The sequence below is a fragment of the Enhygromyxa salina genome (assembly GCF_000737335.2).
Taxonomy (GTDB): Bacteria; Myxococcota_A; Polyangia; order Nannocystales; family Nannocystaceae; genus Plesiocystis; species Plesiocystis salina_C.
The window spans coordinates 115,343-170,257 of the sequence record NZ_JMCC02000021.1; the positions used below are offsets into that span (position 1 = coordinate 115,343).

Genomic DNA, 54,915 nt, shown 5'->3' on the forward strand with positions numbered 1-54,915 from the left:
CAGAACGGGTTTGGGTGAGCGCAAGAATGGCGAATCCAACCCACAATTAGCTTCTGTCCCAGGCTTGGCACGGGACTTTGCGCCAGTTGTCGAGGGACGTGAAATTGATGGGGCGGCCCGTTCGGGTTGCGGCTATGTTCCGCGGCCTCAGGGATTTCCCCCATGAACACCAAGACCATCAAGACCATCTCGACATTCGCTCTGACCTCCGTGTTCGCCCTTGGCACCATCGCCTGTGACAAGAAGGACGACGCCAAGAAAGACGACGCGAAGAAGACCGACGCAACGAAGGACGACGCGAAGAAGACCGAGGACGTCAAGGCCGAAGAGCCCGCGCCCGAGGAGGCCCAACCCGAGGAGGCCCAACCCGAAGAGGCCGCGGCCGCGCCAACCGGTCCGCAGCCCAGCAACGACAAGGAATTCCTTGGCCTCGATCTGCAGCCGATCGACGACACCTGGCAGCCCGAGTGGGACGCCGACGCCAAGGTTGCCAAGTGGAGCAACGACGACTTCTTCTTCGGCATCGTGATCCGCGTTGTCGACGACAAGCTCACCAACATGGACGAGCTCGAGGCCGCCGCGCCCATGATGATGCAGGTTGGCACCGCGATCTCCTCGGTGACCAAGGACGTGCAGACGACCGAGCAGGGTTGGTGGACCGTCGTCAAGTACGACGATGACAAGGGCGAGGTCTACCTCAACATCGCCGACGTCAACGGCGTGACCGTGGTCTGCTCGGCCAACCTTGGCTCGAGCATGGGCGACGCGATCCCCGAGGAGCTCGCGCATCGGGCCTGCTCCTCGTACAAGGTCAAAGAGTAGTCGGGGCCGCTCGTTCGCTGGCGGGTGTTCGCTCGCCAGCGCCGGCCGCTGCCGCACGGTTTGTGCGGTGGCGGCCGTTTTCTTTTCGTGGCGTTCCGCGATATAGCCCACTCATGTGGATCCGCGTCGCGGTGCTGAGCGTCTGTGTTCTGGTTGCCGGGGCATGCAGCGGCGCGGGCTCATCAGCCAATCCGCCCGATGGTGATGGTGAGGGTGAGGGTGCCGGTGATGGTGGCGGGGCCGGGACCGGACCGCGCTCGGTTGATGACGCCGGCGCGATCGCTGCGCACGAGCAAGTCGGCACCGAGCTGCCCACCGAGCTTATCGCCGAGCTGCGCCAGCAGGGCGATGACGCCAACGGCCGGCTGCTCACCCTCGCGCCCGGCTTCGTGGCAACGGCCGCCTGCAGCGATTGCGGCGCGCCGAGCTACCTGCGCTTCATCGCGGTGCGCTGCGAAGACCCCCACCACTGCGAGGTCTTGACCGAGCAGTGTGAAGGCAAGGTCAGCCGCGAGGCCAGCGTCTATGTCGTCGAGTTTCGCGCGGTCGAGGGCGCCGACGAGGAGGGGGCCGAGCTGTGCGCCGGCTACTCCGGCAGCTTCGAACCCACGTGACCGTTGAGCCGCTGCACAATTGCCGGCCGCCAGCGGCGGACAAGCCCGACCCGAGTCGAGACCCGCTTGGCTGGCTCGGCGAACCTACCCGCAAGCGGGCGCCCAAGCTGAAAACCTGCTCAAACCCTTTGACGCGCGGCGCCGGGCTGGGTAAGGAGGGGGCGCTCCGGTTCGCCCGCGTTGCGGGCGTCGCAAGAGGGAATCCGGTGAGAAACCGGGACTGCCCCCGCAGCGGTGAGTGGCGACGAACGCCGCAAGATGCACTGGCTCTCGAGCTGGGAAGCAGCGGCTACTAGGAAGACCCACGAGTCCGAAGACCTGCCGGAAGCCGCCATCTCGTTCGAGGTGGCGCCTTGCAACGCATCCTCGAGGGGAGGATGAGCGCAATGAACCGGCACCGAGCGATCAACACGACAATCGAGCGACGAGGCAGGCGGCGCTTACGCCCTTGGCCCGTCGGCTTGGTCGTGCGCGCGGGCCTTTACCCCTGCCAACGTGCACCCGGTCCCCTCTTTAGCCGGGTCGCGCGTTGGCGAGAGACGAACAAATTCAAATGACCATCCATACCCCCACCACCGGTTCGTTCATCAAGCTCGCCGCATTGAGCGCGTGTCTGCTCGTTTCCCTCGTTGGTTGTGAGTCGGACACCGCCGATGACGGCGCCGGGACCGAGACCGGCGAGACCGGCGAGACCGGCGACACTGGCGAGACCGGCGACACTGGCGAGACCGGCGACACTGGCGAGACCGGCGACGAGATGTCGCTCGCGCTGATCGGCAGCTACTCCGACGAGTATGGCGACACGCACACGATCACCGCCGAACAATGGGAAAACGCGGCGGGCAGCTTCGCTATCTCGGACTGGGACAATGATGAGCAGTGGGTGATCGCCCAAAACGCGGACACCAACATGTACTTTCCAGACCTGTGGAGTCGCTTCGACTGGACCTGGGACGGCGATCAACTTTACTACTGCCAGTCGGTGTTCGACGGCGCCACCGCCGAGGATGCGCTGGCCGGCAGCGCCACCGCCGATGATCTCATGATGGGCTGCGGCGGCTTCGCCTGGACCAAGATGGACGCAATCTAAAAGCCCGGCGGCACCTCGCCGTGCAGGCAGGTGATCGTGTTTGGCTCGCCCCGCGTCGACCACTTGGCGCTGCGGGGATCTTCGGGCGTGCCCTCGATCAGGCCCTCTTCGGCGGACCACGTGGGCCGCTGGCCCGGGCCGAGCGAGTGCAGGCCGCTCTGGTAGGGGCCGATCACATAAGTGTGCCCGGCCGCGCGGCACCCGAAAAAGTCGGTCCACGCCTGGGCGAACGCGTGACCGCTGTGGGCGCCAAAGGTCTCGCAGGTGCGAAACCACCACAGCGGTCGCTCGACCCCACGCATGCGCTCGCGGATCGCCGCGAGCGCGTCGTGGTGGGCGTGACTTGGGTCGAGCGACTCGATGTCGAGCCTGGTGCGATCGATCTTGGCGCAGCCCCACTTGCCGTGGCCCCAAAACTGAATCTCGCCGATCCGCTCGGACCCGCGGTGCTCTGCCAGCCAGGTCAGCGCGCTGCCCCAGTCCGAGAAGCCGCGTCGATCGTCGAGCCTTCCGAGCCCGCGGTACAGCAACCCGCCGATCTGCCACGAGTGCGTGAGCCCCGGCCACGGCGCGCCTTCCAGCAGCTGCCCCGCGCGGCGCATGATGCGGTCACCGACCCAACGGTCCCGCCCGCTGGCCCCAGGCTTGGGAAAATCGCCGGTGCAGGTGTCATCGTAGATCATCAAGCGCAGCGGCCGACTCATTGGCGCAGCATAGCCCCAAGATGACCCGATCCGATCCGCCAGCCGACGTGCTCGAGTTCGTCGCAGATAGGGTGGGGCGCCCGCGACCCGTGAGCTTGGTGCAGCTCGATCCTCGCGGGCGGGTGTTTGGCGTGGATGTCGAGGACCGGTCCGGCGCCGTCCGGCCGATCGTGATCAAGCGCTTCGACGCGCCCAGGTTGTTCGAGCAAGAGCGAGGCGTGCTCGCCGACTGGTTCGCGCGGGGCGGGGAGCTCCTCGGTGGCGCGCGGGTCCCCGAGCTGCTAGCCGCCAACGCTTCACTGCAAACGCTCGTCATGACCCGGGTGGCCGGGGCGCCCGTGGGCGACGAAGGCTCCGAGAACGGCGAGCTGGCCGAGCTGCACCGCGCCGCCGGTCGGTGCCTCGCGGCGCTGCATCAGCTGCCGGTCGCGGACCGGGATCCCATGCCGCTCGTGCAGGCGCTGGCCCGGCGACACCGCGCGTGGTCGCGCGCGTGCGAACAGGCGCTCGCCCCACCCGAGCAGCGCGTGGTTCGGACCTTGGCCCCCAGCCCCGCGCTGTTCGACGGCGCCGTTCGGGTCCCGTGCCATCGCGACTTCACCCCCAACAACTGGCTGTGGGATGGTCGGACCCTGGCGCTCGTCGATTTCGAGCATGCACGCCTCGACCTGGCCCTGGTGGATCTCGCCAAGCTGGTCGCGGCCAGCTGGCACAGCGATCGAAGCCTCGAACTCGCGTTCTTCGAGGGCTATGGCCGCCAGCTGACGACCCGGGAGCGAACCCAGCTGCGCAGCGCGCTCATGTTGCATGGCGTCGCCAGCCTGGCCTGGGGCCTGCGCCACCAAGACTCGGGCTTTGTCGCGCTTGGCCGCCGGGCGCTGGCGCTGGCCGAGACCTGGTCGCCAGCAGATTGATCGCCAACACTCAGCGCTACAGTTTCGCCACGCAACTCCCTATGATGGTGGGGGTGTTCTCCCGTCGCGCTTCGCGGCGGCGCACCGGGAGCTTGAACATGATCCGTATCCAGCGCTTGTCCGTAGTTTTGGCCCTGCTTCCAATTGCTTGTGGCGACAGCGGCAGCGGCGACGCGGACACCAACGGCGTGTCCAGTGGCGAGACCGCGACCGGTGATGGTGATGGCGACACCGCCGAGGGCAACTCGGCGACCATGACCGGAGATGGCGATGGTGATGGTGATGGTGACGGAGACGGCGACGGAGATCCCGGCGACGGCGACGGAGATACAGGTGACGGAGATGGCGACGGCGACACGGGCGACGGCGACGGCGACGGCGATACAGGTGACGGGGACGGCGACGGCGACGGCGATGGCGATGGCGACACCAGCGGTGACGGCGATGGCGACACCAACGACGCGTGTGACGAATTCCAGGTCACCGTCGATCCTGTCGCGCCCAACGTCATGCTGGTGCTCGACAAGTCGCGCAGCATGTTCACGAACTACTGGGATCACGACAACAACAACAACACGCCGCAGATCACCCGGTGGAACAGCCTCTACCAGGTGGTCGCCAACATCACGGGCGCCTTCGATACCAAGATCAATTTCGGCGCGAACCTGTTCCCCTCGACCCAGGCCCAAAACGTCTACGGCCCAGCGGCCTGCATTACGTCGGACTTTCCCGAGGTCACGGTCTCAACCGCCAACGGCCCCACGATCCTCGCGGCGATCCCAGCCGCGAACGTGGTCAACTCGTACGGGGGCACGCCCGCGACGCTTGGCATCGACACCGCTTACGCGCACTTGAGCAGCCTCGATCCCGCGATCCCGCGGGTGATGATCCTCGTCACCGACGGCGCGGCGAACTGCAACGAGAACGCCCAGAGCAACTTCCAGCTGTTCGAGGTCTACGACAGCAACCTGCCCGCGCTCGTGGGCCAAGCCTTCACGGATGACGACATCCCCACCTACGTCGTTGGCATCGACATCGCCAACATGGTCATCGACGACGGAGTTGGCGGCGATCCCAACGGCATCAACCCCACGACCGTGCTCAACCAGGTCGCGCAGCAGGGGGGGACCAACGCCTTCTTCAACTCCCAGGATCAGGCCCAGCTGCAAGCTGCGCTCACCGGCGTGATCGACAGCGTCAAGACCTGCACGATCCCCCTCGCGGAGCCGCCGTTCTTCCCCGACTTCACCAAGGTGTTCGTCGACGACATGGAGTGGGACATGGTCGACAACTGCGACGTCGAGGATGGCTGGGTCTACACCAACCCCAACGGCCCCTACGAAGCGATCGAGCTGTGCGGGGCTGCGTGTGACGCGGTCAAGATCATTGGTGAGGCCGATGTGGAGTACCACTGCAACCCTGGCTGAGCCGGGTTGGTTGCGGAACGGTAGTTTTTGTGAGGGCTCATCCATGAGTTTCTTGCATGGGCCCATCCTTTTTGGTCTTTTGGCCTAAAACTCCTGGGTCCAGCTTACGTAAAGTAACGAGAAAAACCGCTTTTCCTGTTGGAAGCGAAGGGCTGCCCCCGTATAGACTCCACGGGCCGATCCACGCCGGGTCGACACACCCAGGGGGTCCTGCTTGAATTTCCGAACACCTTTCCTTTCGAGCGCCGTCCGCTGCCTGAGCGCGCTGGCACTCGCCGTTGTCGCACCGGGTTGCAAAGGCGGCGGTGGCGACGACGACGGCATGGCTGACGGTGACAGCACGGCTGGCACCGAGGGAACCGGCGATGAATCTGCTGAGAGCGGTGGCGACGACTTCACGCCTCCACCTGGTGGCATGCGCCGGTTGCTGGACTACCAGTACATCAACACGGTCGGCTACATGTTTGGGCCGGAGGCCGCCGCGGTGGCGATTCCGCCCGCTGACCAGTCGCTGTTTGGCTACACCTCGATCGGCAACTCGCTGATCTCCCCTGGACTCGACCTGGTCGAGACCTATGAATCGTCGGCGCTGCGCATCGCCGACGCGGCGATCGCCAACCCGAACACGCTCGCCGGCATCGTCCCCTGCGTGAAGGACTCGCCGGACGAAGCTTGCTACACGACCGTCGCGCAGACCCTGGGTCACCTGGCGTGGCGACGCCCGCTGACCGACGACGAGGTCCAGGCGGTCGTCGAGATCGCCCTCGAGGCCCAAGCCTGGGGTGCCGGGGACTTCAACGCCGGCCTCAAGTACGAGCTGGTTCGGATCCTGCTCTCGCCCGACTTCATCTACGTGGTCGAGACCGGCGAGCAAGATCCGAACGAGCCCGAAGAGTACTGGCTGACCGGCCCCGAGGTCGTGACTCGGCTGTCGCTGCTGCTGATCGGTCGCGGTCCCTCGCTGACGCTGCTGAAGTCGGCCGAGGCTGGCAACTACGACAGCGTCGAGTCGGTCGAGACCCTGGCGCGCGCGATGCTCAACGACGCCCGCGCGCCCGAGGCCGTGTCCGAGTTCTTCGCCGAGTACCTGGCGCTCGAAGAGATCCCCGCCAAGAACCCGGCCTCGTTCCCGCTCTACAGCGAGGCGCTCGTCGACTCGATGGTCGAAGAGACCGAGCTGCTGCTGCGCGACGTGATCTGGACCCAGGACACCGACTTCCGCGACTTCATCGAGTCCGACTACACCTTCGTCGACGCCCGCTTGGCCGAGCTCTACGGCCTGCCCGCGCCAGCCAACGACTGGGATCAGGTCATGTTGCCGGCCGATCAAGCCCGCGCTGGCTTCCTGTCCCACGCCAGCGTGCTGGCTCGCAACTCGCACTACGACGGCAACTCGACCACGCGCCGCGGGCTGTACATTCAGCAGCGCTTCTTGTGCTACGCGATCCCGCCGCCGCCGCCCGACGTCAACCCGAACCTGCCCGAGCCGCCTGACGACACGCCGATGACCCTGCGTGAGCTGATGGAGACCGTGCACCTCGAGGTCGACTCGTGCGCCGTCTGTCACGCGCACATGGATCCGCTTGGCTTCACGCTGGAGAACTACGACGCGCTGGGAGCCTGGCGCACGCAGGAGCCCAACGGGCTGCCGATCGACCCGGTCACCGAGTACGGCGACTTTGGCCAGATCGGCAGCGCCACCGATCTGGCAGCCAACGTTGCAATGGATCCGCGCCTGGGTCAGTGCATCGTCAACAACATGATCCGCTTTGGTCGCGGCAGCCTCGAAAACCCGACCAAAGAGAGCGCCGAGCTGCAAGAGCTCTACGCTTCGTTCGAGACCGCCAACTACCGCTTCCAAGAGCTGCTGATCGCGTTCGTGACCAGCGAGTTGTTCTTGCAGGTCGGGGAGCCCAAGTAGGAAGGACCCACGCCATGCGCAAGCACCTCAAACGTCGCACATTCCTTCGTGGTGCCCTTGGAGGCGGGATCGCCAGCATCGCGCTGCCGGCCCTCGACGCCATGATGAACCTCGAGCAGACCGCGTTCGCCGACGGCAGCTCGCAGCCGCGCCGCTATGTCTCGTGGTTTCGGGGCAACGGCTTCATGCTCGATCGCTTCGAGCCGATCGGGGTTGGGCCGGACTGGCAGCTCAACGATCACATGCAGCCCTTGGCCGGGGTCAAGGACTACCTCAACGTCGTCACTGGCACGACCAACCGCGCCAAGGATCAGATCACCCACCACGAGGGCATGACGGTCTTCAGCGGCTACAGCTTTGCTGACAAGGGCCAGGGGCAGGGCTTCTTCTCGAACGCGGGCGGGCCCACGCTCGACGCCGTGATCTCGCAGCTGCTGGCTGGGCAGACCCCGATCGCCGGTGTCCACCTGGGCGCGTCCAAGGCCCAGAGCCCCGCGGACGAGGGCACCACGATGCACCACCTCTCGCATCGTGATCACCTGCAGCCCAACCCAGCAACGACCAACCCCAGCGCCGCCTGGGAGGCCTTGTTTGGCAGCTTCGCGCAGCCAAAGGACGATCGTGAGCTGCGCCTGCACATCCTCGACTCGGTCAAGGGCGAGGTCTCGACCTTGCAGTCCAAGCTGGGCGCCGAAGACAACGTGCGGCTCGAGGCGCACCTCGACAGCATCGCCGCGCTCGAGGCCAAGCTCAGCGCCGCCGTGCCGGTCTGCGATCTGCCAGCCGACCCGATGTTCACCAACAGCGAGTCGATCAACACCGAGCAGCTGACGCTGGTCAATGAGCTCATGAGCGACTTGATCTGCTACGCGTTCAACTGCGATCTGACCCGCGTGGCCACCATGCTGTTTCTCGAGGGCGCGGCCGAGCCGACCTTGAGCGAGATCATGGGCAGCAGCGACTCGTGGCACCAGTACAGTCACAACGTCCAGAGCTGGGCGCCCGGGGCCGCGTTCGACAACGGGCAGATCTACATGATGGAGCGGTTTGGGTACTTGCTGACCAAGATGCGCGACACCGTTGAGTTTGACGGCACCAACTTGCTGGACAACTCGATGGTGCTCATGAGCAGCGACGCCTCGGACGGCTCCGTTCACTCGATCCGCAGGCATCCGATGCTGGTTGCTGGGCACGGCGGGGGGCACCTCAAGTATCCGGGGGTCCACTATCAGCCGGAAGCGCTATCGGGGAACTACAGCTACGGCAGTCACCCGGGCCCAACCAGCGGGAACACCTCCGACGTGCTGCTGGCGATCTTGCAGGGCTTTGATCCCGAAGCCAGCTGGGTTGGCGAGCAGCTCAACGACCAGGGCGACGGCGCCGGCTCGGGCACCCCGCTGGCTGAGATCTTGGCTTGATCACCTGATCATGACAGGAGCTGCATCAGCTGCTCCGCCAAGCGCTGAACCGACAAGGGCGAGGATCCCTCGGCCTTGTTGTTCACGATCATGAACGCCGGCTTGCTGCTGCGGGCGATCATGTTTGCGTAGGCCAGTCGCACCTGCGGGTGTTCGTCGACCAGCTGATCGAAGGGCGCGTAGGCTTCGCGCGCCGACTCGTAGTTGTGGTGGCGCGCGAGCATCCAGCGCATCACCAGGGCCGGGCGATCGGTCCCGCCGCTGACCTCCCACTGCTTGTGGACGTCCGGCATGCCCGGCAGCTCGGCCACGCAGTGGGTCGCGCCCGCGCGCTCGAGCGCGCTGACGTAGCGGGGCGTGAGCAGGTCGGGGTTGCGGATCTCGACCGCGTACTGCGGCCCCTTTGGCAGCGCCTCGAGGAACTCGCCCAGCCGATGCGCGAAGCTCTTGGGCCCGCCGGGCACGCTCTGGGCCGGGAACTGAAACAGCAGCACCCCTGCGTGGCGGCCGAGCCCCTGCATGTACGGGTTGACCACGACTTCGGTCGCGTAGGTGGGCTCGAGGAACAGCTCGTTGCGCTGGCCCGCGCGGCCGCGATGCCACGAGCGGTTCGAGAACCTGACCGTCGTGCACTCCGCGTGGGCTTTGACGAGCAGGCGGAAGTCGTCGGGCAGGCCCTGGCTCAGGGCGGCCAGTTGGTCCGCGCGCATCGGCGCGTAGTAGGTGCGGTCGAGCCCAACCGTGCGAAACAGGGGGTGGTTGGCGTAGGTGGTCAGGCCTTGCTTGGCGATCACGCGCTGGCTGGCGGCGCGATCCCAGACGAGATCGGTCCAGCCCGCGAAGCTCCACGACGACGTGCCCATGCGCAGGTGCTGCGGCAGCTGACGGCCGAGCTCGTGGATCTGCGACGGGAGCTCGGCGAGGCCCAGGCCGGCAGGGCGCGATCGGTGGGTGCCGAACATATCGAGCTGGTCGGGCACCTGCCGAGAGTACCGCGATCACGTCGCGCTGGATCGGCGCTCGTGGCGGTGGGCTTGGCGGCTAGCCGTCCGAGGACGTGTGGTCGTGAACGATCAGCCAGGGCCCGGCGCGTCGCTCGAGGATCACCGAGAACACGCCCGAGCCAGCTTCTGGGGTGTCACTGAGCGCCCACCGCCCCAGCACGATCGCCGCGTCCGCGCACTGCCCGAGCGGCCGCACGTCGAGGATCTCGAACGCCAGCGTGCCCATGGTCTCGCGGGCCTCGCCGTAGCGCGCGCGGTACTTGTCGCGGGTCTCGTCGAAGCCCTGGCGGATCTTTGCGCCCGACGTGAACAGCAGGGCGCTGGAGCGCTCGTAGCCGGCCAGGAAGCCGTCGAGGTCCCCCCGGTTCCAGGCGGCGCGCTGGGTCTCGAGCACGGCGACCACCGCGGCCTCGTCGTATGCGCCGTCGCAGCTGGGCGGCGCTGCCGGGGAGGGTGTGGTTGCGCAGCCGGTCGCCAGGACCAGGCTGGCAGCGGTCAGGCTTGCGTGTATGATGCGGCCGCTCATGAGCAAGAAAGTGCCAGAGAACACGCGGCTGCGCGCGCGCGAGATGTTCTTCGTGTTTCTTGGCGTCGCCACTGGGGCCGCGCTTGCCGTGCTCTGGTTTCGGCTGGTCCCGGAGCTGATGCAGCACAAGGGGCTGGGGGTGGAGTCGCTGAGCGGGCTGGGGCGCGTGGTGATGCACCCGGTGTTCGAGGTGCCGGTGTTGCTGGGGGGGATCGTGCTGCTGGCGGCGGGGGTTGCTACGCGGGTGTCCAGCGGGAAGGACAAGGCTACCTGGATCATGGCCGCGGGGTCGGTGGTGATGTTCGGGATGCTGCTGCTGAGCGTGAATGCTGTGTATGATCCGGTGTTCCTGGTCGGCGAAGGGGACGCGGGGCCTGCGGAGGTTGAGGTTGGGGTTGAGGAGTGAGAATTGGCTTGCGGGTCGGGGGGGGCGGTGGTAGTTGAGTCGGCCGTAAGCGGGAGTAACTCAGTTGGTAGAGTGTCAGCTTCCCAAGCTGAATGTCGCGGGTTCGAATCCCGTCTCCCGCTCTCTTGAACCCCGCGCAGCGGGTTTTTTGTTTTTCACGGTCAAGGTTTGGCCCGGGTGGGGCCCGGGTTCAAATGGCTGGGTGGCCCCGTCCCAGTGCTGGAAGACCGGGGCGGCTGCTCGCCTACTCGACTTCGAGCAGGTCAACCAGGCACACGTTGAAACTCGGCCAGGCTGCTCGCCTCGGCGTCGGCGAGCGGGTCAGGTGGTCGAGTTCAAACCGCCGGAGCAGATCGCCGACGAAGGGGCCTTCACCGTCTCGGCCGATAGGTTCACCCGGCCGGACCCGCCCCGCGGTGGGGGGGTCGGCGAGGTAGCGAAGACCTTCCCCGATGAACGCGAGCAGGTCCCGAAGGGTAGGGCACTGGTGCTGGCGCACAGCGACGGTGAGAGCGCCCGCCTCCAGCGACGTGTTGGGGCTTGGGTGTGCCAGTGAGGATACGGGTTCGTCATCTCCAGATGGGGCAGATGAGGAGGGGACTCCGAATACTATGACCTTTTCACGACTACGCTTCGTTCATGCTCGGAACTCACCCTCGCTATATGAAGGGATGGATAGGCCAAGGGTCGGCCATCATGTCGAAGTTCCAGAACCCTTGCTGGTCCAGGCATTCGCTGTGGAGCGGCTCACTCCCGAGCGCGTAGGGGGGGGTGTTCGAGCATTTCTCGACGAGCTAAATGGCTTTGGGCCCCACGAACTGCTCGCGCTCGGAGTAGTCGATGGTTTTGAATGGGAGTCGCTTGGGTACGACGTCGGGGAGACTACGGACCGTGCCTGGTCGGCGATCGCACACCGAAGTGAACTGCTTCCCACCATGGAGGTCGAACACTGGAATGCGATTCTCAACCAACACGGGCTATTTGACAATCACGACGATGCCGCGCACTTTCTGACCCGCTATCTCGAGTGCGATGATCCGGATCGCGGCTGGGTTGAAGATGGTTGGACGGACGATCCGGAGTACTATGCCGTCGTCAAGATCTCTCGCTTGCGAGTCTCCTAATTACAGGGCGGGTTGTCCTGAGCCTGCTTTGTCGTCTTCGCTGACCAGGCTCAGGAGCAGAAATAGTTGGACCGAGTCGATTTTTCTCCCACGTTCGCCCCCTGTGCCGATTTGCGCAGTCGCATCAGCTCGAACTCGAGGTGTGCGGACGCTAGCGGACGCTTGTTCCACCATCCAGCACCGTCAGGGCGTGCGAGTGCGCCGATCCTGGTGGCCAGGCTGCGGGGCCGGGGCTTGGCACCCGGTTCTGGTTCGTCCCACAGCTCCCGGACCTTGACCGCGAGCTGCTCGATTGAGCGATATCCGGCGTTCTTGCACAGTTGCTTTGGATCGAGCGTCATGGGGTCCCGGCGGGCTAGCGACCAGTCTCGCACCATCCCGTCCGGGGCGCACCGCTGATGCACTGGCGCACCGGTGCATCACCGATGCACCCGCGTTTGCCCACGTGTTCGTGTGACTTCAGCCTGCACCAAGGACCTGGAGAGCACGATGACGAACAAGAGCACGACATGCATGGGCAAGATCTCGGGGCGGCCCTTGACCGAATACACGACGATGTCAGAAGCGAACGAAGCCGCAGCCTACGTCGACCGAACCCACGGGAACGAGATGGTGGCCTACCGCTGCCAGCGATGTCACATGTGGCACCTTGGCACCGCTGAGCGCCATACCCCGAGTCAACCGTGCGGCGTGTGCGTCGGAGGCAATGGTCAGCCAAAGCAAAGCTACCGGAGCGAGGCAGAGGCCGAGCGCCGCGCCAAGATCCTGGGACGTGAGCGTCGGGTGTATCTGCGCAGCTATTCATGTCCCCACGGAGATGGCTGGCACCTCACCAAAGGCTGAGCACACTTCCGTGTCCATGCTGGTGGGACCTATCCCGCAAGCTCGGAACGGGGGGTCACTCACCCATCGCCGCGCCTCGTTGGGCGAACAATACGCAGCACGAAAGAATTCGCGGTCAGGCTGCGAACGCTTGCGGCGCGGCGACGACTGCATCACCAGGCGATCATGGATGAGACATCAGTAATTGTGGGGTTGAGCCTGGCGAGTTCAATCGATGAAGGTTGGCGCGTGCTCGGCCTGCACCTGAGCGAGCGGCTGGGCGAGCCCTTCGAGCTGCGTCTACGCCTGGCGAGCCACCTCTACGCCGAGCCGAGCGAGCTGCTTGGGACGCCGATCTCGATCACGGTCTCTCGCGCCGAGCTCCAACGTCAGATCACGGGCGTTGCCGCGCGGGTTGAAGACGGCGCCATCCAAGGCGATGAGCTTCACACCACGATCACGATTACTCCCGCCCTGACCGCGCTCGCACAGCGCCACACCAGCCGGATCTTCTCTGAAATGAGCGTGGCCGAGATCCTCACCAAGGTTCTCGAGCCGGGCCTCGGCGCCTATGGTCAGGATCTCGACATCGCGGTCAGCGATGCACGGGTGCGTGAGCACACCGTTCAGTTTCGGGAAACCGACTTCGACTTCGCGCACCGGCTGATCGAAGAGGAGGGCTTCATCTATCGGTTCGAGAACGTCGATGGTGTCGAGACGATGCTGATCCGTGACGACGGCACCTGTGACTACGAGCCGTTGCGTTCTGTTGGCAACCAGGATGGCCTGGTCGCGCTCCGGCTCGTGGCTGGTGATGCCGGCCTCACCGAGGAGCTGCGCAGCTTCGAGCGGACCTCCTCGCTGCGGCCCACGGTCGCCCGGACCCTGGTCTACGGCTGGCTCGATCCGGAGCCCCTGCTCGAGCTCGAGGACGGCTCCGCGCGCGAACTCGCCACGGCCAATGGCGCGGCGCTCGAGCCCGAGCGCGAGGACTATCGTCACGAGACGCCTACCGACCGCCACGGCTATCGCAGCGCTCCACCTGAGACCAGCGCGCTCGAGGCCAACCTCGCCCTGCGGCGCGCGGTCCACCAGCGCGACGCCGTCGTCTGTGTGGCCACGGGGACCACGAGCCAGGTTCGCCCGGGTAACCTGTTCGAGCTGTTTGATCACCCCCAGCCGGAGTTGGCGGGGGAGTACCTCGTGGTCGCGGTCGAGCACCGCTACGGCGGCTTCTCGGCCGGGGCCGAGGCCGACGGCTATCACAATCGCATCGAGTGTGTGCCCGCCAGCGTCGAGTGGCGACCGGCGCGGACCCGGCCGCAGCCGCAGATCGCTGGTGTCCACACGGCGACGGTCGTGGGCGCGCCTGGCGAGGAGATTCACACGGACGAGCACGGCCGGGTCAAGGTCCAGTTTCATTGGGATCGACGCCGTCGCTACAGCGAGGAGAGCTCGTGCTTCGTGCGTGTGGTTCAGCCGTGGGCTGGTAATAATTGGGGCTCGCTGTTCTTGCCGCGCGTGGGCATGGAGGTCACGGTCGTGTTCGTGGACGGCGATCCGGATCGGCCGATCGTGACTGGGTGCCTCTACAACGGGGCCAACCGGCCGCCTTACTCGCTGCCGGGTGATCGGACCAAGAGCACGATCAAATCGTCGAGCTCGCCGGGCGGGGGTGGGTTTAATGAGTTGCGCTTCGAGGACGCGGCCGGGTGCGAGGAGATCTACCTACACGCGCAGTGTAACCTCAACGAGGTGGTGCTCGCCAATCACTCTACGAGCGTGGGCAACGATCACACCCGACACATTCACGGCAGCCAGTGCCTGACCGTCGACGGGAGCCGGAGCGTGTTTGTGGGTGGGGATCACGACGAGACGATCAAGGGGGACGAGGAACGCTGCGTGGAGGGGAACATCACCGAGAACGTGCTCGGCGGGGTCACACGGCACATCGTCGGGAAACTCGATGAGACGGTTGATGGGGGGGAGTGTCGGGTGGTCAATGGGGATCGGAGTGAGACGATCAATGGCGGGTGGAGTTACAATGTCAATGGGGCGGCAGTGGAATTCGTGTCGGGAGACATGGTAGAGGAAATTTCTGGGAACACCTCCACCACGGTGAAAGGTAACGTTACATTGATGGCAAACGGTGACGTTAAGGAAATTGTCGGCGGGAACTGCTCTCTCGATGTTGCAGGTAGCTTTACAGTTGCAGCTCCGTCTGGGATTAGGGTCATAGATGCGGCACAAACACAATGGTATCTTGCAGCCTTCGATAGTGTCGAAGGGAGCTATAATACGCTTCGGGGGCGATCTGTGAATGTCGCAGGCCTGAAAACTGACGTCACGGGCGTGAATCTGGCCGCCTTCGGCGCAAAGATACACATGAGTGGCCTGAAGATCGATGTGGCCGGGTGCGTTTATGGAACCAAGACGCAAAGCATCCAAACGCTTGTCAACGATGTCAATTTTGTTATGTGTAAATTGATTGCGTCGGGATTGTTCACAATTTTCTGATTTGAGATCACTTGAAAATCATCAAACCCAACAAACTCAGCGCCCTCACGCGCTGCTTCGAGCACCAACGCGAGTTCCACCTCGGCGTCTCCGTGCTCGCCTACTTCTCCTTCGCCCCCGACGCCCTCCTGTCCGAGGTCGGCATGTGGACCTTCGTCACCAAGCGCATGGCCGACCAGGCCATCCTCGACGTCGGGATCCCCAAAGCCGAGGCCGAGTACCTGATCCACGGCCACGCCCATAGCCAAAGCGGCGCCCCGATCACGGCCTTGCCTGTCCGTGCCCAAGTTGGCGCCCTCGACAAGACCCTCCACGTCGTCGGTGATCGCTACTGGCGCGGCGGTCGCAGCATCAGCGAGCCCGAGCCCTTCACCGAGCTACCGCTGCATTGGTCCCGGGCCTACGGCGGCCCAAGTTTCCCCGCCAATCCCCTCGGTCGCGGCCACGGCGAGTCCGAGCATCACGGCCAACGGATCCAGCTCCTGCCCAACATCGAGGATCCACGCCGCCCCGTGTCCTCGCCCCACGACATCGTCGACCCCGTCGGCTTCGGTCCCCTCGATCTGAGCTGGCCCCAGCGCCAGGCGCTCGTCGGCACCTACGATCAGCATTGGCTCGAGAACCTGTTCCCGGGCCTCGCCCGCGATCTCGATTGGAGCTTCTTCAACATCGCCCCGCACGATCAGCGCTTCGCCGGTCCGTGGACCGGCGGCGAGCGGTTCTGCTTCGAACACATGCACCCCGAGCATGCACGGGTCGAGGGCCAGCTCTCGCACCTGCACGCCCGCGCCTTCGTGACCCGCGAGCTGTCCGAGGCCGAGCCGGGAGCAGACGAGCCCGAGACCCGATTCGATGAGGTCCCCCTCGCCCTGCAAACGCTGTGGTTTTTCCCCGACGCCGAGCGCCTCGTGATGATCTACCAGGGCTCGACGCGGGTCCGTGAGGACGACGCGGCCGACATTCGCCACCTGTTGCTCGCCGCCGAATTCCCCGACGAAGCTCGGACGATCGATCACTACGCGTCCGTGCTCGCGGCCCGCCTCGATCCCGACGGCGGCGCGCTGGCCTCGATGCGCGAGCGCGACCTCTTGCCCGATCGCCTCAGCGACGAGATCGAGGAGTTCGCTGAACATCGCGCGCTGCTCGAGATCGACAACCTGATGCAGCACAACCTCCACCGGCGCGCCGTCGCCTTCCACGAGACCCGAGTCGCGGAGCTGCTCGCTCTCGGCCTCGACCCCGCGCTCTACATGCCGCCGCCGCCCGAGCCGCCTGGTCCGCCGCCGACCCTCGACGAGATCCCCGAGCTGGTGGCGGAACTCGAGCGCAAGGCCGAGGAGGCCAAGGCCGAGGCCGAGGCCAAGTCCGCCCAACAAAAGCAGGACCTGCTCGCGACGCTCGACGAGAACGGCATCGTCGGCGAAGAGCGCGAGCAGCTGCTCGCCAAGCTCGAGGGCAGTCACCACGGTCCACCAACCTTCAGCGCCGAAGCCCAGCGGGCGATGCTGGCGGGGGCGATCGTCGAGTGTCGGCAGGCCGGAGGATCAGTCGAACGGCTCGAGCAGATGCTCCACGATCCCGAGCTCAACCAGAGCTGGGATGAGGCCGAGGTCCAACTGCGCGATGGCTACCGCCGCTCGGCCCACTTCCAGGAGCCGGGACCGCCGATGTCCGCCGAGCGCAGCGCCGAGGCTCGTACGGCCCTCCACGAAGCTCTGGCCGCTGGTGTTGATCTCTCGACTCTCGACTTCACAGGCGCCGACTTCTCGGACATGGATCTGCACGGTGCCAAGCTGACGGGTGCGCTGTTCGAGAGCGTGTGCCTCGACCGCGCCGACCTGCGCGGTGCGACCCTTGACCGGGCGATCCTCGCCCACGCGTCTCTGCGCGAGGCCAAGCTCGACGGCGCGTCCCTGCGCGAGACCAACCTTGGCAAGGCCATGCTCATCGACGCGTCGGCGGTCGAGGCGGATCTCGAGCAGGCGATCCTCATGGGCACCGATCTGACCCGTGCCTGCTTGCGCGGCGCCAGACTCCGCGGCGCGATGATCTACGAGACCGTATTCGTCGACGCGGACGCCCGCCAACTGCAGGGTGAGGAGCTCGCGCTGATTAACTGTCAGCTTCAGGGCCTCGATCTGTCCGGCGCCTCGCTGCCGCGATCTTGCTTCATCGAGCTCGACCTCAGTCGGGTCAATCTTTCCGGGGCCGAGATCGAGCGCGGCTGCTTCGTGACCTGCGACGCCCGAGGCGTCCGCTTCGACGGAGCGCGCTTCCAGCAGGTCAGCTTTGCCAAGGGCTGCTTGCTCGACGGCGCGAGCTTTGTCGACGCGGACCTGCGCGGCTGCAACTTCCGCGAGAGTTCGATGTGCGCCTGCGATCTCCGCGGGGCCAGGCTGGAGGGCACCGACTTGAGCGGCTGTGTGCTCGACGAGGCTCGCCTCGACGGCGCGCAGGCCGATGGTGCCCGTTTCTCCAAAGCTTGGCTGCGTGACGCTAGCGCGACTGGGGCCTCGCTTGTGGGGGCCGCGTTCACCAACGCTCGCATGCACCGGGCGGACCTACGCCACAGCAACCTGCACGGAGCCGACCTTGCCCGCGTCCGCTCGGACCAGAGCCTGCAGCTCGACGGCGCCCTGTTGACGCGCGTCCGCATTCACCCGACCCACATCGAACCGCCCGAGCAGGAGGTGTCGTCGTGATCGGAGCCCAGCCGACCGTTCGCACCGCTGCGGAGCTTGCCGCGCTCGTGCATGGCGGCGAGCAGCTGCGCAAGCTCGACCTGCGCGGCATGGAGCTCGCTGGTGTGGAGATCGGTGGCGGCGTGTTCGAACAGGTCGACCTGCGCGGGGCGGATCTGCGCGGCGCCTCGCTGCGCGAGTCCGTGTTCTTGCGCTGCCGCTTCGACCAAGCTCGGCTCGATGGTGCGAACCTCCACCAGGCCACTTTCGACGGCTGTGAGTTCGGCCAAGCCTCGCTCATCAACGCTCGAATGACTGGCACTGCGCTGCATCAATGTGGCCTGCGCGAGGCCGACCTGCGCGGCGCCGATCTCCGGCTTGGCGCGCTGTGCTCTTGCGACCTGAGCGGCGTGCGGCTGAACGGTGCGACCCTCGATCGAACCGTGATCCTCGAGTCCAAGGTCGATGCGATCGACCTGCGCGACACGGAGCTGATCGCCGTGACCTTCTATCAGGCGGACCTACATGACGCCAAGCTCGACGGCGCGCGCTTCGAGCGAGCGGTGCTCGTGGAGACCAAGCTATCCGGGCGTTCGCTGGCCGGTATTCGCTTCCGACATACCCAATTCACGGGCGCTGATCTCTCGGGCACGGACCTGCGCGGCGCGATCCTCGACCAGTGCAACTTCAAGGGCGCCAATCTACGCGAGGCTTGCCTGGTCGACGTGGCGGCTGTGCGGAGCCTGTTTGTCGAGGCCGATCTCTCACGTGCGTCGCTGATCCGCGCGAAGCTGGGCCAGTCGATCTTCGTTGACGCGAAGCTCGATGGCGCCGACTTCACCGGGGCCAACCTCGAGCAATGCATCTTTCATCGGGCCTCATGTAACGAGACCCACTTCGTCGACGCGACGCTGGTCTACGCCGACTTCGCCCGCGCCGATCTACGTCGCGCAGACCTGACGGGGGCAGCCATGTTTCGGGCCAACCTCCACGGAGTCCTCGACGACGAGGCCCAGATCCCCAACCGCGGTCTCGCGCTCGGCCACGATCCCGAGCAGAGCGCGTCCGATAACTGGCGAGTGCGAGACCAATGATGCCCATGCCCATGCCCATGCACGCCCACGACCTCTCTCGCCAACCCCAGACCCCGACCGCGGAACTCGTCGACGGGCCCGCGACGGTCATCTCCCGGGCTGGTGCCCACCTGCAGCTCGCGCGCGACGACCAAGAGTTCGTGGCCCTGCGCGCGTCGAGCTGCCTGCTCGAGCCAGCGCCAGGCGATCGCGTGTGGTGCGTCGGACTCGGAGCCGAGCGCTACGTCATCGCCGTCCTCGTCCGGGCCGTGGACGAGGGTACCACCTTGTCCGTTGACGGTGATCTACACCTCGTCGCTGGCGGCCGCGTGTCTTTGGCCGCCGTCGAGGGGATCGTGCTAGCGACACCAGCCAAGCTCGAGGTCGACGCCGACGAGCTTCGGGTCAAGGCCTCGCGGGCCCGGGTCTTGTTCGAGGATGTCAGCGCCTTCGCTCGCACCCTCGTCGCCTCGTTCATGCACGCGACTCGGCTGGGCACCACGCTCGAGATGTTCGTCGACAACATCACGCAGCGCAGCAAACAGGTCCAACGCTGCGTCGAGGGGGTCGAAATGAGCGAAGCGGGGACCCTGATCCAGCGCACCCACGGGACGGCGCACATCCAGGCCAAACAAGCCCTCATCAACGGAACCCAGCTCACCAAGATCGACGGTCAACAAGTTCAGCTTGGCTGAGAGCCACGGGAGTCACCATGTTCGCAAATTCACAGATGATGGGTGTCGACACGGGCTTCCCCGACGTGTGCCTCACGCCCATGCCCACGCCGGTCCCGGTTCCCTACCCAAACATCGCGGCGGGTCCGATGGGGGTCCCGGCCGTCTACCACGTCCTGTTCATGTGCACACCGGCGCACAATATGGGCACGACCGTCCCGCTGACGAATGGCGACAATGCGGGGGTTGCCACCGGTGTCGCGTCGGCGACGGTCATGGGGCCCTCGCGCCATGTGACAGGCGCATTCACGGTCCTGGTCGGTTGCATGCCCGCGACGCGCCTGACTAGCGTGGCGGTTCAAAACTCGACCAATTGTCCGGGCTGCCGCGTTGTCCCGAGCCAGGTCAAGGTCCTGCTGCTCGCACCGTGACGGCAGGCTGCGCAGAATCTCAGTTATCCGCGAGATCGAGAGCCTTCAACTTGGAGGTGAAGGTACTGCGCTTGAGCCCGAGCGCGCGCGCCGCCTCGGCCTTGTTGTCCCGGCCGTACTCGAGAGCAGCGAGTAGCCAAGGCCGCCCAAAGGCGTCGACCTTCGCCTCGAATTGACCCTCGCTGAGCGGCAACTGGGCACGAATGTGAGCGATGTCGACGCGCTCAGAGGTTCGCAAGTTCGCCGAGCCGATGCCCTCTGACACAGCGTTCACGAGTTCGTCGAGACCAGCCCCGGCTCCCAGCATGGCGAGTAGGTGGTAGCTCGCGCGCTCGAGATCGCGGAAGTTGCCCGGCAAGGGGTGAGTCGAGAGCAGCTTGATGATGCGTTTTTCGTGTTGCAATGCTTGGAGCTGCTGGGGGTCGACGCCGATGCGTGCGGCGATGCGCCCAAGCACCCGCGCCCACGCGACCGGGAGATCTTCCCGACACTCTCGCAGGGGTGGGATCCGCAGCACGAATACAGCAATGCGGTCGAGAAAGTCCGCATCGAGCACCCCGCCACGGAGTTCTGCGAGGGTCCGATTGGTCGCGGAGATCAGCCGAAAGCTCGACCGTTGCAGCTCGCTGTCGCCGAGTCGGTGAAAGCCCCGACCTTCGATCGCGGCGATCAGCATGCGCTGTGTCGCGTCGTCGATGTCGGCGATCTCGTCCAAGAATAGACTGTCGCCGTCAACGATCTTCAGCCATCCGACGCGGTCCTTGTTCGCGCCGGAGAAGGCGCCCTCGACATGGCCGAACAGCTCGGAGCGAGCGAGCGCCGGGTTAGACCGGAATTGACCACACACGACAACCGGCCACTCGACAAGGTCCGGATTGGTGAACGGACTCCGAACGCGCAGCCGTGCCGCGAAGCTGGTCTTACCCGAACCTCGCTCGCCAAGCAGCAGAACTGGCGCCGGAATGGGCGCCCAACGGTCGAGCTTGGCGACCGCGGCGGCCAGCGCTTCGCTCTGGATGAGCGACGGGTCCCACAGCTGGCCATCATCGATGCTATCCGTGCGAGACAGACGCATCGATCGATAGCGCCGTAGCCATGAATTGACGTTGACGTTCGCTATCTGGACTGGAGGGTTGCCTGCCTCGCGCCCGTGTATGTCTGCGGTCTGGATGAGCGTCACAGGCTCGGCAACAAACCCCGTACTGCCGAGCAACAACCAGATCGCGTGCATCGCCGGGGTCCCTGGCGAAAGGTGAATCACCAGCTCCACTCCGGGGTGGTCGTCTCGAGCCTTGGCCAACACGCGCTCCGCAAATTCACGGATCTCCAGGTGCTCGATTGGCGACGCTTTCGTCTTCCAAGTCTGGACGACGAGCTTGGCCGCCTTCGCCAAGGGGTGCTCGCGCAGCTGCTTCTTGGTCTGCTCCAGTGCTGTGGTTTCGCGGTCGTCGCCAGGTCCTTTTCGCCGGCACAAGTAGATGTGTTCGACCCGACCCTTGTAGGGGCTGCTTGGGTCAGCGAGCGCGGTGAGCAAGGGCGCCGCCCCGCCGGAGATGCTCACCCAGCTGATGAGGACGACAGGCGTCGAGGCGCTCATGCCAGGACCACCTTCGCGCCCAGCTCGTTGGCCAAACGTCGGGCGGCCGCGACCGAGCGCTCGTGCTCGATCACGACGAAGCGCTGTCCCCGTAGCTCGTAGGCTTGCGGGTCGTGGGCTGCCGCGACAGGCGACTTGCGCTTGGGGGTTCCGGCCCCGGTAGGCGAGTGCTCGAGCTTCTTTGCCTTATTCGGCAGGCGCGGCGCCAACACGCGCCATTCATAGCGGAACCGAGCCGGCAGCTCGTCTGGTTCCGTCGATGGCGTGAACTTCGGCGGCGGTGTGGCATCGAGGTCGAGCGCGTCGTTGGCGGTGACGTCCGGGAGCCGAACGGTGCGCTCCTCGACGACCTGTCGCTTGCCATCTCGCAGACCCATCGTCGCCAGACAGATCTCGCCGATACACTCCGAACGTTGCGCTTGACTCTCGAAGCGCCACGGGAATTCACCGGTCCATTGCGCCAACCGTTCGGTCAGGGCCTCGCGTTGCGGCGCGACCAGCTCGACGCCGAGCTCGAACCCGTCGTCGAGTCCCTCTTTGGCGATGTTGGCGGTCATGATCATGGCACCATGATCGCAGACGATGGCTTTGGCGTGAAGCTTGTCATGGGCATATACCAGCGCCCCAGCCTGGCGTAGAGCGAGCGCGGCGTCGAGCACCGCTGGACGCGGTCGAGTGAGCACCTTCACCTCGACGCCAGCGCGCGCTCGCTCAATCAGTGCCTGCGTGACAGCGTGGTCGAGTTCGATGCCATAGCTTGCCAAGGTGATCGACCGCTTCGAGCCGCGGATCCACGCCAACAGGCGTTCGGCGATGCTGGTGTGACCGGGGGTCGTGACCCGGACCCGTTCTGAGTGTGGCAGGTCCGGTACTTTGGGCGCCTTGCCGACCCGCGACAGACGGCTTTTTTCGGAGGTCAGCTCGTGCTCCGCGTGACACCAAAACGCCCGGCAAAACCAAGCGGCGACCACCTCTGCCGTGGTTTGATCGAGCTGGATCCCGAGCTCCCGGGCATCGAGCAGCGCCGGGTTTAGGTTTGCTGTGGACAGCCAACCGCGTGCGTTGGATTGATGATCGACGACCAAGAACTTGGCGTGGAACAGACCCGCCGAGCGCAGGCTGACCTTGCCGGCGAGGCGATTGAGCAGTTGTTTGTGCTCTTGGACCATCTGCTTGCTGAAGGCTTCGTCGTCGCGGCTTTGTAGGCGCGCCTCGGAGGCGGTCAGCATGTAGACGCGGACGCCCCGCTTGGATGCGGCGAGCAGCGCCGTGCAGAGGGCCTCGTCGGAGAACAAGAATGATGCGATCAGGACGGTCTCCTGGGCGCCCTCGATCTCCCGCACCAAGGTGTCGCGCAGTCGCCCGAGTGGGCCCGCGCTCAGCAACCCTGCGCCGCTCTCTTCGTGCTGCTCGGGCCATGTCGCGCTGACCCGAATCCAGCTCGGTGGAAGCGGCTTGGAGACGTCAACGATCTTCGTGAAGTGCTTGAAAGTTTCCATGATTAGCTCCAGAGTCCGAGGTCCGACGAGGTGAGGATGTAGCGAGCCGTGGGTTCGTTGGGTTTGCGCTTCGCGTACTCGAGCAGGTCGCTTGGGCTGGCGGACTTGACATCGAACTCCGGGAACCGAGCGAGCACGCGCTCGCCGTTGGCGATGAGCCCCTCGGGGATGCAGTAGTTGTCGATGCCGTCCCATTGCAGCCATACTGCCCACATTTGAGCGTCTTCGAGGCGATGGGCGATCAGTTCGACGTCGTCGACCCGCGTGGCATCGAAGCGGCCAAGCGGACCGAGATCGACAGCCTCGACCTCGACATTGCGCCGCATGGTGCGGCGGTCAGTCTCGCTGGTGCTCTGCCATTCGAGCGGCAAGACCCTGCGCTTGGCCCAAGCTCGCGCGGGTTCGAGCACCTGTACGGGAACGCGACTGCCGACGCTGACCAACCTGGTCCAGAGCATGTCGTAGTCCCAGCCTATCAGCGCGTTGGGTAGGCTCAGCTCATACCGGAAGTTCAGCTTTGCAGGGGCGGTCTTTGGCGGCGCGGCAGGTGGGTCGAGTGTGCCGATGAGTTGCACGACGGGCCCAGCCTCCGAGAACGCCACCTCCAAGCGGGCCTGCGTGGTTCGGGTCCCGATCCCGCGCGGGCTGAGCCGTTGCAACTCGAAGGATGAGCCATTGACGATGGACGACCAGGCATTCTCGCCGGTCGCCTCCAACAACGGGCGCGGGCATTTGTCGGGGTCTTTCGCTCGCTCGCCGTGTTTCTTCTGATTGTAGACCTCGGTTCGGGCCGCGCTGGCGTTGCTATTCCAGCATGGCTCGACGTGAACGATGTTGGCGTCGAGCAGCGGATCGTCCACGTAGTAGACCCGCCACGTCCGATCCTCCGGCAGCCGGATCTGGCCACTGGCTAGCATTTGGTGGCCCCGGAAGGTCAGCTGCGCCGGTGCCTTGTAGCTTCGTCGCTCCAGCAGGCCGATCTTGACGCAACGTTCGATCACGGCCTTGCACAGCGCGGGTTGACTCCCGAACAGTTCCCTGGCGAGCAGATCGCCGGTCAGTCCGGCGGGGGCGTCGGCGGCGAGCCGTGCGATTGCCAGCAGTTCGGGGCGATCGTGGGAACGTGCGATACTACCCTCGAGCTCGAAAGACATGATGGAGACGCTTCGCTGTAAACGGATCATTGGTCTTCTCCCCAGGCGATGTCGCCCATGTAATGCGGTGAGCCGGCGAGGGTTTGCAGCAGCTCGGAGCGGCACGCGGCGAAGTAGCTGCGATCCCCGATGAGCAGAATTTGGTAGCGGGCGCGCGTGAGCGCGACGTTGAGGCGGTTGGGACTGTTTAGAAACCCGACGGAACCGCGCTTGCGCGTTCCACCCCTGACGAAAGACAAGAGCACGAGATCAGCCTCGTGTCCTTGAAAGCGGTCGACGGTGCACAGCGTGACATTGACCGCCGGGTGCGTTGATGGAATCGCAAAGTTGCGGGTGTTTCCGTGTTGTTTGGTGAGCTTCAAGAGGCGCTTGCGCAGCAGCGCCTCCTGGCCGCGGTAGAACGTCAAGATGGCGACGCTCCAGGGCTTGTCCCGGCGGCCGTCATGTTGCGCCCACTTGACGAAATGCTGCAACTCTCGCATCACGATCTTGGCCTCGGCCGAGTTTTCGCTCGCCCGTTCGTTCCGCGGCCGTTGGACGTCGACCCAGAGCGCGCGACGAGCATGCCGCCGGTAGCCCCAGGCACGCTCGATGCTTCGGGCATCACGCAGCAGGGCCGGGCGATCGTCGCTCCCCGTGTAGAACTGCTCGCGTGAGAAGGCCGAGATGTCGGGATGCATTCGATGTTGGTAGCTGAGCGAGACCATGCGCTGGGCCAGCGCAGCAGGCGGAAGTCCATCGTTGATCACGGCCCCCTGTTTCCAACCAGGGAGTCGCTCGAAACCGGTCTGGAGTAGCTCGAGGATCGAAGGGAGCGCAACGCGACGGATCTGGTCGGAGCGTTCGCGGAGCTTCTTGGTGATCCCCGAGTTCAGGGACTTGGGCAGTAGTTCGTCGAGCTGTGCCTGAAGGGTGGCGCGCTCGACCTCGTTGTGTCGAAGCTCGAAGCTTCGAACCAGACGCCAGCCATACTCCGTCGACCAGTCTTTCGCGCTCTCGGGCTCCTCCTCCTTGAAGTGAGCACGGACAGCTCGGTAATCACTGAGCGGCGGCAGGGCCCCTTCGAGCAAGTCCATGTTCTCGGGTAGGCGATGCTCGAAGGCCGCCAGCGTATCCGGGCGGCCGAACACGAGGTTGGGGGCGATCAGCTCGGGGATAACGCCGGGGACCCCCGCGACCGATTGGACTTCGCAGTTGTCGAGGTCGGCACAGGGAGTCGCGCGAGCATTGGCTTCGATTCGAAGCGCCTCCGCGTCGTCGCTGTCACAGGCGATCAGGCTGCGGACCATCTTGCCGCCAGAGCCGGGTGTGGCTTGAAACGCGCGGACCGCTGCGTAGGCCGCTGCCTCGGCGCCCAGGTCGAGCACCCAGTGTCGCAGGTTCCGGCCGATGTCCTCGCCCTCCACGTAGGGGGACAGCTGCTTGATGTCGCCAACGACGATCCACTTGGCCGCGTAGATCGCAGGGACCATGAACTCGGTCAGGGTGGTCTTGCTGGCTTCGTCCACGATCAACACGTCGAACAACACGCGCGGCCCTGGCTCGCGCCGCTCCCTGATTTCGGGGTGCTTCAACACGCCGATCGGGGTTCCGCAGACCAAGTTGACGCTCTCGCCAACGAGTTGGCGGATCGGGGACGCCGCCCGGGACCGGTCGTGCGACGCTTCCTCTTGCAAGAGCGTTTGTCGCAGCATTGCCCGCGCTTGCGAGCCGAGCTCCGTTCCGCCCTTGGACTCGGTGAAATCGACGATGTTGTCACAGACTGTCCGCTGCAGCCGGTCGTACAAGAACGGTTCAATCTCGGTGCTGCTGACCCGCTCGCTGGTCCCGATCCGGACGGGGAGCACCACTTGTTCGTCTGGCGGCAGCCGCTCTTGCCAGCTGATGAGGCGCTCGAGCACGTTGTCGACCGCGACGTTGGTCGAGGCGACCAGCAGCGTGCGCAGCCCGCGACGCGCGAGCTGGACGATGAGCTCGCAAATGGCGGTTGTCTTGCCGGATCCCGGGGGCCCCTCGAGCAGGGCAAAATCCGGTGACGCGAGCGCGACCTCGACGAAGCGCCGCTGCTCCGTCGTACCGTCACGCAGTGGCGCGCCGGGGGACTCCTCTTTGAGGAAGGTCCAAGCCGTCTCGTCGAGCGTGACTTGCTCGAAGCGCGGCCAACTGGGATGCGTCCTCAGCAGGTTGATCAGCGGCTGAAGGCTTGGAACTGGAAAGTTGTCGAGGCTGTGCAGCGCGTATTTCTGACAGCGCAGATTGTGGGTGTTTGGACGGATCCAGAGCAGCCGCCCGTGTGGGTGTGCTTCGGTCGAGCGCAGCTGTTCGCGGCCTGTTTGGGGCGCCACCGCGATCGGTGGATGGTCGACCAGGAGCGCGCAGCCTTCGTTGTCCCAGGCCATTCGGGTGATCTTCCCGGTCGACCGGCCGTCGGGTTGATCGTTGAATTCCTCACTGCGAAGAAATTCTTCGAAGGTCGACTCGGGCTCCTCGGCCCGCCACGGAGGCGGCTCGAGGATGATCCAAGTCCCTCGCGGAATGTCCTTCTCTCGGCGATCTCGCCGGCGCTCAGCCGCACGGGCGCCCTCGTTCGAGCGCTCGATCCGGGCTCGCATTCGCGCATTGAAGGTCGCGGCCTCGTCCCGGGTTGGATCGCGCCAGGCAAGCACGGGTCGGTGCCGTTCAGCGGCCTCGAGGGCGGTACGAAGGAACTGATCGTAGGGCCGCAGTTGAGCGCCCACTTGTTTGAGCGTCGCGTCCCATCGTCCACCTTCGGCGAGGGCCATGTAGTAGAGCGTTGACATCAGTAGCTGTCCTCGTTGTGCATGTGGGCGGGAAGAGCAGTTCTCGTGCCCACCCTTCAAGTCCGCGAGATTGTTGAAACGGCTCACCGCGGACGCGAAAAGGTCGCCGAAAAGTCGTCGATCTTCGCCGAAACTTCGGCGGACCAAATCGGGACACTTCTCCTCACACCCTCGAGCCCTGGTACCGACCGCGCTGCGCGAACCGCGTGCGACTGCGGCGCGCTTGGCTGCCGCACATCGTCGAGCATCGCTGTCTGGATCTGGCCCCACAGCTTGTCTCCAGCTGGTAGCCTGCGCTGCCCATGAGCCTCGAGATCACCCCCGCCGATCGGGCCACGTTCTACGCGGCCGCCCTGCGCTTGTTGAGGTTCGTCGAGGGCCGGGCACCAACCCAGCGGCGCTTCGGCCCCGACGCCGACGCGCTGTGGAAGGGCTTCGCGGGCGGGCTCGAGACCCGGGACCGTGTGGACATCCTGCTGCGGGATGCCGACGTCGCGTGGCCCGGCGCGTTTGGGGCTCGGGCCACCTTCGACCTGCGCTCGGTCGCCGAGGACGACGCGTTTGGATCTGCGTGGGTGTCTCTCGAACCGATGGAGGGCGAGAAGGTCTGGCGCAGCGTGGTTCGCGAGCCCGCGCCAACGGACGTCAACCAGACCCTCACGGCGATCGCGGCCAGCTGGGGCCTGAAGCTCGGCGCCCACGAGCTCGCCAAACCAAGCCCCGGAACGAAGCTCATCATCGGTGGTGCCAGCGCGATCGCGGCCGCGCTGCGAGCGTTCGCGGACGACGACACGCTGTCGTGGCCCACGCAAGTGATCGTGGTGGCCGATCACCCGGGCGAGCGGCAGCTCGCTTGCGCAGCGGCGGCCGTGGTCAACACCGACACTGCGTCGCGCCTGCGCACCAGCGGCGACCACGATCGCACTAACCTGGCCGGCTACCAGCCCCTGGTCTCGAGCGACGCCTCCCCCGAAGTCCGGGCCACCATCGAAGCCCTCACCGCGAAATGACCATCGTCAACGATCGCTTCGTGCTCCTGGGTACGACCGAGCACCCCCACGAGAAGGAGGCTCTGGAGTTCGTCCGGGACAACTTCCCAGACCATGACCCCTACCACGCGCGTGGCTTGGTCGAGCTGCTCGAGGCCGGCAGCGGCCGCCTGTACGAGATCGATCTGCTCGTCATCGGCCGGCACGCGGTCTACATGGTCGAGATCAAGAGTCATCCCGGCCGCATGGAAGGCGACGCTCACGCCTGGCGCTGGACGCCCCCCAACGGCGGGCGGCCGCGCGAGTTCGACAACCCGTACTCGCTCGCCAACAAGAAGGCGAAGGTGCTCAAGAGCTTGCTCGAGCGCAACATGCCGCGGGACAGGCAGGTCCCGTGGGTCCAGCCGCTGATCTTCATGAGCGCGGCCAACTTCGAGAACCGGCTTGGCCAAGAGGGCCGGGTCGCGGTGGTCACCCGCGAGACCGTGATCTCGGCGATCAAGAACGGTGAATTTCCGGGTGCGAGCGCGAATCTCAGGGGCCGCATACTCAACAGCCCGACCGCGCGAGCCGTCAAGCAGGCGCTCGATCGCATCGGCCTGCGTCCGCGCAAGGATCTCCTGCAAGTCGGCGAGTACGAGCTGGGTCCGGTGATCGCAGACGGCGACGGCTACCAAGATCGCGCAGCGAACCTGGTTGGCTTCAAGCACATCCAGCACCGCGCGCGGGTGTATCTGGTCCCCGATCAAGTCAGCGCGGAGCACAAACAGCAGCTGCGACGCGCGGCCGAGCGCGAGGTCCAGCTGCTGTGGAGCGTCCGCGACAGCCACAACGTCCTCAAGAGCAACTACTACGCGGCCAACGGGCCGCTCGGGCCCACGCTGATCTTCGACGACTTCGACGGCTCACTGCGGCTCGACCAGTTCCTGGCCGCCCACCCCGACCTGCCATTTGACGACCGGCTCGAGATCATCCGCGAAGTTGGGCATGCGCTCGAGGGTTGCCATCGGCGCAGCGTGTTCCACGGCGGGATCAGCCCCGAGGCGGTGCTAGTCCGGCGGTTCGAGGGCGCGCTGCAAGTTCGCCTGTTCAACTTTCAGCTGGGCCGCAGCAACGACGCATCGGCAACGTCGCACCGCAGCTTGTTGGCGTCGAGAACGACGGGGGCGTACCAGGCGCCCGAGCTGGCCAGCGATCCAGACGCGGCGTCTGCGGTCACGGACACCTTCAGCCTGGGTGCGCTGGCCTACTTCGTGTTCACCACGCACGCGCCAGCCGAGACCAGCGCCGAGCTGCTGCAGAAGCTCAGCCGGGATGGTTGCCTGGATCCCAGCGCGGTCGTCGACGACTTGCCCGAGCCGGTCATCGACCTCATCCAGCAAGCCACGACGCTCGCGGCGGACGAGCGCCAGGACAACTGCGCCGAGCTTGTCGAGCTCTTGGTGATCGAGCTGCGCGACGAAACCGCGGTCGCAGAGAGCACGGCGAAGGTGCTCGAAGCCGAGAAAGGGGACATCCTGGAGGAGCGATTCGAGGTCCGTACCGTGCTCGGTCACGGCGCCAGCGCCCGCGTCCTCGAGGTGAGCGAAGGCGGGTCCAAAGAGACCAACGACCGATTCGCGCTCAAAATCGCCCGGGGGCCCGCGCACGACGACCGGCTGCGCACGGAGGGCGAGCAGCTGCGAGACCTGCGGCATCCAAGGATCGTCCAGTGTCACGAGATCCTGGTGATCCAGGAGCGGACCTGCCTGCTGCTCTCGCTGGCGGGGACCCGCTCCCTCCAACAGCTGTTGGCTGATCAGGGCAGCCTCGACCTCGAGTTTGCCGGCCGCTACGGCGAGGACCTGCTCGACGCACTCAAAGAGCTCGAAGACCGGGGCATCCTCCACCGCGACATCAAGCCGGCCAACTTGGGCGTCGGCTCGCGCGACCGCCTGGCCAAGCACCTCACGCTGTTCGACTTCTCCCTGCTCGCGGCGCCGATCGGGGATCTCGAGGTCGGAACCACGGCCTACCGAGACCCGTTCTTGCCGCTGCGCAACGCCTGGGATTTCGCGGCAGATCGCTGGAGCGCGGCCGTGACGATGCACGAGATGCTCACGGGCCTGCGGCCGCAGTACGGCAAGACTGGGCAGTCCCCGCTCGAGCCCAGGGCAGCCCTGCGGCTCGAGAGCGAGCGCTTCGACGCGGCCCTCCGCGACCGGCTGATCAGCTTCTTCAATCGGGCCCTGGCCCGCGATCCAGCAGAGCGGTTCCAGTCGGCCAACTTGATGCGTCGGGCCTGGTCGGCGCTGTTCGAGGCGCCCAGCGTGGTCACCAAAGGCCCAGCCGCGCCGCGCGTGATGGGCACCCAGGTCGAGCTGGGCACGGTGACGGAGGAGCAGCTCGCCCAGATCCAGCCCGATACGCCACTGCGTGCACTGCCCCTGTCGGCCCGGGCCCAAAACGCCCTCGATCGGGCCGGGCTGCTCCGGGCCGAGGACTTGCTCGCGCTCGCCGACAATCGGCTCTCGGCGATCCGTGGGATCGGTCGCAAGGTCGCCAAAGAGATCCTGGATCTGCGCAACCGCTGGCGAGACAAGCTCGACCAGCAAGCCTCGAGTGGCGCAGCCGAGCCGTTCTTTCCGGACTATCGGGGTGACGAGCTGCTGGTCGATGGGATCGGGCTGTCGCAGGAAGCCGCGTTGGCGCTGGCGGATGCGGGGCTGCACACGGTCTCGGCCCTGTGCCGGGCGCCCAAGTCCCAAGTGGAGGCGGTGCTCGAGCGCACCAGCTGGTCGGCGGCGTCGGTCCACGAGATCGTTGTGGGTCTGAGCGCGGGGGCGGCCCAGAGCGACGGGCCAACCAGCTTGGGCGACTGGCTGGATGTCCTGTTTCCGGCGCCCTCGCGCAAGAGCGCGGACCACCAGCGGATCCAGCAGCTTCACGGTCTGCGTGAGCCGTTCGTGGGCCGGACCGAGCTGACCTTGCAAGAGGTCAGCGACCACTGCGGGATCAGCCGTCAGCGGCTGCAACAACAGGTGGCCAAGGACGTCGCGCGCTGGCAGGGCCAGCCGTGGCGCGACCGCTTGCGTGGGCTGTGCGTCGAGCTGGTCGAGGATCTCGGCGGCGCCGCGCCGATCGAGTTCGCTGCCCAGCGCCTGGCCACCAAGGTCCCCGACGATCTGGCGTCGCCGCCCAAGCTAAGGCTCGCGCAGTACGCCAGCTTGCTGCGGGCCGCCGCCGAGCTTGGTGCTGGGCCCGAAGCCGGGCAGCTGTCGCTGCGCCGTCGGTCGCGTCGCCGCTTGGACGGCAAGGGCTGGCAGATGTGGCTGCTGACCGGCGACGAGCCGCTGTGGGCCGCGGTCAAGCAGCTTGGCGATCGGGCCGACGAGCTCGCCCAGCGCCAGCCCTTGGCCTCGTCGGGGGAGACCGTGCGCCTGTTGGCGGCGATCGTCGCCGACACCTCGCTCGCGGTCGAGCGCATTGGCCCGGACCGGCTGTTGTCGTTCGCCGCCCAGGCCAGCCACGAGGCCGCGCGCTCGAGCCGGCTCGAGCTCTACCCGATCGGGATGGACGCCCAGCGGGCCCTGGAACTCAGCGCGCAGGCGCTCAGCGCCAAGTCGCTCAGCGGCGAGGACATCCGCAGTCGGGTCCGCGCGCGCTACCCCGAAGCGGCGCCCTTGCCCGCGCGCCCCGAGCTCGACGCGCTGGTCGCCACGCTCGCCCTACAGTGGGTGCCACCCAACGAAGTGCACCCGGCGGGCACCTACATCCGGCCCGAGACCGCGGGCCAGAGCTCACACCACACCTCCGTCAACCCGGTCAACCGCCGAAGCACGGCCATGCCACAGGCCCGGTCCAGCTCCGAGGGGTCGATGACGGCGCGCGACTTCGAGGACGCTCTGATCGCGGTGATTCAGGAGCGCAAGCTTCGGGTGCTCGCGGTCAATGCCGCGCACATGACCGACGCGATCGCCGAACTCGAGCAGGTGCTGGACACCCAGGCCGTCGAGATCGATCGCCGGCTGATCCAGTACATGGAGGAGGCGTTGCTGGCGAAGGGGGGCAAGCCCGACGTGTTGTGGACCGCCGACGCCGCGGGCCCCGAACACAAGCTCTGGGGCCGCTTGGTCAGCGTGGCCCGCGACGCTGCCACGCGCCTCGCCAACGAACTGCTGCCGCCTGCGCACAACCTTCTGCTCGTTCAAGCTGGCTTGCTGGCCCGCTACGAGCTCCATACCTTCATCCAGCGCCTGCTCGACGCCAATCAGTCGGACGAGAGCCACGCGATCGTGCTGCTCAACCCGGCTCACTCTGGCGACCGACAGGACGTGCTCAACAACCGCCTGCCGATCAGCGGGCTGTTGCCGGGCCAAGCAAGCTGGATCCCCGTCGAGTGGCTGGAAAACCAGCACCGCGGGGCCGCCACCTCCCACTGAGAATCCGCACTCGAATCCATGGCTCGTTCACGCAAGACCAAAACTTCGGAGCTGGTCGCCCAGACCACACGCAACGCCCCCCTGGACAGCGCCGTGCTGCTCGCCCACGCGACCCCGGTGCTGGCGATGCTGACCGCGGATCTGCTGAAGCGCGCCGATGGGTCGCCCGCGGTGACGCGCGCGCTGAAGGAGCGCCACGCCAGCGAGAAGTCCAACAACCTCACGGCGGATACCTACGCGGTGTGGCGGCGGCAGATCGTGGTTCAGATCGCCGCGAGCTGGCTGTTGTCGTGCGTGTTCGTGCGGACCCTGGAGGACCGGGGCCTGCTCGAGAGCAACCGGATCGCTGGCGAGGGGGCGCTGGGGGCTCAGCATAGCTTCTTTCAGATTGCGCCGTATTTGACGGAGCGCGACTATTTGCTGACGGTGTTTCGCGAGCTCGAGCACTATCCGGCCGCGAGGTCGCTGTTCGACCGGGAGCACAACCTGGCGTGGCGGCTGACCCCGTCCGCGAATGCGGCGAAGCAGCTGTTGGAGCTGTTTCGGACGCCGACGGCCGACGCGCCAGCGTTTCGGTTTGGGCAGGCGGATACCCGGTTTCTTGGTGATCTGTACCAGGATCTGAGCGAGGAGGTGCGCAAGCGTTACGCGCTGCTGCAGACGCCGGACTTCATCGAGGCGTTCATCTTGGATCGGACGCTGGATCCGGCGATCGAGGAATTTGGGCTGGAGGAAACGGATCTGATCGACCCGACTTGTGGGAGCGGGCACTTTTTGTTGGGGGCGTTTGCTCGGTTTCACGATCGGTGGTTGGCGCGCGGGGTGTCGACGGAGGAGGCGGTCGAGAAGTCGCTGGGTGCCGTGTATGGGGTTGATGTGAATCCTTATGCGGTGAGTATTGCTCGGTTTCGGTTGACGCTGGCGGCGCTCGAGAAGCTGGGGGCTAGGTCGCTTCGTGGGGCGCCGGGGCTGGATATCAACGTGGCTGTCGCGGACTCCTTGATCGATGGTGAGTTCGCACAGCTTCCCGGGGTGGACGCGGCTCAGTGGGGCGATGCGTTCAACTTTGTCGACGAGCGGGCGGCAAAACGAATCCTGCGAAAGAGCTATGCGGCTGTGGTGGGGAACCCGCCGTACATCGCGGTGAAGGACAAGGCCCGGAGGGAGCGGTATCGAGAGAGGTACGAAGCAGCCGCGGGCAAATACTCGCTTGCGGCGCCGTTCATGGAGCGCTTCTTTCAGCTCGCGCGATCGGGTGGGGGATTTACCGGGCAGATCACGGCTAATTCGTTCACGAAACGCGACTTCGGCACCGGCCTCATACAGGTGGTGCTCCCCAAAGAAGACCTGCAGCTCATCGTGAACACGGCTGGCGCGTACATCCCGGGTCACGGCACGCCGACGGTCTTGGTGTTTGGTCGCCATCAAATGCCTGAATCGCCTCATGTTCATGCGGTGCTCGCTCGGCGGGGGGAGCCGGCAACGCCTGACGATCCAGCGAACGGTTTGGTTTGGTCGAGCATTCGAGAACACTGGCAGGAGGAGGGGTTTGAGAACGAGTACATCACGGTTGAAGTGCTCGATCGCGGCAAGTTGGCGGTTCATCCGTGGTGTCTCGAAGGCGGCGGGGCTGCCGCGGTCAAGGCGTTGCTGGAGGCCAGGGCCGCCCAACAGCTAGGCAACATCGCGGAGAGCATTGGTATTAGCGCATTCACTCTGGAAGACGACGTGTACCTCCGTCCGCTCGGGGTGTGGGACCGACTCGGTGTTGCACCCGACCTGCGTAGGGTGATGGTTGTCGGAGAGGCCGTCAGGGATTGGGGCGTGAGCGACTGCGAATGGGCCTTCTTCCCCTACGATTCGGAACTCGGGCCACTGTGCGCAGACGAACTGATGCGGCCCCTGTGGCCTTACCGTGCCAGTCTGTCGAATAACAAACTATTTGGTCAAAAGACAAAGGTGGAGGGTGGTTTGCATTGGTACGAATATGGTCGACTGACTGTGTCGAAGTTGCGAACACCTCTCGCTATCACTTTTGCCTTCGTCGCCACCCACAACCACTTTGTGCTCGATCGCGGTGGGAAGGTCTTCAACCGATCTGCGCCCATCATCAAACTCCCCGAAACGGCGACCGAGGAAGACCATCTCGCACTCCTCGCCTACCTTAATAGTTCCACCGCCTGTTTCTGGATGAAACAGATGTTCTTTGACAAGGGGAATCGGGGGGAAGGGGGAGGTATAACATCCGAACCCTGGGAGAAATTTTTTGAGTATGATGGAACGAAGCTGGCCAGGCTGCCTGTGCCTGCTCTCGATGGCCAGTCCAAACAAAGGGCGGTGGACCTTGCCCGGCTCTGCATGACCCTCGCAGCGGAGAGGGCGGCAGCCGTGTCGATTGGGTTTGACATCGACGCGAGCGATTCCGTGTCGCGTCGAATCACAGCAGTCAACCTCAACATTGAACGGATCGAGGATCGTCTGCGCAGCGCCCAGGAGGAACTTGACTGGATCTACTACGCCGCGTTTGGTCTGCTAGCGGAGGTGCCCGATGTCCCCGTCGGGCTTGGTCGAGGAGACAGGCCCTCAGACCGCGCGGCGGCCCGATTTTCGATCGACACAGGCCTGGATCACCGGTATTTTCAACTTTGCAATCTACCGTCGGCCAGCGACATTCTCGCTCGCACTGAGACTTCGTACCACTCAGAGGTTCGCGCAGCGGTCGAGGGTTCGCGGCAACTCGCATTGCTCGAGGAAATGCGCCACAAACGCACCTATCGAGAGGGTCTGCGCCCGCCTGATTTCGGTGTGCAGTTCGAGGCGTTCTTGTTGGAGGCGATCGAGAAGGCGATAAAACAGCGATTCGTGGTCTGGGTTCTCGGTCAAGTGGCGCTCCCCACTGAGTGGCGTACCATGTTTGCCGCGATTCATGGGGCAGATGCGCCGCCTGATTTTGTGAGGGACTTGTTGAAAGGGGAGTCGATTCCATTCTTGACGGTATTTTACCTAAAACCCAGCGGTTTGGAGAAACGCAGGGTTTGGGAGTCGGTCTGGGATCTGCAGCGTACCGAGGACAGCGGTGCAAAACTCAAGATCTCCGCCCCTCCCAAATACTCGCGTGGAGACTTTAGCGAGAACAGCTACTCGCTGCGCGGCCCACTCGACGTCCCCAAGGAACGCTTCATCTCCTACCCCGGCTGCGAGTCCGACAAAGACAGCGAGCCCGTCTACGGCTGGGCCGGCTGGGATCACGCCCAGCGGGCGGAAGCCCTCGCCGCCCTCTACGTCGACCGCAAAGACAACGAAGCGTGGACCAAGGAGCGCCTCCAGCCAATGCTGGCCGGCCTGCTCGAGCTGCTCCCGTGGGTGAAACAGTGGCACCCCGAGCCCGATCCAGACACGGGCGAGCCATTCGGCGTGTTCCTCGAGCAGTGGCTCGAGGGCGAGTGCCGGCTGCACGGGTTCACCCACGACGACCTCCGCGACTGGCGTCCACCCACGACGCGCGGCCGCAAGAAGAAGAAGACCGCCAAGAAGAAGACCGCCAAGAAGAAGGCGGCCAAGCAGGCGACCGCCAAGAAAGACCCGAGCTGAACATGACCAAGGTTCGAGACCTCTTCGACATCCCGGAACACGTCAGCAAGTCCGACTTCGTCGTCAAGCTCACCGAGGGGGTGGCGCGGCCGAAGGAGACGATCGGCACCTACGTGATCACCCCACGCCTGGCCGACGCCTTCGACCAGGCGATGGGCTTGGTCAACAAAGCGGTGCGCGACGGCGTGAGCGGGGGGGCCTACCTGCACGGCAGCTTTGGCAGCGGCAAGTCGCACTTCATGGCGATGCTCAGCCTGCTGCTGGACGACGTCGAGCTGGCCTGGGCGCGGCCGGAGTTTCACGACCTGCGCACCAAGTTCGACTGGGTCGGCAAGAAGAAGGTGCTGGATCTCCAGATGCACCTGCTGGGCAAGGACTCGCTCGAGGAGGCGATCTATCCGGCCTATCTGGCCTACCTCGCCGCGCATCACCCCGAAGCACCGATCCCGGGCATCTTCGCCGATCAGGAGCTGTTTGAGAACGCGGTGGAGCTGCTGACGAGCATGGGCGACGAGACCTTCTTCGCCCCGATGAACGAGGGCCTGGCGGGCGGGGAGTCGGAGTCGGACTGGGGCGAGTTTGCCCAGGCGGATCGCTGGAGCCGAGACTCGTTCGACGCGGCCTGTCAGTCCACGGATCCGGAGCTGCGCGCGACGCTGCTCAACGCGCTGCTGTCGACCCACCTCAAGGCGTTTCGCAGCTCGGCCCGAGCCTTCAAGGATCTCGACGAGGGCCTGTGGGCGCTCAGCCACCACGCACGGTCGCTTGGCTACGACGTGGTGGTGCTGTTCCTCGACGAGCTGATCTTGCGCATGAGCATGGGCGCGGCCCAGCCGACCTGGCTCAACAACATGGTCATGTCGATGATCAAGCTGGTCGAGAGCAACCACGCCAATCGAGCGGTGCCGATCGTCAGCTTCATCGCCCGCCAGCGCGCGCTGCAGGAGATGGTGGGCGACCAGCTCGCCGGGCCCGACAGTCACCGGTTGCAGCACGCGCTGAGCCTGGCCCGGGGTCGCTTCGGTCAGGTCGAGCTGCCCAACGAGGAGCTGCCGGCGATCGTCGAGAAGCGGGTGCTCGTCGCCCGGGACGAAGGCGCAAAGGTGGCTGTGGATCGGGCCTTCGAGCAGCTGCAGGACAAGGCGGGCAAGGCCTGGATCACGCTGACGGCCCAGAAGTACGATGCCAAGGCATTCCGGCGCCTGTACCCGTTCAGCCCGACGCTGGTCGAGACCCTGGTCGCGCTGTCGAGCTCGCTGCAGCGCCAGCGGACGTCGATCAAGCTCCTGACCGAGATGCTGGTCGAGCACATCAACGACCTCGAGCTGGGCGAGCTGGTTGGGGTGGGCGATCTGTTCGATCTGCTGGCGACCGGCGACGAGTCGGCCGAGGGGATCATGCGCGAGCGGTTCCGGGCGGCCAAGCACCTGTACAAGCACGCGCTGCTGCCGATGATCCAGGAGGCCCACGGCACCAACACGCCCCAGACCTGCCAGCGCCTCAGCGACAACCACCAGCTGCGGCTTGGCTGCGCCAACTGTCCGGTCCGCGCGTGTCGCAACGACAACCGGATCGTCAAGACGCTGTTGGTTGGCGCGCTGGCGCCCGAGTCCGAGGCGCTCAAGAACCTGACCGTGGGCCGGCTCGTCGAGCTCAACCACGGCCACATCCGTACGCGGATCGCCGGCCAGGAGCGGCAGATCGTCACGCACAAGCTCCGCAAGTGGGCGAGCGAGATGCACCAGATCCAGCTGGGGCGGCAGGACGACCCGACCGTGTCGATCGAGCTGCACGGGGTGGATCTTGGGCCGATCATGGACCAGGCGCGCAGCGTCGACTCTTCGGCCCGGCGCCAGAACGAGATCCGCCGCATGCTGTTCGAGGAGATGGGCGTGGGCAAGGACGTGGAGGTTGGGGTCGACCAGAGCATCGAGTGGCGGGGGTCCAAGCGGGCCGGCCACGTTCGCTTTGGCAACGTGCGGGTGATGCCGACGCAGGTGATGCGCTGCCCGGAAGACCACGACTGGCGGCTGCTCGTGGACTTTCCATTCGACGAGGAAGGCCACGGTCCCCACGAGGACGAGGCGGTGCTCGACGCGTTCCGCGAGGAGCACGGCGGGACCTGGACGCTGGCTTGGCTGCCAAGCTTCTTCTCGAAGTCGGTCAACGATCTGCTTGGCGAGCTGGTGGTGCTCAACCACATCCTCGACACCGGGCTCGCCACCCGCCAGGGCTACGTCAAGCACCTGAGCCCGGATCAGCAGACCATGGCGGTCAACTCGATGCAGAGCCTGCAGAGCCAAAAGCGCCAGCAGGTGTTCGAGGCCATGCGCAAGGCTTATGGCTTGGCCAGCGCGGGGCCCAACGACGAGCAGCTGGATCCCTCGCGCCGGATGGACACCCACCTGCACACGCTGCAGCCCGGGCTCAAGGTTCACCCAACGCTGGCGCCGGATCTGTCGCTGGCGTTGGCCAAGTACATCCCGGCGTTGCTCGAGCACCGCTACCCGCGGCACCCCCACTTCGCCAAGAGGCCGGGGCCCAAGGCGATCGGTCAGGTGCTGGGTCACCTCGACGAGCTGGTCGACCGCGAGGACCATCGCCTGGTCCTGGACAGGCACCAGGTCGAGGAGATGCGCGGGATCCTGGGTGAGCTCGGGTTCGTGCGCGTGACCGAGAACGCGGTCCTGCTGCGCCACGATGGGACGGCGCAGATGATCGAGCAGCGGCGGATGCAAAAGTCGATCGACCACCCCTCGGCCGAGCAGGTCGCGGAGTGGTTCGACCCCGATGGCAAGTGCGGGCTGCTGCCCGAGGCGATGGCGATCGTGGTTCGCGCCTACGCGCGGGTCATGTCGCGGACGCTGGTCGCGGGTGGGGGGGAGTTTGTCTATCAGCCGGGCAAAGCGATCCCCGGCACGGTGATCTTGGAGAAGCCGGATCTGCCAGCGCCGAGCGAGTGGGCCGATGCGCTCAAGCTCGCCGAGTATCTGGGCATCACTTTGCCCAGTAAGGCGCTGCATGGTGACAACTTGCGGCGGCTCGAGCGAGAGCTGGGCTCACGGGTCTCGGAGGTCGCCAAGGCCGTGACCGCGCTGCCGGCCGAGCTTCGTACCTGGTCGGCCGTGATGGGTTTGACAGGGGAGTTACCGCGCGTGATCACGGCCGACAGCGCTGACCAGTTGATCGCGCAGATCCAGCACAAGCCGGCGGTCGAGCAGGTCCGGGCGCTGGCGCGCTTCGAGGCCAAGACCAGTCCGGGTGCGGTGGGTCGCAGCGTGGCGTCGGCGACCCGGAACACGCAGGTCTTGGGATCGCCGCTGACCCTGGGCGTGTTTCGTCAGCTGGGCAGTCTTGGGGATGGCGACGCCGTCCGGCAGATCCTCGAGGAGGCGCGCAAGTGCTTGCGTCAAGACGAGGTCGTGACCTCGTTGGCCGACCGGATCTCCAACCTCGCGCGCGAGGGCCAGAAGCTGATCGAGTCGATGCTCGAGCCTGGACCTGGACCTGGGCCGGTGACGGATCCAGCCGATCCCACGCAGACCGTGGTCGTCCACAAGCAGAAAGTGGCGTCCGGGGACCGAGCGGCGGTGCTGGCAGCGCTCGAGGCGGTGTTGGGCGAGGCCAGGACTGAGCTGAGCGAGGACGGCGATCTGCGCTTGAACGTCGAGCTCACGATCACGCGCAAGGATCGCTCGTGAGCCGAGACCTCGACAAGTCGGAGCTCATCCGTCGACTCGATGAGATCCTGCCTGGCACGGGCAAGAAGCACGACCATCGCCTGGTCGCGCTCCGGGGTTGGTGCGAGGTCGACCAGGTCGCTACCGCCGTGGGTGTGGTTCGCGTGGTCCGTGTTCGCAGCGAACTCGAGCTTCGCCGCTTGCTGCCCGGCATCCATGAGGAGACGGGGTTCATTGCATACATGTTGGAGTGGCCCGCCGCCGAGCTCCCCGTTGACGTCGCGGGCCGGTTTTTTGGCTACGGGCGAGTATTTCGGTTCCAGCGGATCGACCGGATCCGAAATCTGTTTGGCGGCGGTCGCAACTATGTCGACGTGGACTACGACCTCGCCAAGTCGAGGCTGGGTGCGTACTTGGTCGAGCGGTTTCGGCCGGGTGAGCTCGACACGCCTGCGGGGCGCGTGACCCTGGACGGCGCGTTCGCGACCTGGCTGAAACGCCAGTGGGGGCTCGATGCTGGCGAGGCGCTGGGGTTGGACACGCTGCTGGCCTGGGCGGCAACCAACGGGCGCGGACACGAAATGCGCGACGAGCTGGCGAGCGAGTCGGCGGCCCAGGTTCGCGCGGAGCTGGACGCGTTTTTTCGCCGACGGGTAGGGGACGCAGGTCCGCTGGTGTTCGAGACCTGGCTCGAGGGTCGCGGGCGGTTGTTGCTGCAGTTTGCGGCGCTGTTCGAGACGATGGTCGAAGATCCAACCGGTGCGCCGAGTGGTGCGATCCGCACAGCGGCGGGGCATGGGCTGGGGCTGAACGAGGCCAAGCTCGAGGCGCTGATTCAACCACTTGGACGCGGGGCGGAGGCGGCGTTTCGGGCGGTCTCGCCAGCTGGCGAACTCCAGTTTGTTCGCGCCGTGCTCGCCGATGCCGAGAAGCTGATCAGCAGCAGCGAGCACGCCGCGTTGGTTGCGAGTCCGCGGCTTCCCTCGGCGTGGCGAGTGCGGCTCGACCGGCTCGGGGCCGCGTTGGCGGAAGGGGTCGATTCGCCCAGTGTCACGAGCTTTGCAGCGGCCCGGGAGGCGCTGCGAAACCTCGAGAGCCATGTTGCCTACCTGGACGAGGCGAGCGTCCGCACGCTCAAGCGAGCCCAGTTCGCGACACGGCTGCTGGGCTGGTTGGTGGTCCGGCCTGACCGCCAATACCAACCGGGCCATCAGGTCTACGCCGACGCCCAGACCTTGGCCGTTTGGTACGCGCAGGAGGGTGGCTACGTGGACTTGGCCCGACGCCGGGCTCGGGGCGGTGGCGAGTCCGAGTTCGAGTTGGGGATCGCTCGGGTGCTCGCGGCTGTCGACGCCGCGCGTGTCGACCTCGATCGCCGGTTTGCCAAGGGCTATGTCGAGTGGCTTCGCGCCAACCGGCCCAAGAAACCGCTGCTGGCGATCGACCAGGCCGTGGCGACCTTCGCGGCGCCGTACCTCGAGGGCGGTGAGCATCGCCGAATGTTGGTGTTGTTGATGGACGGCATGGCCTGGGCGCAAGCGGTGGAGCTGCTCGAGGACTTGGATCGTGGAAGCTCGCCCTGGTACCCGATCGCGTGGAACACCCAGGCATCCAGCACGGACAACGGGTTCTTCACCCCGGTCTTGGCCCAGCTCCCGAGCATCACCAAGGTCTCGCGCTCGGCGTTCTTTGCTGGGGTTCCGACCAAGTTCGACGCCAAGCTGACCAACATTCAGGACGCCAAGGTCTGGGCGGACCACAAGGCGCTGGCACGCTTCTACACAAATGGCGGTATGCCCAAGCTGCTCGCCAAGAGTGATGCCTTCGACATCGACGGCACGGCCCGCCAACCTGCGCTGACGTTGATCAAGGACACCAACCAGCCCGTGGTTGCGCTGATCCTCAACGCCATCGACGATCATCTGAAGGCGAGCACGCAGGTCGACCAGGACTGGACCGTGGACCGCATCCACGCGCTGCGGGATCTGCTGGATGCCGCCGCCGAGGCAGGGCGTGCGGTGCTGCTCGCGGCCGACCACGGTCACGTTTCGGGCCAGCGGCTCGAGAACGCGGGCCGAGACTCGGACCCCGGCGAGGGCAGCACCCGGTGGCGGGCGTGGATCGAGGGGGATGCCGTGCGCGAGTACGAGGTCTGCATCGAGTCGGGTGGCCACGCTTGGGCGCCCAAAGGTCCCAAGATCAAGGGCGTCATCTTGCTCGCGGATGACACCCGGCAGTACGGCGGCGCGCATCACTACGGTGAACATGGCGGTGCGTCGTTGGCCGAGGTCGTCGCGCCAACCGTCGTGATCGGCGCCGAGGCGATCAAGCCCAAGACGCCTGGCTTCGAAGACGCGGCGCTGGAGGCCCGACGCGCGCTGCCGCCTTCGTGGTGGTTGCTCGACGTCGAGCCTGCGCCCACGATCGTCAAGGAGACGGCGGCCAAGTCGAGCCCGGTCGAGGTTCAGGTCGAGCTGTGGCAGGAGCCCAGCCCCGCACCCGTGACACCAGCAAAGGCGGCCCCCAAACCGGCGATCGCCACGTCGCTGCATGTCTCCGAAGCGACCAAAAAAGTGGTGACCAAGCTGGGCAAGAACGCGCTGTTCAAGGCGCGGGCACCAGACCCAAAGAAGCGGGATGTCATCATCCGGGCGCTCGAGATCCTGCTCGAACGCAAGGGGGGCGTGCCAGCCGCCGTGTTTGGCAAGCACGTGGGTCTGCCCGGCTTCCGCGTGGGTGGGTTCGTCTCGAGCCTCACCGAAGTGCTCAACGTCGACGGCTACGAGGTCGTCGCCTACGACCCCCAGGCCAAGCTCGTGGTGCTCACCCCAGAGCTGCTCGCGCAGGGCTTCGACCTATAGACTCGAGGACGAATGACCAACGAGGTCGACAACATCAGCCTGATTAAGCGCAGGGAGATCATCGATGCCTTGCGCCGCGGAACGGTGCCCAAGCGCGGGCTCGAGGTCTTCGCTGTCGGTCTCGACCGCTTCGAGGTGGCGATCGACGCCGAGCTCGAGTCTGCGGCGAGCGGCAACGGGGTCTTCAAGGCCGTCCGCGGCGAGTACGGCACCGGCAAGACCTTCTTTTCGCGGTGGCTCGAGCACCGCGCTCGGGAGCGAGGCTTTGCGACTGCGCTGGTCCAGATCTCCGAGGTCGACACGCCGCTGTACCGGTTCGAGACCATCTACCGGCGCGCGCTGGAGTCACTGCAGACCAGGGAGTGGAGCCAAGGCGCGTTCCGCCAGCTCATCGACAAGTGGTTCTTCGAGCTCGAGGAAGAGGCCATCGCGTTGTTGGGTGGCGACAGCGAAGACGCCGAACGCCTAGCGAGTGCGGTCGGGGATCTGCTGGAAAAGCGGCTCGCAACCGTGAGCGCCACCCACCCGCAATTCGCCGCGGCCCTGCGAGCGGCACACACTGCCCGCCTGCGTGACGAGCACGCGATCTCAGAGGGGCTGCTGGCGTGGTTGATGGGCCAGCCCAACGTTGGGTCACCGATCAAGCGGGCCGCGAACCTCAAGGGTGACCTCGACCATCGTGGCGCGTCTGGGTTCTTCCGTGGGCTGTTGGCGGTGCTTCGCCAGCTCGGTCGCCGTGGCCTGGTGCTGGTGCTGGACGAGGTCGAGACCATTCAGCGGGTCCGGACCGACAGCCGCGAGAAGAGCCTCAACGCGCTGCGGCAGCTCATCGATGACATCGACGCCGGGAGCTTCCCGGGGCTGTACGTGCTGATGACCGGAACGCCGCAGTTCTTCGACGGCCCGCAAGGGGTCAAGCGCCTCGCGGCCCTCGACCAACGGCTTCACGTCGACTTTGGTGCGGTTGACGCTCGCTTCGACAACCCGCGCGCCGTGCAGATCCGGCTGACGGCCTTCGACCGTGATCGGCTGCTGGAAGTGGGGCGGCGAATTCGTAGCGTGTACCCGACCGAGCACGCCGAGCGGATCGCCGCGCGGGTTGGCGACGACGTACTCGAGCTGCTCGCCGATGGCATCTCCGGCAAGCTTGGTGGCAAGGTTGGGATCCCGCCGCGGATCTTCTTGCGCAAGCTCGTGTCCGAGATCTTGGATCGCGTCGACCAGTTCCCCGAGTTCGACCCCAAGCTGCACTATTCGGTCACCGTCCAGGCCGCCGAGCTGAGCGACGAGGAGCGGGCCGCGACCGGCATGGCGCGCTCGATCGACGACATCGAGCTCGATCTCGGAGCCGACTAGATGACAGCGTTCGACCGGCTCTCGCCCGCGCTCCAGTACCAGATCGTCAACACCCTGGGCTTCAGCTCGCTGCGGCCGGTTCAGGATCTGACGATCGACGCCGTGCTCGCGGGCAAGAACTGCGTCGTCCTGGCCCCGACGGCCGGCGGAAAGACCGAGGCTGCCTTCTTTCCGATCTTGTCGCAGATCCACGCCGAGTCTTGGTCGCCCGTGTCGGTGCTGTATCTGTCGCCGATCAAGGCGCTGCTCAACAACCAGCAGACGCGGGTGACCCGCTATGCCGGCTTGTTGTCACGCCGCGCTTTCACCTGGCACGGCGACATCGGGCCCACCCACCGCAAGCGCTTCATCAACGATCCCACCGACATCCTGCTGACCACCCCCGAGTCGCTCGAGGCGATGATGATGAGTACGCGGGTCCCCGCGCGCGCGCTGTTCGAGGGGCTTCAGGCCGTGATCATCGACGAGGTCCACGCGTTCGCCGACGACGATCGCGGCGCGCACCTATCTGCCGTGCTGGAGCGTTTGACCCGGTTTTGCAAGAAGGACATTCAGCGGATCGGGCTGTCGGCGACGGTCGGCAATCCCCCCGAGATCTTGACGTGGATGCAGGGCAGTTCGAAGCGCCAGGGTGCCGTGATCTCGCCGCCCAAGCCGAAGATCGAGCCCCAGATCAGCATCGACTTCGTGGCCAACCCGGCCAACGCGGCCCTCGTGATCAAGCGGCTACATCCCGGGCGCAAGCGGCTGGTCTTCGTGGACAGTCGCCGGGGTGTCGAGGAGCTGGGCAAGCTCTTGATCCAGTCCGACGTCCTCACCTATGTGACGCACGGCTCGCTCTCGGCGGCCCAGCGACGTGACACAGAGCGCGCGTTTGAGGAGGGCTCCGACTGCGTGATTGCGGCCACCAGCGCGCTCGAGCTCGGCATCGACGTGGGCGACCTGGACCACGTGCTGCAGCTCGACAGCCCGCCGGGCGTCGCCAGCTTTTTGCAGCGGATGGGCCGGACCGGGCGACGCGATGGGACGGTTCCCAACTGCACCTTCCTCACAACCAAGGACATGCTCGCGCTGCAGGCCGCCGCGATTGTCCGGTTGAGCCGTCAGGGGTATGTGGAGCCGGTCCGGACCCGGCGGTCCGCGTTTCAGATCCTGGCGCATCAGATCATGGCCCTGGGCATTCAGCGATCGGGCATTGCGCGCGACGAGTGGTGGGCTTGGCTCGACGGGGCATCGGCGTTCTCGGGGGTCACCGCAGAAGACCGAGAGGCGATCGTTGCCTACATGCTCGAGGAGGGGATCCTCGCAGACCAAGGCGGCAAGCTGTGGCTGGGTCCCAAGGGCGAGAAACTCTACGGCAAGCGCAACTTCGCCGAGCTCTACGCGGTGTTCTCTGTTCCGCGCCTGATCACGGTGCGGTGGAACGCTACGGAGATCGGCACGGTCGACGCTCAGTTCCTATCAGGACTCGACGGGCAATCTGGCGCAGGGTCGTTCACCTTGGGTGGCCGGCCCTGGCAGATCCAGCACGTCGACTGGCGGAAGGGTGTGTGTATCGTCGAGCCTGCCCAGCATGCCAAGAACACCCGCTGGTCCGGGGCTCCACAGTATTTGAGCTACGAGATCTGCCAGGCGATGCGGCAGATTCTGATCGTCGACGATGTCGACGATGTCTGGTCCAAGCGCATGCAGGACGTCATCACGATGATGCGGGCGGAGCACGCTTTTTTGCGCGAGGCGGCATCACCCATGGTGGTCTCTGCTGGTGAGATCACGTGGTGGACCTGGGCCGGGGGAAGGGCGAACCTGATCTTGGCGCAGATGATCGAGAAGGATTTGGGCGGCAAGGTGGTGGTTCGCAATGAGTCGATCACCTGCAAGGACGCCGCGGGGGCGAGCATCGCCGCGCTACAGCTGTGGCGTAGCGAGGCGAGCCGGGCCGGACGGCCAACCGAGCCGGAGGTGCTGGCTCTGGCGGATGGGGCGGTGAGGTATCAGGTGAGCAAATTTCAGCCGTGTCTGCCCGAGGAGTTGGCGTCACGGCTGTTGGTGGGGTCGCTCGACCCAGAAGGGGTGCGGCGGGTGCTGGGAGAGCGTGGTAAGAAGGCTTCGGACTAGGTCCATCATGCCCGCATACAAATTCACCTGGGATCACTTCGACGATCAAACCGTGACCGCCCTCGCCAAAGCGGAGGGCTACGACCGCGACCACCACCACGAACTCAGCGCGCGCGACTACCTGGCCGGCCAGGTCAAGCGGCCAACGGGCGCGTTTGTGTCGGAGCACCGTGACGTCCTCGTCCGGCATTGGCTGCCCGACTACGCCGGTCTGAAGCACATCGTCGACAGACTGCTAGATGCCGGGGTCGGCCCGCTGGGCAGTCCTCGTAGCAAGTCGGGCTACCTCGAATACATCAGCAAGACGCGGCGGTCGAAGACCTTTCGAGCCACGCTGCGCGCCGCGATGATCCAGTTCGGAGATCGTGCCAGCATCGATGCGGACGACGTGATGGACGATAGCTTCGTCCCACGCTTCGCCGTTCTCGACATCGCCAAGCAGGTCCCTGACCAGCGCAAGCCCTTCCGCCATCAGGTCGCGGCGTGGGAGCGAATGTCGGCGAACCTCGCCAAGGCCGAGTCGACGAAGGTGTTTCAGGGGATGTTGGTCATGCCGACCGGGGCTGGAAAGACCTTCACGGCCGTCCAGTGGCTGGCCCGGGAAGTCCTGTCTCGTGGGATGCAGGTGTTGTGGTTGGCGCATCGCAGCGAGCTACTTCGTCATGCGGCGTCAGAGTTTCAAACTTCCGCAGCCATGGTCGATCCCAAGATCGGCAAGCTACGCGTGCGCGTGGTCTCGGGTGAGCACTGTTCGGCGTCGCAGATCGATCCTGCCGACCATGTGGTGATCGCGTCGATCTCGAGCCTCCGCTACAGCCAAGATATTCGCGACGAGCTGCTCAACAATCCTCGTACGTTCGTGGTCATCGACGAGGCCCATCACGCCCCGGCGAAGTCCTACCGCGACGTGATCCAGGTTCTCCGCAAACAACAGGCGTGGCGCCTGCTCGGGCTCACCGCCACACCGACACGTACGGTCGAGTCCGAGCGGTCGACGTTGTCGGGGCTGTTCGGTGGCAACATCATTCACCAGGTCACGCTCCGCGAGCTGATCGAGGGTGGCATCCTGGCCCGCCCGACGCTCGTCCGAGTCGAGACAAACGCGGATGTCGAAGCGGGGATCACCGAGGACGACCGCGCGCACGCCTATCGGTTTCAGGATCTGAGTGAGCGCTGGCTGCAGCGGATTGCCGACATGGCCGATCGCAACAAGGTGATCGTCCGCCACTATCTCGACCACCGCGAGCGATACGGCTGCACCATCATGTTCGCCGTCAACGTCGTTCACGCGGCGTTGCTCGCTGCACAGTTGCGGGAACACGGGGTTCGGGCCGACTACGTCGCAAGCTATCGGCCGGACAACACCGAGGGCGACCCAAGCGAGCGCATCGAGGCGCTGCGGTCCGGCGACCTCGAGGTGCTCGTCAACGTCCAGCTGCTCACGGAGGGGGTGGACGTGCCCAACGCCAAGACCATCTTCCTGACCCGCCCAACAGGCAGCGAGATCCTCTTTCGGCAGATGGTTGGCCGTGCCCTTCGTGGTCCGGACGCGGGCGGGACCACGGAGGCGTACCTGGTCAGCTTTGAAGACTGTTGGGCCACCTACTCGAATTGGGAGCGCCCCTTCGATCTATTGATGCCGGAGCTCGTTGCGATCGCGGAGCCAAAGCCAGCCGCAGCCGCGAAGGTGGTCGAGGCCGCTCTTGAATGGTTGCCATGGGACGTGATCCGCTCCGCCGCGGCTCGCCTGTACGCGACGCCGATCGACCAGCGCGCCGACGTCTTCGACATCATCTCACACGGCTGGTACCTGCTCGAGCGCGAAGAACCCGACGAGGATCCGATCTGCACCAGCATTCCGGTCTATGAACATCAGGTCCCCTGTGTGGAAGCGTTGCTCGACGATCTCTACCGGCGGTCGATCCGCGGTCGCATCAACCTCGAGACCCAGTATATCGAGTACTTTGGTGACTGCGACGACCCCACGCTGCCCGAACGCCACTTCGAGGCCCTGGTCGGCCACTGGCTCGACGGTGGCGACCGGCCGAAACACAACGCCTTGGCTGATCGTAGCATTTGCGATCCCCTGCTTGTCGCCCAGCGGATCCGTGATCAGGACCTTGGCGAGCGAGCGCGGACGACGTTGGTGACCGACAGCTACACGTCTTTGGCCAAGACCATCTACCCGACCCTGCGAGACTACTCGTCGGCGATCGAGGACGCGCTCCACGAACTCCGCTTCCCCCAGGACTCGACCCGTCGGGTACGTGGGGTGCCGCTGTTCGAGCCACCCTCGGACATTCAGATGCGGCCGGGGCAGCATGACTTGGATGTTCTGATGAAGGAAACCCTCGAGCGCGGGCGTGAGTTACTGGGTCTCGGGGCCGAGGTCGAGCTCGGTGGGGGGATTCAGATCGAGTGGACCCATCGTCTGATCAAGGGTTGGTATGCGATGGCCTACTACGAAACAGAGACGCCACACGGCGAGGGTCGGATCCGCGTCAATCGCCTGCTCAACAGCGCGGATGTCTCGGCGGAGACGCTGCGATATCTGCTCTGGCATGAGTATCTGCACCTTTTTCTGAAGGTTGGTCATACGAAGCTGTTCCGCCAGCACGAGCGAATGTGGCCGACGTGGACCGAGGGCGACCGGGAGATGGGCACGATCAACGAGCGCTTCGGCGTGCAGTACTGGTAAGTACATCGCGGTTTCAGCACAATGCCGAGGTCAGAACGTCGACGTCGAGGTCTCGGTTCGCAGATCCCCCTCCGACGAGCACCTGATCAAGCTAGCGCCAGGTGAGCTTGCGATCATCCACGATTAATACTGGGCCGGCTGGATCATCTTCTTGTCAGCACAGCCGAGCACCAGCGACATATCTTTCGTCAACCGGACACACTCGCTCTGTGATACAAGGTCTCCGTGCGCAGGCGACCGCCGGAGACGGGAACTCGAGGTGGTGCGTTCGGGACTTGACGCGATGACCGTGGCCACAGACTTTTACCAACTCGCGGAGCACGAGATCCTCTGGGACGACGTGACCGAGCACCTTGACGAGGCAGAGTTTCTATTCGAGCTGTGGGAGGCCGCGCTGGATGCCCCCAATTACACGCTGGCGGAGGTCGCCGCGGGTCCCGAACGACGCTTGCTCGCGCACATCGATGGACTCCAAGTTGGTGGGCCGGCCGTCGCCGAGCGCTTGCTGTTCCCGACCGTTGAGAACCCAGGGTCGTACTACGGAAAGGTCGTCGCAGCGGCCCTGGCGTGCCAGCACCCAGAGCGTGTCTTGAAAGTGCTCGTCGGCGCAGCTGACGAAGAACAGCGTCGCGGCATCATCAAAGCACTAGAGTTGAGCGATGATGCGAGCTTGAACGCGAGGGTGGTGCAGGTGCTCGACTCGAGTCGCGGCGGAGTGGGTTGCGCCGCGCTCCTCGAGGTGCTCGCGCGACGTCGCGCTCCCGTTGGCAGCTGGGTGGGCCATCTTCTCGGTGGCGATGATCCGGGCGCGGCTCTGGCTGCGGCGCGTCTCGTTCGTTACTGTTCCGATCGTCAGGTGCTCGAGGGCCTCGCACCACTCGCTCAGTCAGATGACGCCGGGCTCCGTTTCGCGGCCGTGGAGACGGCGTTGATCCGGCAGGTCCCCGGAGCCTGGGAGTCGGCCGTCTACTGGGCCTTCATCCCGGTGGAGTCGCCGTTTCGTCGCGATGCGATGGTCTGGGTGGCCCTTCTGGGCGACGCGGCGGCTCAGCAGCATTTGCTTGGGCTCGTGGACAGCCCCGAACACCGCGCTGACGCGCTGTGGGCTCTCGGGTTCAGCGGGCGCGTGTCGGCGGTCGATCGTTGTATCGAGCTACTCGGCGACGACGAGATCGCCCCTCTCGCAGCTGAAGTGGTTTGCGCGATCGCGGGCCTGTCCACGGAGGACGACCGGTTCTGGAGAGCGCCACCACCACCCGACGGTGAAGGTCAGACGCTGCCGAGGTTGCAAGACGATGACCTCAACCGTGATCTGATCCCGACCGCCGAAGCCGGATTGCAGATCCCCGAGCCCGAGCCAACTGCACGCTGGTGGCAGGAGCGAAGGCCCGGGTTTGAACCCTCGCTTCGTTACATCGGTGGGCGCGCTCTCACGGGCCGGGTGCTCGTGGATGCGCTGTGGCGAGCCCCCATGCGACGACGACACAATCTCGCTCTCGAACTTGGCCTTCGAACAGGTGGAACCGTCATGGTTGGTACCCGTGCGCTGTCCGGGCCGCAGCAGGCTCAGCTTGCTGAACTAGCCGAGCTCGAGGCCATCGATTTTCAGCGAGGCATGACGCTTCGGTAGTCGCCATGTGGGCTGTCCAAAACGAGACCGCATACGCCGTCGAGCGAACTTGGGTTCGTGATCAGGATGGCATGCATCACTGGGTGGTAGTCGTGAAGGCGACCTTCGAATTCAAACCCGACGGCACGCTCGGCCTGGCCGACGAGCAGCTCGATCCCCTACATGTGCCGGAGTACTTCGGTGACCCCGGGCGCTCGAGTCTGCGCTATGAGGCTGACCTCATCGGACCCAAACCCGGCACCGACGTGATCGTCAACGCCCACGCACACGCGGCTGGCGGTCGACCGATCCGTGAAGTCGGGGTCAGTCTGCGGATCGGGGAACTCCAAAAGACGCTCCTGGTCCGCGGCCAGAGCCGCTATTCGTTCGGCATGACTGGCTTGCGCGTGACAGAACCCGCCCCCTTTGTCACCCACCCAATCCGCTACGAGAGCGCCTACGGTGGATCGGACATGCTCGACGACGAGCCCAAGCGACACCGCATCGATGCTCGGAACCCGGTCGGTGTTGGCATCGCACAGCACGCCGCGCATCTGCACGGACGGGTCGCGCCGAGCGTGTTCTACCCGCGGGGCGATCCGGCGAAGATCGGGCCCGCGGGCTTTGGTGCGATCGCCAGCTACTGGTCGCCACGGCGCGAGGTCGCCGGCACTTACGATCAGCGCTGGGCCGCGCACAAGCGCCCGCTGTTGCCGGACGACTACGATCCAACCCACTTGCTGTGTTCTCCAGTCGATCAACGGGCACAACCGCGACTGCGTGGCGGTGAGCGGATCGGGCTGGTCAACCTCACCCCCGAGGGGGCGTTGGAATTCGAACTGCCGCGCGTCGTGTTCGCGGCGACAACTCGAATATCGAGGCGAAGCGTCGAGCATGGTTTCGAGCTTGCTAGCGTCGTCATCGAGCCCGAGCAACGGCGGCTGATCATGACATGGCAGAGCGCGTTGTTGGTGCGGGCGCCTGAAGTCGATGATCTCCGGGTCTCTCGGATCCGCGAGGTGCGGTCATGAGCGGGCGACTCGAGGTCGTTGCCGTCGGCGCGCGAACTCCCGTAGGATTGGTCGCCGAGACCAGCGCGGCCGCTGTCCGAGCTGGACTCGTGCGACTGCAGGAGTACCCCTATGCGTTGGCCAACGGCGAGCCGGTGACGGCTGCGTTCGACGCTCAGTTCGCAACAACACTGAATGGCCGGCCTCGGCTCTTTGGTCTGCTAGCGAGCGTGTTCGCCGAGGTCGAGCGCAGGCTCACCCCAGCGGGGGGGTTGCCCGACCGCCTGCACGTGCTGCTCTCACTGCCGGAGGGCCGACCGGGGTTCTCGGACGACGACGCCACGGAGGTTGCTCGAGCAGTGTTTACCCACTTTCAGGGCAAAGGAATTGACGCATTTGTCGAGGTCGCGGGGCGTGGACACGCTGGGGGCATTGTGGCGGTTCAGCGGGCGTTGCAGGAGCACGAGCGTGGCGCGGACGGGCCATTCATCATCGTGGGGGTCGAGTGCTATCTCGATATCCATACTATCGCTTGGCTGGATCGCCAGGGCCTGCTCGCCCAACCACAGGTTCGAAACGGCTTTGTGCCCGGGGAGGGGGCTGGGTGCATGGTGTTGGCCAGCGGGGATCGGCGAAGGCAGCTGCGTTGGCCGAGTCTGGCTGTGTTGGGCGGCGTCGGCACGGGCCACGAAGCTCAGCTGCGAGACAGCGACATGGGATCATTCGGCGTGGGCATGACCCACGCGGTGCTGTCGGCTGCCGCGGGCCTCGCCGAGACGGAAGTCGACACGATCTACATCGACCTCAACGGCGAACGCTACCGGAGCGAGGAATGGGGCTTCGTCGCCCTGCGCACCCACGGGTTATGGCGCTCGCTCGAGTACGACGCGCCCAGCGATTGCTGGGGTGATGTGGGCGCCGCGTGGGGGCCCCTCGCGGCGGTCTTGGCGGTCCGATCTTTTGTACGTGGGTACGCGCGCGGCCCTCGGGCGATGGTCCTGGGGGGGTCCCTGAGCGGCCTGCGAGGTGCAATGATCCTGCAAGACCCAAGGCTGGGGTAGACAACAGAGGAGACGAGCTACGGCGATGAGCGTTACGGTCAATCCACCCAAGAGTCCCGTCACCAAAGCCAGCAAGGGCGTGGCCGCGGCGACGGTACCCAACGTGTGCAAGATGCCCGGCCCACCGGCGCCCTTCGTGCCCACGCCTCTCCCCAACGTCGGCAAGAGCGGGGAGTCCCCCAAGGGCTACTCCAAGAACGTCAAGGTCGAGGGCCACCCCGTGGCGATCAAGGGCGCCTCGTTTGGATCGGTCGGTGATGCAGCAAGCAAAGGGACAGGAGGTGGGCTCGTGTCCGCGAACACTCATGGGCCGGCGACCTTCGTGGGGCCTGGTTCGCTCGACGTGAAGTTCGAGGGCAAGAACGTGCACCTTCTGGGCGACCCGATGCTCAACAACTGCGACCCCAGTGGCCGGACGCCGAACTCGGCGACGATGGTTGGAGTACTCCAGCCTGGGGGCCTGGCGGCGTTGTTTGGGGACGAAGTGTGTCCGCTGTGCGGGAAAGAGCACGGTGCCGCTGGCAAGCTGGAGGAGAGCACGGCCACCAAGGGCGACGCGGACCTACTCGCGGCGGCGGCCGGTCGGGCCGTTGCCAAAGCGCAGATCCAACGAGAAGCGCGGGTTGCAGCTGCGCGTGCCGAAGCGGAAGCGCGTGCTCGCGCGAAGTACGAAGCCGCTCGAGCGAAGCTGCAGGCGAACATCGCAGGCGCGGGCGCGTCCGGGAACGCGACGGCCGTTGCCACGCTCACTGCCAAGCTGGCGGCGCTGCGGCCCGAGACTGTCAATCCCCAGTCTGTCAGTGGTGTGGAGATCAGCGCGATGCTCGGAGTTGTTCGGTGTAAGGATGGCAAAGTCTACGCGGGGACTTCGTCGTTTCAGCTCCAGGAATTGGGCGACGAGATGCCGGCCGGATGGCACACACCGGTGGCGCAGTGCTCGCTGCACGAAGCAGAGCCTCCGGACTTCCCCGATCAATGTGCGGAATTTCAGAAATTTGTTACAGACAAGAAGGTGTTTGCGGCGAAGTGGAAAGATCTCAACACAGCCAACCGGAAGTTCCGCAAGGGGCACTTGGAGGAACCACACTACCCACCAGGTCGTTGTGCGGCCCAACAGATGCTCTTGCTCGCGCTCGAACACGGCGGCCGACCTGTCGGCCTGACGGAGCGGACGCACCGATCGGCCGATCCCACCGCGACAGTGCAGGTCTACGTCCGCGACAGCCCGACCGCTGCGCCACGCATGGGCTCGTTCGGGGGCACGAATGCTGTACCTCCATGTGGGACCTGTCAGGTTATCCTCACGATGCTAATGTGTCCCGACGAGCGCCCGAAAGAATGTCAACACCGGGCGCCCGCAGGAGGAGTTTGCCGATGCACGTAGAAACTGAATTTGAAGCTCTTCTCGAGCGGCTCGTGCCCGGGTGTGGCGCGCATTGTGTCGGAGCTTCGCTGGCGGAAATCGACGAGCTGGAGGCGTTTGTTGGCCAACCGCTGCCGCCGTTTTATCGGTGGTTCCTCACGAAAATGGGGCGCAACATGGGGCCGCTGGGCTACCCGCGAGTGGATATGAGCGTGGGCACGTTGCTTTCCATTTATCGATCAGGCTTCAAACCCCCAAGGGCGAGCTTGCTGTTGGTGGCCAGCGAAGCAGATGACATCATGCCAATGTACATGTTCTGCGACCTCGCCAAGCGGACACGCGACGACGCCCTCGTGTGCAGCTATGAGAAGAATGGTGGCGTGCGTCAAGACGAGGCCGAGACACTCCGAGAGGACATTGCATGGGGGGTGTTTATCCGGTCACGCTTCCCGGGTAGCCAGCAATGCAGCGGAATGTTCAGGGATGAAGGTGGGGATGTACTGGGCAGTCTCGAGCCAGTGCTCGAGCGCTTCCAGTTCGAAACGTTGCATCGGAGTGGGCCACGTTGTGGGTTGTACGAGTGTGAAAACGCTGCCCTCGATTGTGTTGTCCCGCCTGGAGACGGGTTCGAGCCCGACATGTCTTTCACCCTCCGGGGCGATGAAACAACGATTCGGAGTATCCTTGGCGTAATCGGGGTCGAGACCTCGTTGGCGATCCGGATTGAGAGGTGGACCCCGCCCTTGGTACGGTGAATCGCTCCGGCCTGGCTGGCGAGCCATGTGGCAGCGGAGCGCGAGACCCTCGGCCTCCGGCCAGATGTTCGTTGTTACTCTTGTACCGTCCCGCGTTATTTGCGAGATGTTGTCCCACGATCACCACGGGGCTGCACAGCCTCGGCATGACCCTGCGTGACAGTCGGCCGGCCGAGTTGCAGCT

35 protein-coding genes, 1 tRNA gene and 1 riboswitch are annotated in these 54,915 nt (G+C 65.4%); of the genes, 28 read left to right on the forward strand and 8 right to left on the reverse strand.

The genetic code is table 11. The features are described from left to right. The first annotated feature begins 162 nt into the window (after positions 1-162). The 3 genes from DB30_RS09885 (at position 163) to DB30_RS09895 (ending at position 2,526) form a co-directional block, all read left to right on the forward strand. A complete protein-coding gene (locus DB30_RS09885; RefSeq protein WP_052548131.1) occupies positions 163-822 on the forward strand; it encodes a hypothetical protein in 660 nt (219 codons plus the stop codon). Between the two features lie 113 nt (positions 823-935). Beyond that, a complete protein-coding gene (locus DB30_RS09890; protein ID WP_052548132.1) occupies positions 936-1,436 on the forward strand; it encodes a hypothetical protein in 501 nt (166 codons plus the stop codon). Between the two features lie 150 nt (positions 1,437-1,586). After that, a riboswitch (cobalamin riboswitch) is annotated at positions 1,587-1,776 on the forward strand. A gap of 213 nt (positions 1,777-1,989) precedes the next feature. Continuing rightward, positions 1,990-2,526, forward strand: coding sequence for a hypothetical protein (locus DB30_RS09895; RefSeq protein WP_052548133.1), 537 nt, complete (start codon positions 1,990-1,992; stop codon positions 2,524-2,526). On the opposite strand, the gene DB30_RS09900 is transcribed toward DB30_RS09895, so the two are convergent. Next, positions 2,523-3,230, reverse strand: coding sequence for a hypothetical protein (locus DB30_RS09900; protein WP_240480198.1), 708 nt, complete (start codon positions 3,228-3,230; stop codon positions 2,523-2,525). The two genes, DB30_RS09895 and DB30_RS09900, sit on opposite strands and share 4 nt — an antisense overlap. 20 nt (positions 3,231-3,250) lie before the next feature. Between DB30_RS09900 and DB30_RS09905 the strand changes: the two genes are divergently transcribed. The 4 genes from DB30_RS09905 (at position 3,251) to DB30_RS09920 (ending at position 8,910) form a co-directional block, all read left to right on the forward strand. Beyond that, positions 3,251-4,144 carry a phosphotransferase enzyme family protein gene (locus DB30_RS09905; protein WP_146658416.1) on the forward strand — a complete coding sequence of 298 codons (894 nt, stop codon included), beginning with the start codon at positions 3,251-3,253 and terminating at the stop codon, positions 4,142-4,144. A gap of 53 nt (positions 4,145-4,197) precedes the next feature. Then, complete coding sequence (locus tag DB30_RS09910; RefSeq protein ID WP_165703685.1) at positions 4,198-5,571, forward strand: vWA domain-containing protein; 1,374 nt, start codon at positions 4,198-4,200, stop codon at positions 5,569-5,571. A 322-nt stretch (positions 5,572-5,893) separates the two neighbouring features. After that, positions 5,894-7,492, forward strand: a complete 1,599-nt coding sequence (locus DB30_RS09915; protein WP_052548136.1) for a DUF1592 domain-containing protein — start codon at positions 5,894-5,896, stop codon at positions 7,490-7,492. Positions 7,493-7,506: 14 nt separating this feature from the next. Continuing rightward, a complete protein-coding gene (locus DB30_RS09920) occupies positions 7,507-8,910 on the forward strand; it encodes a DUF1552 domain-containing protein (RefSeq protein WP_052548137.1) in 1,404 nt (467 codons plus the stop codon). 8 nt (positions 8,911-8,918) lie between these two features. Here the strand turns inward: DB30_RS09920 and DB30_RS09925 are convergent, their stop codons facing one another. Together DB30_RS09925 and DB30_RS09930 are read right to left on the reverse strand one after the other, a co-directional pair. Beyond that, on the reverse strand, positions 8,919-9,890 hold the full coding sequence (locus DB30_RS09925; RefSeq protein WP_052548138.1) for a DUF72 domain-containing protein: 972 nt from the start codon (positions 9,888-9,890) through the stop codon (positions 8,919-8,921). Between the two features lie 61 nt (positions 9,891-9,951). After that, positions 9,952-10,440 carry a YybH family protein gene (locus DB30_RS09930; protein ID WP_052548139.1) on the reverse strand — a complete coding sequence of 163 codons (489 nt, stop codon included), beginning with the start codon at positions 10,438-10,440 and terminating at the stop codon, positions 9,952-9,954. Here DB30_RS09930 and DB30_RS09935 point away from each other — a divergent pair. From DB30_RS09935 to DB30_RS09945, 3 genes are all read left to right on the forward strand, one after another. Next, entirely contained in the window at positions 10,439-10,846 is a 408-nt protein-coding gene (locus DB30_RS09935; protein ID WP_052548140.1) for a hypothetical protein, read from the forward strand. The genes DB30_RS09930 and DB30_RS09935 overlap by 2 nt on opposite strands. Before the next feature lie 49 nt (positions 10,847-10,895). Then, positions 10,896-10,968 (forward strand) — tRNA-Gly (locus tag DB30_RS09940). 813 nt (positions 10,969-11,781) lie between these two features. Further along, positions 11,782-11,970: a hypothetical protein gene (locus DB30_RS09945; protein ID WP_052548142.1), complete on the forward strand. Its 189-nt coding sequence runs from the start codon at positions 11,782-11,784 to the stop codon at positions 11,968-11,970. A gap of 50 nt (positions 11,971-12,020) precedes the next feature. On the opposite strand, the gene DB30_RS09950 is transcribed toward DB30_RS09945, so the two are convergent. Next, complete coding sequence (locus tag DB30_RS09950; protein ID WP_052548143.1) at positions 12,021-12,311, reverse strand: hypothetical protein; 291 nt, start codon at positions 12,309-12,311, stop codon at positions 12,021-12,023. Positions 12,312-12,978: 667 nt separating this feature from the next. On the opposite strand from DB30_RS09950, the gene DB30_RS09955 reads away from it, so the two are divergent. The 5 genes from DB30_RS09955 to DB30_RS09975 are packed head-to-tail and all read left to right on the forward strand — an operon-like array spanning position 12,979 to position 20,168. After that, positions 12,979-15,309 (forward strand): type VI secretion system Vgr family protein, encoded by a 2,331-nt coding sequence (locus DB30_RS09955; protein ID WP_146658419.1) that lies wholly within the window; start codon positions 12,979-12,981, stop codon positions 15,307-15,309. An 11-nt stretch (positions 15,310-15,320) separates the two neighbouring features. Further along, positions 15,321-18,011 carry a DUF2169 family type VI secretion system accessory protein gene (locus DB30_RS09960; RefSeq protein WP_052548145.1) on the forward strand — a complete coding sequence of 897 codons (2,691 nt, stop codon included), beginning with the start codon at positions 15,321-15,323 and terminating at the stop codon, positions 18,009-18,011. After that, positions 18,008-19,084, forward strand: a complete 1,077-nt coding sequence (locus DB30_RS09965; protein WP_052548146.1) for a pentapeptide repeat-containing protein — start codon at positions 18,008-18,010, stop codon at positions 19,082-19,084. Before DB30_RS09960 ends, DB30_RS09965 begins: the two co-directional genes overlap by 4 nt. Positions 19,085-19,101: 17 nt before the next feature. Beyond that, positions 19,102-19,758, forward strand: a complete 657-nt coding sequence (locus DB30_RS09970; protein WP_165703686.1) for a DUF3540 domain-containing protein — start codon at positions 19,102-19,104, stop codon at positions 19,756-19,758. 17 nt (positions 19,759-19,775) lie between these two features. Further along, a complete protein-coding gene (locus tag DB30_RS09975) occupies positions 19,776-20,168 on the forward strand; it encodes a DUF4150 domain-containing protein (RefSeq protein ID WP_052548148.1) in 393 nt (130 codons plus the stop codon). A gap of 19 nt (positions 20,169-20,187) precedes the next feature. Here DB30_RS09975 and DB30_RS09980 read toward each other — a convergent pair whose 3' ends face one another. Genes DB30_RS09980 through DB30_RS09995 form a run of 4 tightly spaced genes read right to left on the reverse strand, consistent with a single transcriptional unit; the run spans position 20,188 to position 27,219 of the window. Then, entirely contained in the window at positions 20,188-21,765 is a 1,578-nt protein-coding gene (locus DB30_RS09980; RefSeq protein WP_052548149.1) for a sigma-54-dependent transcriptional regulator, read from the reverse strand. After that, positions 21,762-23,264, reverse strand: a complete 1,503-nt coding sequence (locus DB30_RS09985; RefSeq protein ID WP_052548150.1) for a phospholipase D-like domain-containing protein — start codon at positions 23,262-23,264, stop codon at positions 21,762-21,764. The genes DB30_RS09980 and DB30_RS09985 overlap by 4 nt, the downstream gene beginning before the upstream one ends. A 2-nt stretch (positions 23,265-23,266) precedes the next feature. Further along, positions 23,267-24,418, reverse strand: coding sequence for a hypothetical protein (locus tag DB30_RS09990; protein WP_052548151.1), 1,152 nt, complete (start codon positions 24,416-24,418; stop codon positions 23,267-23,269). Positions 24,419-24,444: 26 nt separating this feature from the next. Next, on the reverse strand, positions 24,445-27,219 hold the full coding sequence (locus tag DB30_RS09995) for an AAA domain-containing protein (RefSeq protein WP_052548152.1): 2,775 nt from the start codon (positions 27,217-27,219) through the stop codon (positions 24,445-24,447). Between the two features lie 302 nt (positions 27,220-27,521). Here DB30_RS09995 and DB30_RS10000 point away from each other — a divergent pair, with 302 nt between their 5' ends. The 13 genes from DB30_RS10000 to DB30_RS10060 all read left to right on the forward strand — a co-directional run bounded on the left by DB30_RS10000 (position 27,522) and on the right by DB30_RS10060 (position 54,731). After that, the gene (locus DB30_RS10000) at positions 27,522-28,229 is read left to right on the forward strand and encodes a hypothetical protein (protein ID WP_052548153.1); all 708 of its coding nucleotides are present in this window, start codon (positions 27,522-27,524) and stop codon (positions 28,227-28,229) included. Further along, positions 28,226-32,629, forward strand: a complete 4,404-nt coding sequence (gene pglW / locus DB30_RS10005; protein WP_052548154.1) for a BREX system serine/threonine kinase PglW — start codon at positions 28,226-28,228, stop codon at positions 32,627-32,629. The genes DB30_RS10000 and pglW overlap by 4 nt, the downstream gene beginning before the upstream one ends. An 18-nt stretch (positions 32,630-32,647) precedes the next feature. After that, positions 32,648-36,220 (forward strand): BREX-2 system adenine-specific DNA-methyltransferase PglX, encoded by a 3,573-nt coding sequence (pglX, locus tag DB30_RS10010; RefSeq protein ID WP_052548155.1) that lies wholly within the window; start codon positions 32,648-32,650, stop codon positions 36,218-36,220. 2 nt (positions 36,221-36,222) lie between these two features. Next, on the forward strand, positions 36,223-39,921 hold the full coding sequence (locus DB30_RS10015; RefSeq protein ID WP_052548156.1) for a BREX-2 system ATPase PglY family protein: 3,699 nt from the start codon (positions 36,223-36,225) through the stop codon (positions 39,919-39,921). Continuing rightward, positions 39,918-42,761: a BREX-2 system phosphatase PglZ gene (gene pglZ / locus DB30_RS10020; protein WP_052548157.1), complete on the forward strand. Its 2,844-nt coding sequence runs from the start codon at positions 39,918-39,920 to the stop codon at positions 42,759-42,761. The genes DB30_RS10015 and pglZ overlap by 4 nt, the downstream gene beginning before the upstream one ends. 12 nt (positions 42,762-42,773) lie before the next feature. Next, on the forward strand, positions 42,774-44,117 hold the full coding sequence (gene brxD, locus DB30_RS10025) for a BREX system ATP-binding protein BrxD (RefSeq protein WP_052548158.1): 1,344 nt from the start codon (positions 42,774-42,776) through the stop codon (positions 44,115-44,117). Continuing rightward, entirely contained in the window at positions 44,118-46,235 is a 2,118-nt protein-coding gene (locus DB30_RS10030; RefSeq protein WP_052548159.1) for a DEAD/DEAH box helicase, read from the forward strand. 7 nt (positions 46,236-46,242) lie between these two features. Beyond that, positions 46,243-48,933, forward strand: a complete 2,691-nt coding sequence (locus tag DB30_RS10035; RefSeq protein ID WP_052548160.1) for a DEAD/DEAH box helicase — start codon at positions 46,243-46,245, stop codon at positions 48,931-48,933. Positions 48,934-49,084: 151 nt separating this feature from the next. Then, entirely contained in the window at positions 49,085-50,563 is a 1,479-nt protein-coding gene (locus DB30_RS10040; protein ID WP_146658423.1) for a TIGR02270 family protein, read from the forward strand. A gap of 5 nt (positions 50,564-50,568) precedes the next feature. Continuing rightward, positions 50,569-51,573, forward strand: a complete 1,005-nt coding sequence (locus tag DB30_RS10045) for a DUF2169 family type VI secretion system accessory protein (RefSeq protein WP_052548162.1) — start codon at positions 50,569-50,571, stop codon at positions 51,571-51,573. Continuing rightward, the gene (locus DB30_RS10050) at positions 51,570-52,613 is read left to right on the forward strand and encodes a hypothetical protein (protein WP_052548163.1); all 1,044 of its coding nucleotides are present in this window, start codon (positions 51,570-51,572) and stop codon (positions 52,611-52,613) included. Before DB30_RS10045 ends, DB30_RS10050 begins: the two co-directional genes overlap by 4 nt. Positions 52,614-52,638: 25 nt before the next feature. Beyond that, the gene (locus DB30_RS42200) at positions 52,639-53,997 is read left to right on the forward strand and encodes a PAAR-like domain-containing protein (RefSeq protein ID WP_052548164.1); all 1,359 of its coding nucleotides are present in this window, start codon (positions 52,639-52,641) and stop codon (positions 53,995-53,997) included. Then, positions 53,988-54,731 carry an SMI1/KNR4 family protein gene (locus tag DB30_RS10060; protein ID WP_146658424.1) on the forward strand — a complete coding sequence of 248 codons (744 nt, stop codon included), beginning with the start codon at positions 53,988-53,990 and terminating at the stop codon, positions 54,729-54,731. The genes DB30_RS42200 and DB30_RS10060 overlap by 10 nt, the downstream gene beginning before the upstream one ends. Positions 54,732-54,915: the final 184 nt, after the last annotated feature.

What these genes read in the sequence shown, in the direction of transcription:
- DB30_RS09885 (WP_052548131.1), top strand. Translation starts at nt 163, where the DNA reads ATGAACACCAAGACCATCAAGACCATCTCGACATTCGCTCTGACCTCC.
- DB30_RS09890 (WP_052548132.1), top strand. Translation starts at nt 936, where the DNA reads ATGTGGATCCGCGTCGCGGTGCTGAGCGTCTGTGTTCTGGTTGCCGGG.
- DB30_RS09895 (WP_052548133.1), top strand. Translation starts at nt 1,990, where the DNA reads ATGACCATCCATACCCCCACCACCGGTTCGTTCATCAAGCTCGCCGCA.
- DB30_RS09900 (WP_240480198.1), bottom strand. Translation starts at nt 3,230, where the DNA reads ATGAGTCGGCCGCTGCGCTTGATGATCTACGATGACACCTGCACCGGC.
- DB30_RS09905 (WP_146658416.1), top strand. Translation starts at nt 3,251, where the DNA reads ATGACCCGATCCGATCCGCCAGCCGACGTGCTCGAGTTCGTCGCAGAT.
- DB30_RS09915 (WP_052548136.1), top strand. Translation starts at nt 5,894, where the DNA reads ATGGCTGACGGTGACAGCACGGCTGGCACCGAGGGAACCGGCGATGAA.
- DB30_RS09920 (WP_052548137.1), top strand. Translation starts at nt 7,507, where the DNA reads ATGCGCAAGCACCTCAAACGTCGCACATTCCTTCGTGGTGCCCTTGGA.
- DB30_RS09935 (WP_052548140.1), top strand. Translation starts at nt 10,439, where the DNA reads ATGAGCAAGAAAGTGCCAGAGAACACGCGGCTGCGCGCGCGCGAGATG.
- DB30_RS09930 (WP_052548139.1), bottom strand. Translation starts at nt 10,440, where the DNA reads ATGAGCGGCCGCATCATACACGCAAGCCTGACCGCTGCCAGCCTGGTC.
- DB30_RS09945 (WP_052548142.1), top strand. Translation starts at nt 11,782, where the DNA reads ATGGAGGTCGAACACTGGAATGCGATTCTCAACCAACACGGGCTATTT.
- DB30_RS09950 (WP_052548143.1), bottom strand. Translation starts at nt 12,311, where the DNA reads ATGACGCTCGATCCAAAGCAACTGTGCAAGAACGCCGGATATCGCTCA.
- DB30_RS09955 (WP_146658419.1), top strand. Translation starts at nt 12,979, where the DNA reads ATGGATGAGACATCAGTAATTGTGGGGTTGAGCCTGGCGAGTTCAATC.
- DB30_RS09970 (WP_165703686.1), top strand. Translation starts at nt 19,102, where the DNA reads ATGCACGCCCACGACCTCTCTCGCCAACCCCAGACCCCGACCGCGGAA.
- DB30_RS09975 (WP_052548148.1), top strand. Translation starts at nt 19,776, where the DNA reads ATGTTCGCAAATTCACAGATGATGGGTGTCGACACGGGCTTCCCCGAC.
- DB30_RS09980 (WP_052548149.1), bottom strand. Translation starts at nt 21,765, where the DNA reads ATGAGCGCCTCGACGCCTGTCGTCCTCATCAGCTGGGTGAGCATCTCC.
- DB30_RS09985 (WP_052548150.1), bottom strand. Translation starts at nt 23,264, where the DNA reads ATGGAAACTTTCAAGCACTTCACGAAGATCGTTGACGTCTCCAAGCCG.
- DB30_RS09990 (WP_052548151.1), bottom strand. Translation starts at nt 24,418, where the DNA reads ATGTCTTTCGAGCTCGAGGGTAGTATCGCACGTTCCCACGATCGCCCC.
- DB30_RS09995 (WP_052548152.1), bottom strand. Translation starts at nt 27,219, where the DNA reads ATGTCAACGCTCTACTACATGGCCCTCGCCGAAGGTGGACGATGGGAC.
- DB30_RS10000 (WP_052548153.1), top strand. Translation starts at nt 27,522, where the DNA reads ATGAGCCTCGAGATCACCCCCGCCGATCGGGCCACGTTCTACGCGGCC.
- pglW (WP_052548154.1), top strand. Translation starts at nt 28,226, where the DNA reads ATGACCATCGTCAACGATCGCTTCGTGCTCCTGGGTACGACCGAGCAC.
- pglX (WP_052548155.1), top strand. Translation starts at nt 32,648, where the DNA reads ATGGCTCGTTCACGCAAGACCAAAACTTCGGAGCTGGTCGCCCAGACC.
- DB30_RS10015 (WP_052548156.1), top strand. Translation starts at nt 36,223, where the DNA reads ATGACCAAGGTTCGAGACCTCTTCGACATCCCGGAACACGTCAGCAAG.
- brxD (WP_052548158.1), top strand. Translation starts at nt 42,774, where the DNA reads ATGACCAACGAGGTCGACAACATCAGCCTGATTAAGCGCAGGGAGATC.
- DB30_RS10030 (WP_052548159.1), top strand. Translation starts at nt 44,118, where the DNA reads ATGACAGCGTTCGACCGGCTCTCGCCCGCGCTCCAGTACCAGATCGTC.
- DB30_RS10035 (WP_052548160.1), top strand. Translation starts at nt 46,243, where the DNA reads ATGCCCGCATACAAATTCACCTGGGATCACTTCGACGATCAAACCGTG.
- DB30_RS10045 (WP_052548162.1), top strand. Translation starts at nt 50,569, where the DNA reads ATGTGGGCTGTCCAAAACGAGACCGCATACGCCGTCGAGCGAACTTGG.
- DB30_RS10050 (WP_052548163.1), top strand. Translation starts at nt 51,570, where the DNA reads ATGAGCGGGCGACTCGAGGTCGTTGCCGTCGGCGCGCGAACTCCCGTA.
- DB30_RS42200 (WP_052548164.1), top strand. Translation starts at nt 52,639, where the DNA reads ATGAGCGTTACGGTCAATCCACCCAAGAGTCCCGTCACCAAAGCCAGC.
- DB30_RS10060 (WP_146658424.1), top strand. Translation starts at nt 53,988, where the DNA reads ATGCACGTAGAAACTGAATTTGAAGCTCTTCTCGAGCGGCTCGTGCCC.